The sequence below is a fragment of the Massilia cellulosiltytica genome, assembly GCF_047325105.1.
Taxonomy (GTDB): Bacteria; Pseudomonadota; Gammaproteobacteria; order Burkholderiales; family Burkholderiaceae_D; genus Telluria; species Telluria orientalis.
Genome location: NZ_CP168562.1, coordinates 1,482,080 through 1,539,750, shown reverse-complemented (window position 1 = coordinate 1,539,750; position 57,671 = coordinate 1,482,080). Strand labels below are relative to the sequence as shown.

The 57,671-nt window shown below is 65.6% G+C and carries 47 protein-coding genes (2 of these 47 running past the window's edge); 6 read left to right on the top strand and 41 right to left on the bottom strand.

Translation table 11 applies throughout. The features are described from left to right. Positions 1 to 597, top strand: partial view of a choice-of-anchor Q domain-containing protein gene (locus ACEN9H_RS06765; protein WP_413674201.1) — the 3' portion only. Its footprint begins 471 nt before the window's first position; only the last 597 of its 1,068 coding nucleotides appear in the window; the start codon falls outside the window, past its left edge; the stop codon is at positions 595 to 597. A gap of 342 nt (positions 598 to 939) precedes the next feature. Then, positions 940 to 2,337, top strand: coding sequence for a tyrosinase family protein (locus ACEN9H_RS06760; protein WP_413674200.1), 1,398 nt, complete (start codon positions 940 to 942; stop codon positions 2,335 to 2,337). Positions 2,338 to 2,368: 31 nt separating this feature from the next. Here the strand turns inward: ACEN9H_RS06760 and ACEN9H_RS06755 are convergent, their stop codons facing one another. From ACEN9H_RS06755 to ndk, 33 genes are all read right to left on the bottom strand, one after another. Next, on the bottom strand, positions 2,369 to 3,538 hold the full coding sequence (locus tag ACEN9H_RS06755; RefSeq protein ID WP_413674199.1) for an N-acetyl sugar amidotransferase: 1,170 nt from the start codon (positions 3,536 to 3,538) through the stop codon (positions 2,369 to 2,371). Further along, the gene (locus ACEN9H_RS06750) at positions 3,535 to 4,293 is read right to left on the bottom strand and encodes an AglZ/HisF2 family acetamidino modification protein (RefSeq protein WP_413674198.1); all 759 of its coding nucleotides are present in this window, start codon (positions 4,291 to 4,293) and stop codon (positions 3,535 to 3,537) included. Before ACEN9H_RS06750 ends, ACEN9H_RS06755 begins: the two co-directional genes overlap by 4 nt. Next, the gene (hisH, locus tag ACEN9H_RS06745; RefSeq protein ID WP_413674197.1) at positions 4,293 to 4,904 is read right to left on the bottom strand and encodes an imidazole glycerol phosphate synthase subunit HisH; all 612 of its coding nucleotides are present in this window, start codon (positions 4,902 to 4,904) and stop codon (positions 4,293 to 4,295) included. The genes ACEN9H_RS06750 and hisH overlap by 1 nt, the downstream gene beginning before the upstream one ends. Beyond that, entirely contained in the window at positions 4,888 to 6,072 is a 1,185-nt protein-coding gene (locus ACEN9H_RS06740) for a glycosyltransferase (RefSeq protein ID WP_413674196.1), read from the bottom strand. The genes hisH and ACEN9H_RS06740 overlap by 17 nt, the downstream gene beginning before the upstream one ends. An 18-nt stretch (positions 6,073 to 6,090) precedes the next feature. Next, on the bottom strand, positions 6,091 to 7,299 hold the full coding sequence (locus tag ACEN9H_RS06735) for an O-antigen ligase family protein (protein ID WP_413674195.1): 1,209 nt from the start codon (positions 7,297 to 7,299) through the stop codon (positions 6,091 to 6,093). Between the two features lie 11 nt (positions 7,300 to 7,310). Further along, positions 7,311 to 8,669, bottom strand: a complete 1,359-nt coding sequence (locus tag ACEN9H_RS06730) for a polysaccharide deacetylase family protein (protein ID WP_413674194.1) — start codon at positions 8,667 to 8,669, stop codon at positions 7,311 to 7,313. Continuing rightward, complete coding sequence (locus ACEN9H_RS06725) at positions 8,669 to 9,679, bottom strand: GNAT family N-acetyltransferase (RefSeq protein WP_413674193.1); 1,011 nt, start codon at positions 9,677 to 9,679, stop codon at positions 8,669 to 8,671. The genes ACEN9H_RS06730 and ACEN9H_RS06725 overlap by 1 nt, the downstream gene beginning before the upstream one ends. After that, a complete protein-coding gene (locus ACEN9H_RS06720) occupies positions 9,676 to 10,740 on the bottom strand; it encodes a GNAT family N-acetyltransferase (RefSeq protein ID WP_413674192.1) in 1,065 nt (354 codons plus the stop codon). Before ACEN9H_RS06720 ends, ACEN9H_RS06725 begins: the two co-directional genes overlap by 4 nt. 45 nt (positions 10,741 to 10,785) lie before the next feature. Continuing rightward, positions 10,786 to 12,087 (bottom strand): lipopolysaccharide biosynthesis protein, encoded by a 1,302-nt coding sequence (locus tag ACEN9H_RS06715; RefSeq protein WP_413674191.1) that lies wholly within the window; start codon positions 12,085 to 12,087, stop codon positions 10,786 to 10,788. A 582-nt stretch (positions 12,088 to 12,669) separates the two neighbouring features. Further along, positions 12,670 to 13,206, bottom strand: a complete 537-nt coding sequence (locus ACEN9H_RS06710; protein ID WP_413674190.1) for a PEP-CTERM sorting domain-containing protein — start codon at positions 13,204 to 13,206, stop codon at positions 12,670 to 12,672. A gap of 19 nt (positions 13,207 to 13,225) precedes the next feature. After that, positions 13,226 to 15,115 carry a protease pro-enzyme activation domain-containing protein gene (locus ACEN9H_RS06705; RefSeq protein ID WP_413674189.1) on the bottom strand — a complete coding sequence of 630 codons (1,890 nt, stop codon included), beginning with the start codon at positions 15,113 to 15,115 and terminating at the stop codon, positions 13,226 to 13,228. Between the two features lie 200 nt (positions 15,116 to 15,315). Continuing rightward, complete coding sequence (locus ACEN9H_RS06700; RefSeq protein WP_413674188.1) at positions 15,316 to 17,580, bottom strand: ATP-binding protein; 2,265 nt, start codon at positions 17,578 to 17,580, stop codon at positions 15,316 to 15,318. Positions 17,581 to 17,667: 87 nt separating this feature from the next. Further along, positions 17,668 to 22,557 carry a DUF4347 domain-containing protein gene (locus tag ACEN9H_RS06695; protein WP_413674187.1) on the bottom strand — a complete coding sequence of 1,630 codons (4,890 nt, stop codon included), beginning with the start codon at positions 22,555 to 22,557 and terminating at the stop codon, positions 17,668 to 17,670. Positions 22,558 to 22,621: 64 nt separating this feature from the next. After that, a complete protein-coding gene (locus tag ACEN9H_RS06690) occupies positions 22,622 to 23,866 on the bottom strand; it encodes a glycosyltransferase (RefSeq protein WP_413674186.1) in 1,245 nt (414 codons plus the stop codon). A gap of 69 nt (positions 23,867 to 23,935) precedes the next feature. Then, positions 23,936 to 24,733 (bottom strand): helix-turn-helix domain-containing protein, encoded by a 798-nt coding sequence (locus tag ACEN9H_RS06685; RefSeq protein ID WP_413674185.1) that lies wholly within the window; start codon positions 24,731 to 24,733, stop codon positions 23,936 to 23,938. A 17-nt stretch (positions 24,734 to 24,750) separates the two neighbouring features. Further along, a complete protein-coding gene (locus tag ACEN9H_RS06680; RefSeq protein WP_413674184.1) occupies positions 24,751 to 25,203 on the bottom strand; it encodes an FKBP-type peptidyl-prolyl cis-trans isomerase in 453 nt (150 codons plus the stop codon). A 15-nt stretch (positions 25,204 to 25,218) separates the two neighbouring features. Beyond that, positions 25,219 to 25,815, bottom strand: coding sequence for a MarC family protein (locus ACEN9H_RS06675; RefSeq protein ID WP_056132280.1), 597 nt, complete (start codon positions 25,813 to 25,815; stop codon positions 25,219 to 25,221). Between the two features lie 216 nt (positions 25,816 to 26,031). Beyond that, the gene (locus ACEN9H_RS06670) at positions 26,032 to 26,574 is read right to left on the bottom strand and encodes a phosphoribosyltransferase (protein WP_371768022.1); all 543 of its coding nucleotides are present in this window, start codon (positions 26,572 to 26,574) and stop codon (positions 26,032 to 26,034) included. Between the two features lie 77 nt (positions 26,575 to 26,651). Further along, entirely contained in the window at positions 26,652 to 27,965 is a 1,314-nt protein-coding gene (locus ACEN9H_RS06665) for an adenylosuccinate synthase (protein WP_371768021.1), read from the bottom strand. After that, positions 27,965 to 29,119: an ATP phosphoribosyltransferase regulatory subunit gene (locus ACEN9H_RS06660; RefSeq protein ID WP_413674183.1), complete on the bottom strand. Its 1,155-nt coding sequence runs from the start codon at positions 29,117 to 29,119 to the stop codon at positions 27,965 to 27,967. Before ACEN9H_RS06660 ends, ACEN9H_RS06665 begins: the two co-directional genes overlap by 1 nt. 162 nt (positions 29,120 to 29,281) lie before the next feature. Then, a complete protein-coding gene (hflC, locus tag ACEN9H_RS06655; RefSeq protein ID WP_056132272.1) occupies positions 29,282 to 30,160 on the bottom strand; it encodes a protease modulator HflC in 879 nt (292 codons plus the stop codon). Beyond that, entirely contained in the window at positions 30,160 to 31,548 is a 1,389-nt protein-coding gene (hflK, locus tag ACEN9H_RS06650) for an FtsH protease activity modulator HflK (RefSeq protein WP_413674182.1), read from the bottom strand. The genes hflC and hflK overlap by 1 nt, the downstream gene beginning before the upstream one ends. 3 nt (positions 31,549 to 31,551) lie before the next feature. Next, on the bottom strand, positions 31,552 to 32,715 hold the full coding sequence (gene hflX / locus ACEN9H_RS06645) for a GTPase HflX (protein ID WP_082577657.1): 1,164 nt from the start codon (positions 32,713 to 32,715) through the stop codon (positions 31,552 to 31,554). A gap of 29 nt (positions 32,716 to 32,744) precedes the next feature. After that, positions 32,745 to 32,981, bottom strand: coding sequence for an RNA chaperone Hfq (gene hfq / locus ACEN9H_RS06640; protein WP_036168820.1), 237 nt, complete (start codon positions 32,979 to 32,981; stop codon positions 32,745 to 32,747). A gap of 213 nt (positions 32,982 to 33,194) precedes the next feature. Then, the gene (gene der, locus ACEN9H_RS06635; RefSeq protein WP_056132266.1) at positions 33,195 to 34,532 is read right to left on the bottom strand and encodes a ribosome biogenesis GTPase Der; all 1,338 of its coding nucleotides are present in this window, start codon (positions 34,530 to 34,532) and stop codon (positions 33,195 to 33,197) included. Between the two features lie 6 nt (positions 34,533 to 34,538). After that, positions 34,539 to 35,684: an outer membrane protein assembly factor BamB gene (gene bamB, locus ACEN9H_RS06630; RefSeq protein WP_413674181.1), complete on the bottom strand. Its 1,146-nt coding sequence runs from the start codon at positions 35,682 to 35,684 to the stop codon at positions 34,539 to 34,541. 145 nt (positions 35,685 to 35,829) lie between these two features. After that, entirely contained in the window at positions 35,830 to 36,483 is a 654-nt protein-coding gene (locus ACEN9H_RS06625; RefSeq protein WP_413674180.1) for a YfgM family protein, read from the bottom strand. A gap of 30 nt (positions 36,484 to 36,513) precedes the next feature. Beyond that, positions 36,514 to 37,860: a histidine--tRNA ligase gene (gene hisS, locus ACEN9H_RS06620; protein WP_413674179.1), complete on the bottom strand. Its 1,347-nt coding sequence runs from the start codon at positions 37,858 to 37,860 to the stop codon at positions 36,514 to 36,516. 114 nt (positions 37,861 to 37,974) lie between these two features. Next, positions 37,975 to 39,255: a flavodoxin-dependent (E)-4-hydroxy-3-methylbut-2-enyl-diphosphate synthase gene (gene ispG, locus ACEN9H_RS06615; protein ID WP_413674178.1), complete on the bottom strand. Its 1,281-nt coding sequence runs from the start codon at positions 39,253 to 39,255 to the stop codon at positions 37,975 to 37,977. A gap of 15 nt (positions 39,256 to 39,270) precedes the next feature. Next, positions 39,271 to 40,302: a helix-turn-helix domain-containing protein gene (locus ACEN9H_RS06610; RefSeq protein WP_413674177.1), complete on the bottom strand. Its 1,032-nt coding sequence runs from the start codon at positions 40,300 to 40,302 to the stop codon at positions 39,271 to 39,273. 10 nt (positions 40,303 to 40,312) lie between these two features. Beyond that, complete coding sequence (gene pilW, locus ACEN9H_RS06605; protein ID WP_413674176.1) at positions 40,313 to 41,122, bottom strand: type IV pilus biogenesis/stability protein PilW; 810 nt, start codon at positions 41,120 to 41,122, stop codon at positions 40,313 to 40,315. Further along, complete coding sequence (gene rlmN, locus ACEN9H_RS06600) at positions 41,122 to 42,294, bottom strand: 23S rRNA (adenine(2503)-C(2))-methyltransferase RlmN (RefSeq protein ID WP_156404002.1); 1,173 nt, start codon at positions 42,292 to 42,294, stop codon at positions 41,122 to 41,124. Before rlmN ends, pilW begins: the two co-directional genes overlap by 1 nt. A gap of 117 nt (positions 42,295 to 42,411) precedes the next feature. Further along, positions 42,412 to 42,837: a nucleoside-diphosphate kinase gene (ndk, locus tag ACEN9H_RS06595; protein WP_047824070.1), complete on the bottom strand. Its 426-nt coding sequence runs from the start codon at positions 42,835 to 42,837 to the stop codon at positions 42,412 to 42,414. Positions 42,838 to 43,104: 267 nt separating this feature from the next. Here ndk and ACEN9H_RS06590 point away from each other — a divergent pair, with 267 nt between their 5' ends. The 4 genes from ACEN9H_RS06590 (at position 43,105) to ACEN9H_RS06575 (ending at position 49,506) form a co-directional block, all read left to right on the top strand. Further along, entirely contained in the window at positions 43,105 to 43,788 is a 684-nt protein-coding gene (locus ACEN9H_RS06590; RefSeq protein WP_056132240.1) for a Bax inhibitor-1/YccA family protein, read from the top strand. Positions 43,789 to 44,149: 361 nt separating this feature from the next. Continuing rightward, positions 44,150 to 44,500 (top strand): hypothetical protein, encoded by a 351-nt coding sequence (locus ACEN9H_RS06585; RefSeq protein WP_371768014.1) that lies wholly within the window; start codon positions 44,150 to 44,152, stop codon positions 44,498 to 44,500. Positions 44,501 to 44,579: 79 nt separating this feature from the next. Further along, positions 44,580 to 46,580: a TonB-dependent receptor gene (locus ACEN9H_RS06580; RefSeq protein WP_056132234.1), complete on the top strand. Its 2,001-nt coding sequence runs from the start codon at positions 44,580 to 44,582 to the stop codon at positions 46,578 to 46,580. Positions 46,581 to 46,857: 277 nt separating this feature from the next. Next, complete coding sequence (locus tag ACEN9H_RS06575) at positions 46,858 to 49,506, top strand: ATP-binding protein (protein ID WP_413674175.1); 2,649 nt, start codon at positions 46,858 to 46,860, stop codon at positions 49,504 to 49,506. On the opposite strand, the gene rlmD is transcribed toward ACEN9H_RS06575, so the two are convergent. The 8 genes from rlmD to ACEN9H_RS06535 form a co-directional block, all read right to left on the bottom strand. Further along, entirely contained in the window at positions 49,480 to 50,895 is a 1,416-nt protein-coding gene (rlmD, locus tag ACEN9H_RS06570; protein ID WP_413674174.1) for a 23S rRNA (uracil(1939)-C(5))-methyltransferase RlmD, read from the bottom strand. The two genes, ACEN9H_RS06575 and rlmD, sit on opposite strands and share 27 nt — an antisense overlap. Positions 50,896 to 51,107: 212 nt before the next feature. After that, positions 51,108 to 52,121 (bottom strand): RNA polymerase sigma factor RpoS, encoded by a 1,014-nt coding sequence (gene rpoS, locus ACEN9H_RS06565; RefSeq protein WP_056132226.1) that lies wholly within the window; start codon positions 52,119 to 52,121, stop codon positions 51,108 to 51,110. Between the two features lie 9 nt (positions 52,122 to 52,130). After that, positions 52,131 to 53,036 (bottom strand): peptidoglycan DD-metalloendopeptidase family protein, encoded by a 906-nt coding sequence (locus tag ACEN9H_RS06560; protein ID WP_371768010.1) that lies wholly within the window; start codon positions 53,034 to 53,036, stop codon positions 52,131 to 52,133. A 32-nt stretch (positions 53,037 to 53,068) separates the two neighbouring features. Beyond that, positions 53,069 to 53,923 (bottom strand): protein-L-isoaspartate(D-aspartate) O-methyltransferase, encoded by an 855-nt coding sequence (locus ACEN9H_RS06555; RefSeq protein ID WP_056132221.1) that lies wholly within the window; start codon positions 53,921 to 53,923, stop codon positions 53,069 to 53,071. Next, positions 53,920 to 54,657, bottom strand: a complete 738-nt coding sequence (gene surE / locus ACEN9H_RS06550; RefSeq protein ID WP_413674173.1) for a 5'/3'-nucleotidase SurE — start codon at positions 54,655 to 54,657, stop codon at positions 53,920 to 53,922. Before surE ends, ACEN9H_RS06555 begins: the two co-directional genes overlap by 4 nt. A 94-nt stretch (positions 54,658 to 54,751) precedes the next feature. After that, positions 54,752 to 56,263: a hypothetical protein gene (locus tag ACEN9H_RS06545; RefSeq protein ID WP_413674172.1), complete on the bottom strand. Its 1,512-nt coding sequence runs from the start codon at positions 56,261 to 56,263 to the stop codon at positions 54,752 to 54,754. Positions 56,264 to 56,271: 8 nt separating this feature from the next. After that, positions 56,272 to 56,880, bottom strand: coding sequence for a toll/interleukin-1 receptor domain-containing protein (locus tag ACEN9H_RS06540; RefSeq protein WP_413674171.1), 609 nt, complete (start codon positions 56,878 to 56,880; stop codon positions 56,272 to 56,274). 397 nt (positions 56,881 to 57,277) lie between these two features. Next, positions 57,278 to 57,671 carry the 3' portion of an ATP-dependent DNA helicase gene (locus ACEN9H_RS06535; RefSeq protein ID WP_413674170.1) on the bottom strand. It continues 1,649 nt past the right edge of the window, so only the last 394 of its 2,043 coding nucleotides appear in the window; the start codon falls outside the window, past its right edge — the gene reads right to left on this strand; its stop codon occupies positions 57,278 to 57,280.

The window sequence follows — 57,671 nt, the reverse complement described above, 5'->3', positions numbered from 1 at the left end:
GCCTACAGCAACTATGACATCATCGGCAACAGGGTGAACAATGTCGGCGGTGGCTGCGGCTGGATCCAGGGCATCTACCACTCGTCGTCGGGCAAGATCATCAACAACGTGGTCAATGGGACCAGCCAGGGCATCAACATGGGTCATGACGACCACAACATCCTGGTCATGAATAACACCCTGTTCGCCAACAGCGGCTACGGCGTGTATTTCGGCGGCTGCAAGGAAGCCTACAACAACGGCTGCCCGACCCGCGGCATCCAGATCCACAACAACATCATCTATGCGAACGGCGGCGGCATCCAGGGTCCGATCGCGTCCGAAGACGTCGGCAACAGCGTCGCCAACAACCTGGTCTATGCGAACCGCACGAACTTCGACCTGGCGAGCCCGAGCAGCGCCACCAGGACCGGGATCATCAGCACCGATCCGCAGTTCGTTACCTACCTCTCCAACGGTGGCGGCAACTACCGCTTGAAGACCACGTCGCCGGCCGTCAACAGGGGCCAGACCACTTCCGCGCCCCAGACCGACTTCGACGGCAAGGCCCGTGGCTATTACATCGACATGGGCGCCTACGAGACGAACGCGAACTAAATCCTGTCGAGGTACCGGCACTGCTCCCAAACACCCTACGAAGCGCAGGCTCGTAGGGTGTTGTCATGTCGGCTTCCGAATTGCGTAAAAACGTCAAAGCCAGTGGAATTCGGAGTGCGCAAATACGGAATATCCCCCTTCTCGCCCTGCCTCTGCAGCACATGAAGTTAATCAAAAATCCCATTACTGACGCGCATAGCGTTAGCAATGGATTTCAGACGGCATGATATCCAATTGCCGGCAATTTATCGCCGGTAAATCTCAAAAGATGAGTCTGTTCGAGACTGCAGATATTTCAAGGAGCGCATGATGAGACATGATCTGGTGGGTAGAAGACATTTTATGCAGCGGTCCGCGATGTTGCTCGGCGCATCGGCAATTCTCCCTAAAACATTTGGCCAAACGACACTAATGGTCCGCCCGGAATGGCAGGCGTTCAAGACCACGCCACGCTATGATTCATTCCTGAGAGCGGTAAAGCTCATGAAAGCGAATACGCAGGCCACCGACCCCAGGAGCTGGTCTTACTGGACGAATATTCACCTGAACCGTTGCCCGCATTCCATTCCGTATTTCTTCGCCTGGCACCGCGGCTATCTCTATTATTTCGAGCGCCAGCTGCGTGCGGTTTGCGGCGATCCGCAATTCATCCTGCCGTATTGGGATTATTATACGAACCCGACATTACCGGCCGAGTTCACGAATCCGAGCACCGACAATCCGCTCTACGTTGCGCGGGTCAACAATAACGTTCGACAAGCCCTGAGCATGGCGCCATTCGATTCGAGCCTCATTAATTTCCCGACGAATAGCGCCAACGCATTCGAGCCCAGTTTCGAATCGGCGCCCCATAATCTGGTCCATAACATCATTGGCGGCGTGATGTCCGATATGCTGTCGCCGACGGACCCGATTTTCTGGCTGCACCATGCCAATGTCGACCGGCTCTGGGTGGCCTGGGTCAGTGCCGGTAACGGACGGAAGATGCCGGCGATCAGCAGCGCTTACTGGTCCGGGTCGCATATCTACACGAGTACGCTGACGTTGCGGCGGTCATACACCTACAGCACGCGGACGACATTGGGATACCGCTACCAGAACGAGAGCTTCCCGACCAGGCTGCCGTTGGCGCGATCCGCGCCCTCGGCCCCGGATCTCGTGCAGGCCGCGCCGAACGAACGCGCGACAACGCAGCCGCCACTCGGCTCATTCAGGATATCGCCGACACGCCAGACGAGCGACCGGACGTTCGCGATCAGCGGCGCGCTCGATATCGGCCTGGATGAGAAGTCAACCGGTGTGCAGTTGCCGGTGAGTTCGGAACACATGCGCGCGCTGGCGCAGATCGGGGTCGGAGGCACCGCCACCGTGCCCGCCAGCCAGCAGCGCTATCGTTCCGTCCAGCTCGTCCTGGATAACGTCATGATCACCGAAGCCGGCAAGCGCGGAGGATATTACTATCGGGTCGACCTGAACCTCCCGCCGAACGCTTCCGGCAAGTCACAGTCAATTCCCATCGGCACCCTCGGCGCTTTCGAGATCAGCGGCGCGGCGCACCATGGCAGTCCTGTCTGGTTGCGTTACCGGATGCGGCGCGCCGTCTTTGCCGGGGTGGCGGCGAGGATCGGCCTGCTGTCCGTCTCCTTTGTACGGGTCGACGGTGAAATGGGTCCGACAGGCCAGGTCATCGGCCTCGGCGAAGTTCGGCTGGAACTCTCGACCGAGGACAACGACGCCTAGTCGGGACGCCGATTGCGAGCGCCGTCGCCGCCTAGCGCGGATAGAGATGGCGCTTGCGCAGCGCGTTGACCGTATTACGCAGGAACTGCACCACACCGTACAGGTTGCGATAGTCCCTGAATGACTTGACCGGCGCCCCCATGATGTTCGCGAACTGCTCCGTCGACAGGCGCAGCTTCTTCGCCACATAGGCCAGGTCTTGCTGCTGCAGCTCTTCCGGGTAGGGCGGCCGCTGCATCTCCGCGAGCGCCTGCGCCCGGCTGATCTGTCCGGCATTGATCAGGTCCGACAGGTGGCCATACCGTTTGTCGATGCCGAATTTGCGAGGAAGGATATAGCCCTGGTAGAAGCGCGTGTAGATCGATTCGTGGTGCTTGCCCCCGTAGCCCTTCCAGCCAAGCTGGCTGCTCAGCAAAGCCATGGCCTCGTCCTTGTCGTAGTCGACGTAGTTGAGGATGGACACGATGCGCGTGCCGCGCAGGATGTTGGCGTAAAACAGGTAGAACAGACTGAAGTGCGGGTAAGTCTTCAGCTTCACACTGCCGAAGCGGCGATGGATGTCGCTGATGAAGCGCCAGTCGGAATGCCCGTACGACCAGTCCGGCACGCTGATTGATTCGGTGGCGAAATTCATCCCCGATATGATGTACTTGATGCCCCGCGATGCCGCCTGTTTCCACAACAAGGCGCCGATCGCATGGTCGGTCGGAATCTCCCCATCCGGCGTCGACGCCTTGAGGAAGGCAAGCTGCAGGTCGCGGAACTCTTCCCAGTCGACGACATGGGTATGCAGGTCGATGCCGAGATTGCGCAGCACCAGCTCGATGTTCCTCGTCGCCAGTTCGGAATTCCAGCCATTGTCGAAGTGTACCGCCAGCGGGCGCAGCCCGTGCTGCTTGACCAGCCAGGCCACGTAGGTACTGTCCACGCCGCCACTGACGCCGACGATACAGTCGTACTCGCGTCCGCGGCCAGCTGCCTTGATGCGCTCGACCAGCGCCCGCAACGCTTCGCGCCCCTGCTCGCCCTGCAGCCGGCGCGCGCTCACCAGCCGGTCGTAGCGCTGGCAGTGACTGCACAGGCCCATGTCATCGAAGCTGATGCTGCGGTCCGCCGCCGTGTTCATGATGCAGCGGGTGCAAACCCGGTAGGCCTGGTCCGGCACGGCCGAATAATTGTAGTGTTCCGTAATCGACGTCATTTGAATACCTTGTCCAGTTCTTCGTACTCGGGATACGTGATCAACACGGCGTTGTGCCTGCCGTGAAAAACGAACATGCTGCCGGCTGCCAGTGCGGACGCGCCGGCTTCGGTGGCTTCGCGGAAATGCCGCACCTCTCCCGCGCCGCCGGCGACCACCACCGGGATCGATACCGCCTCGCTCACCCGCCGTACCAGCTCGAGGTCGTAGCCTTCCCGCGTGCCGTCGCGGTCGATCGCGTTGAGGAGGATTTCGCCGGCGCCGAGCTGTTCCATCGCGCGCGCATACGCGGCCGGTTCGCGCTTCAGGTCGCGCGTGCCGCCGGCCACGCAGACCGTATAAGCGCCCAGCCAGCTGCGGCGTACGTCCATCGACACCACGACCCCGGAGCTGCCTGCCAGCGCGGCCGCTTCCGACACCAGGCGCGGCTGCTCGGCCGCCGCGGTGTTGAGCACGACTTTCTCGACGCCGAGCGCGTACAGCCGTTTCACCTGCCCGATGCTGGTAATGCCGCCGCCGTAGGAAAACGGCATGAAGGCCTCGCTGGCAATGTCTGCCAGCAAATCGAAGTCGGGCGCAGCGCGCGCGCCGGCGCTGCCGATGTCGAGGAACACCACCTCGTCGACTTCCTTCTCGTTGAAGATCCGCACGGCATTGATCGGGTCGCCGACGTAGCGGGCGTTCTTGAACTTGACCGTCTTGACGAGGCCGCCGTTGCGCATCAACAGGCAGGGAATCACGCGTGGGTGCAACATCACAGCTCCGCGAAGTTGTGCAGCAGCGCCATGCCGAAGCGATGGCTCTTTTCAGGATGAAACTGCACTCCGTACACATTGTCGTGCTGGAGCACCGCGACGAACTCGCCGCCGTAGTCGGCGGTGGCCAGCACGTCGCCGGGATCCGCGCAGACCAGGTGGTACGAGTGGCAGAAATAAAATCGTGAGCGGGCCCCCAGCTCGCGCAGCAATGGGCCGTCGCGGCGCGGCGCCAACAGGTTCCAGCCCATGTGCGGGACCTTGTTCCTGCTGTCCGGCGCAAACCGGAAGCGGCGCACCTCGGCATCGATCAGGCCCAGGCCCTCCATGCCGCCCTCTTCGCTGCGCCGGCCCAGCATTTGCATGCCGAGGCACACGCCGAGCAAGGGGACTTTGTCCTGGAGTACCCGCTTGCGCAGTGCTTCGGCCAGCCCACGCTCCCGCAGGGCGCAGATGCCATTGTCGAAGGCGCCCACGCCGGGCAGGACGAGCTTCCCGGCCCGCTCCAGCGCCGCGACGGTCGATACCAGCTCCGCCTCGGCACCGACCTTGCGCAGCATGTTGAGCATCGACCCGAGATTGCAGACGCCGTAGTCAATGACAGAGATCATGCTGCACCTCCCCCTGGTGGCCCTGGCCGTACGTGCGCGAACGCATGCCCAGCGCATTCAGATAGACGATCTCGAGCTTCGCCTCTTGCCCTTCCCAGCAATATTCGTCGGCGGTCCGCACCAGCGCATCCTGCAGGACGCGCTGGTCGCGCGTCAGCAGGCGCAGCGCGCCGGCGCGGATCGCCGCCGCCGAGGCGTCGCTCGTCACTTCGCCGATCCCGTGCCTGCGCACGAACTCGCTCTGCTCGCGGGTCGGCGAAACCAGCACCGGCTTGCGCGCCATCACGTACTCGAACAGCTTGTTCGGCATGCAGTACTCGTAGCTGAGCGACGTGGCCTCGATCACCGACAGGCCGAAATCGGCCGCCGCGGTGTAATCGAGCAGGCGCTCCGGCGCGACCGCCGGGTGGTAATGGATGCCCCCATGGCGTGTCGCTTCCCCGGCAATCCAGTCCGCCAGCGGGCCGTACCCCATCACGACCAGCGCCGCGCGCCCGGCCAGGCCGGCAAACGCTTCGACCAAGTTGCGTATTCCACGGCCCTCGCCGATGAAGCCCTGGTAGAGGAAAATCGGCATGCCGGCATCGATCGAATACGCCTTGCGGAAATAATCGGCCGGGTTCACGCTGCGGCGCGGCGGGCAGTTGTAGAGGACCGTGACGTTGCGTAAAGCGTACTTGCGCACATACCATTGTTCGATCGCATGCCCGACGAAGATGCAATGGTCGGCGTGCCGGATCAGGGCGCGTTCGGCCCACCGCGTAAGACACTTGCGCACGCCGCCGAGGCCATTGGTCTCCGTCTCCAGTTCGTGGGCGTCATACACCAACCTGGCGCCGGTGGCGCGCTTCAGCAGGACGCCGAGCGGCAATGTGGCGATACTGTGGCAGTTGATGCACCCGAGTTTGTCGTCGCGATAGCGCTGGTAGACCGCGCGGGTCCAGTCGCCGGTGCGCCTCAGCTTGCCGATCAGGCGGTCGCCGCTGCGCTGTCCGATGCGCACGATCCGGATATTGTCCTGTAGATCCTCGATCGCCGGCAGGCCTTCCCGCCCCACGCCGACCAGGTCGATGCGGTCGAACAGCGCCAGGCGGGACAGCGAACAGGCCTCGCGCAGGATCCGGCTCTCGTTCAGGAACGGCGACGGATACAGGTGAATGTTGATCAAGGTCTCTCCCCTTCTACGTTATCGCCGGCTTCCCGGCGGCCGCTTGGTGTTTCGATAGTTCGCGTAAGCCCCCATGGCGGCGCCGGTGAACATGTCGTCGAACGTCTTGGCGGTCACCAGCAGGAGCAACGAGATGCAGATCAGTGACCATGCCAGCAGGAACTGGCCTGACCTGGGCCGTGCCAGCCAACCGCGGGAGCACAGCACGACCGTGGTGCGTCCCAGCATGAACAGCATGTAGACAAAGCCGAACAAGCCGAGGTCGACCCAGGCCGACAGGATGTTGTGCGAATACCCGCCCGGCGGATAACTGGCGTATGCGCCCAGTACCGGGTTATCCGCAATCGTGCGCAGCGCGTGTTCGGTGAGCTCGTGCCTGGCGCTCGCAGACGACGACTGGGAGAGGTTGAATAATTCCCATACCCGGCTTTCAGGAAAATGCGTCGCCAGGAACTTCGGATCGATGCTCGCCAGGCCGGACACGAGCAGCACCAGGTACAGGAAAGGAAGCCAGTGCTTCGCGCGATACAGTTCGATCATCGGAAACAGGGACAGCGCCGCCACCAGCTCGCTGCGCGCACCGTTCAGGAACAGCGCCGCGGCAGCGATGGCATACAGGACCAGCCGAGCCGCCAGTACGCGCGTGAAGCAGATGACCGTCACGAAGGTGACGACGTAGGAGCGGGCGAGCTCCTGGTAGGTCGCGACACTGTCCGGGCTCGTCGGATCGCCGAACTGCCCGGGCTGGAAACTGCCGTCCCGCGAAAAGAAGAATACGGTCGCCGACATCAGCAGGAGCGAGGCCAGCGTCGTCGCGATCGTCTTGCGCTCTGAAAAGTCGCTGTGTTTGAAGATCAGGTAGATGTTGATGAAATAGAGGATCGACAACAAGTGCGTCTTCACGATCGTGGGATCGGCGCCGAAGGCCGCGTTGATCGCCACGACCAGGAAAAAATAGAACAGGAAAAAGCCGAACTGCAGATCGGTCGACGCGATACGGTAGCCGGACGCCCTGATTGCCAGGTAATACATGCAGGCGAGCGGCGGCAACAACCCGATGGAGACGACCGAAAAATACCCGCCCACGAAGGCCCCCATCACCCCCATGCCGATCAGCGTCTGGTAGAAAAAAAAGCCAGGGAACAGCAGCAGGAACGCCAGCCGCGCCGGACCTGCCTTGCCGGGCGTGCTGGCGATGCTGGCCGAGGGCGCATAGGTGGCGGACATGCTCGGCTCGCCTATTGGATGAGGTCGCAATACATCGCCCGGTCGTCTTCGCCCGCGAACGACGAGTTATGCCAGAGCAGCGTGAAGTCGCCATCGAAACGGACGCATCTCTGTTTGTAGCGTCGCATCGCGGCCAGCGCCCGGTCGCCATGGCCCAGTCCCATGTTGGGGTCGTCGATCACCGCGTTTTCCATGACGACCAGCGGCCGTTGCTTCAAAGTGAGCGGCCGGCGCCCGACCAGGTCGTACATCGTGTATTCGTGACAGGTTCCCGTGCGAAACCCGGCGATCGTCGGGTAAGACAGGGTGCTGTCGTAAGTCAGATCGTTCGCTGCCCACAACTGCGGCGTGGTCCGCACGTCCCAGCGCAGGTAGTGCTGGCGTCCGCCCAGTTCGTCCTGGCGGATGCCTTCCTCGTCGATGGCGCGCCGCAGGGCCGCGGCCGAGCGCGCAAACGCGTCAGGATGCCGGTAGGTGCGATAGCCGGGGTGAATGCCGACCAGGTGGCCCCGCGCGTGCACGGTGCGCAGCAGCGCGCGCATGCATCCATCGTCGATGCCCGGCGCACGGTCCATGGCGCCGTCGGTCCGTTCGGGGATGAAGTTGAACGTGACCTGGTTGCCGGCCTTCTCGTTCACATCCATCATCCACGACAACGCTTGCCAGTAAGGGTCCCGTGCCTGGTTCCCGCGCCTGACTGCCCAGTAGTTGCCGGCGGAGGCGCATAACGCACTCAGCGAGCGCTCCCGTACCGCGCGCCCCACCAGCCGCTTGCCGAGACGCCCGATCGATGCGCACGCCGGATCGAACGGCAGGTCGACGTCGCAGCTGATCAGCATGCGCGCGGCGCGTTGCTTCCGCGCGAGCGTGGGCCACAGCCTGTGCATGGCCGCCCACAGGATCTCGACGTACTCGTCCACGATCGGGCGGTCGAGAAAACCCTGGCGCACGGCCAGCGACTCGCTGGCGGGGAAACGCTCATGTCCGTCGCGCGCGGGACTCACCGATTCCTCGTAGCGCGCGAGCATGAAGAATGCCGATCCGAAGACATCGAGCGACAGCGCGGCATTGCCGCCGGTGTCGATCGTGAACCCGGGAGCGCCGAACAGCACCGGGACGCCGGCCTCGCACAGGCGCGCATCGAGACCGCTGCGGGCGACGATCCATTGTTGCGGCGTTGCATCCGGGCGCGCGGCCCCGGCAAAGAAGACGTCCGGCAAACGCAGCGTCCGGCCAGCCGCGCTGATGCGCACCGTGTCCCCGTGGTCGAACGCGAGCTCGACATCGAGCCCCAGGAATTCGCCGAGCAGGACGTCGCAGATCCAGCTGCGCTCAGGACGCTGGCTTGCCGGCAGTGAGATACGCAGCATCAGTGTTTCCCGGTGAGTGACAACAGGCCTTGGCGCAGGGTCAGCAGCCGCGACGGGGTTTTGCTGATGTGAAAATACGGGACATGGTTACCGCCGAAGCCACGCAGGTAGGCTTCGAAAGGCTCCATCATCGAACCGGAGAAGTTGTATGCGCGCGTCACGCCGGCGGCGTGGAGGAGCGACTCCCATACGCAAAGACTGTTGGCCTGGCTTTCGCGGTAGGCGGGGTCCGTGCCCGAGATCAGGCCGTAGGCGCTGTGTTCGTCCCAGACGACGTAGCAGGCCGCATGCGGGGCACCGTCGGGATCGATCGCGCAGAACACCCTGCTGCAGCCGCGCTCCCGGCAGGCGGCGTCGAGGCGCCGGACGAAGTCGTCGGGATACGGTGGAGGCAGGCCCTGGCGCGCAAACGTCTTGCGGTTCAGGTCGAGAAGCATGTCGAGGGGGACGTCGCTGCGGACCTGCAGTCGGTGTTGCTTCTGGGCCTTGGTGATGGCGCGGCGGGTCTTGCCTTCGAACCCGGCCCACAATTTGTCCATGTCCGTCAACTCGGGCAGAACGAAGGTGTAGTACGTGGTTTGCCGGAAGCCGTTCCAGAAGAAAGGCTGCCAGTTCCTGACGCCGGGATGCCAGGTCTGCGCGAAGTGATCGAAACGGGGCAGTTGATCGATCAGCGCCTGCATGACGTCCTTGTCGTTGCTCAGCTGCGCCGCCTGCCTGCCCCCAGTCGGCCGCAGCCAGGGGCCGAGCATGGGCGTCAGGGCGGGCTGCGTGACGATCCGCATGCCGTAGCGGCTGCGGATCACATACGGCATCGCCGCGAGCACTTCGTTGCCTTTCTTGACGAGCGCGACATCCCAGCCGTTCCGACCTACCGCAGCATCCAGCCACCAGTCGCGCGAAAACAGGGGCAGCGAAGGTTCCTGGGCGCAGAACCGGCGGTACGTCTCCTTCGGCGAGGCAATGTCGCTCGTGGCCTGTGCAGGCGCCTTGGGCGGGATGGTCGTCATCGGGCTGGCTTTCGGTGAATGAGGCGTTCCTGGTGTCCGCCGGCGAGCGCCGAGAGCAGACCGCGGCGCAGGCGCAGCAGACGCGAAGGGGTCTTGGTGATGGTGAATACCGGCGTCTGCTCCGTCCCGAAGCTGCGGACATAGGGTTCGATCGACGGGTTCATGTTCCCGAGAAAATCGTATTTCGGGGCAACCGTGGCACTGAACTTGATGGCTTCCCATTGGCAGACACTGGGCGCCTGGGTATGGTGCATGTCGGGGTCGGACCCCTTCAACAACGCGTACGCACAATTGTTGTCCCAGACCGTATAGGTCGCGGCGCAATGCCGGCCAGCCTCGTCGACAACGATGTGGAGCTTGCGCCGCTTGTGTTCGACACACGCGGCGTCCAGGCGGCGCAGGCAATCGTCGGTGAACGCCTGCGCGACGCCGCGGCTTCCGATCGTCATCCTGTGCAGGGCCAGGAACGCGTCGAGCGGCAGGTCGTCGCACACCCGCAGATTGTGCCGCTCGACGGCTGTCCTGCAATGTTTGCGGCGGGTGGGGTCGAACCTGCTCCAGACGCCATCGAGGTCGTCCAGCCCGGGAATGACGTAGGTGTATTCAGTCGACTGGCTGAAGCCGTTCCAGTAAAACGGCAGCCAGTTCGACAAATCCTTGTTCCAGGCCTGGCTGAAATGGTCGAACCAGGGCAGTTGCTCGATCAGCGACTGCATGATTTTTTGCTGGTTGCTCAGTCTGGTGGTGGGGGCGCCCTGGTCGCCACGTATCCACGGCCCGAGTACAGGTGTCAAGGGCGGCTGCTGGATCACCTTCATGCCATAGCGCCGGGTCATGCAGAACGGCATAGCACCGACGATCCGCCCATTCGCCTTCGCGAGCGCGACGTCCCAGCCGTCCGGCCCGGCGACCGCGTCGAGCCACCAGGCATTCGAAAAAATCGGGATCGACGGCTCGGCTGCGCACAGGTGTCGATACTCGGCTTTGTTCAGCAGCGTAGCGGACCGGTGTTCCGTATTCTCGCCTTCTGTCCCGTTCAACTCTTGAATGACTGCATCCATTGCCTTGCCCCCGTCATCAAACAACGATTGAAACTGCGGAGCCGATCAAGGCATTCGGCTGCCGGACTTCCGCCAGTCGCCATCGCAGGCAAATTTATATGAAGCAAAAAGATTCGCGAGATCAAATACGCTGTAGATAATCACGAAGCCGACGATGTACATGTTCGCGTCCAGGTGAATGACATAATGTGTTGCCGCCACGATCGTCAGGCAGAGCAACATACCCACCTGCCACACAAATTCGAATCGATTCTTCTGCGCGATTATCGCAACCAGGCTCAAAGGGTTACTGATGAAGCGCAGGTAAAACATCGGGCACATCAGCCGGGCATATTCCCCCGCGACACGCCACTTTTCACCGAATACCAGCGCAAACAGCGAGGGCGCGAAAAACAGCAGGAGCAGGAATGGCGGTGTCGCGATCGCCACCAGTTTTTTGAGTGTCGAAATAAATATCTCTCTGCAACGTTGCCCTGCGAGGAAAGCCTCGCTGATTTCCTGCCTGAAAACATCCCCGATCGAACCCGATACCAGCGACAGCGGCATGCCGACCGCCCGCTCGGCCAGCATGAAATATCCGGACGCCGCCAGACCGAACGCGGCATTGATGAATATCGTGGGCAGCTGGACCGACACCGCACCCAGCGTATGGGCCGGGGCCAGGTATTGCGGACAGCTTCGATAACGCTTCGCCAGCGCCAGCATCTTGCGTTTGTCGACGCCGCGCCAGAATCGCGGACAATGGCGGCGCACCATGCTCGCCATCATGCCCGCCGCCAGGGCCTGGCCAGACACGCTTCCGATCACCAGTCCGCCGGCGCCGGCGTGGAGCAGCCCGAGGCCGAGCTGCACGGCCGAGGTTCCGCCGCTATGAAGCACTTGCCGATGCGCCATCAAAAAATACAGCTTGTGGCGATTGCACCAATATTTTAGAGTCGAGTAAATGCCATTCAGAAAAACCGCCAGGGGAACGACATACAGCCATGCCGACATCGATTCGTTTTCCAGCGCTGTCGATATCGGTTCGTGCAACAGGCAGGCGACCGCAAACAGGCTGACGCCGACGATCAGGCTGATCGTGATCGACAATGCCGCAATATTGGTGGCATCGACATCCTTGCGCGGCAGCATGATCGCGAATTCATAACGGCCCGTGGCCAGCACGGACAAGCTTGATACGACCGAAACAAAGAGTGCGAGTACGCCGAATTGCTCCGGCGGATAAAGGCGTGACAGGATCGGTGTGACCGCAAGTGGAATAAGCTGCGCGAGCCCCGTCCCGGTCACCAGGGTGACAACATTGCGGTTGAATTCGCCCCGGAAAAACACTCTGACGCTATTTAACATGTACGTGTTCGCTTGAATTACCAAACGGCACTAAAAGAGGCGTTGCATTACGCAGTAACAACTAAATGTTACGTGGCCCGGAATGACACGAAATGAGATACTCCTATACGGGCCGAATTAGCCTTTTGACACCACGCAAGCCGTCGGGCCGCCGCTCCATGGGATGAGCTGGGCAAATAAACTAGAGCAATTGCTCCGTGCTGTAGGCAATAAAATGCCCGCAACTTCGCGGGCATTTGTTTTCGTGTCGGGCAGATATTCTCCCGCCGCATCAGCGGCACGGCCATCATGTCAGTGTGATCGTAAGCGCGCCTACGATGTCTTCACGAACGCGATGCAGGAGATGATATACGGCGGGTCCCGCGTCGGAGACGAGCGGGCGGGTTGCAACAGTTTTCGTGCGCCGTGCTCGTCGAAGGGTCGGGCCGCAGGGTCGAGTGAGGCATGTCGAACGGCGTTGCGTGCCGGGGACGGGCGGCGCCCGCCGTTTGAAAGCATCGTTCCTATCGCTCCACGTTCCGGTCGGTCCGCAGGCACAGGAGGACCGCGGCAAGGCGCCGCGGCGACATGCCGGCCCTCACATCAAGCCGCTTCCTCGACGGCCTTGCGCCGCCGCACCCCCGCCATCCCCGCCAGGCCGAGCCCCAGCAGCGCCAGGCTCACGGGTTCCGGAATGTCCGACTCCGCGCGCCCCGTGAAACCGGCGCCGTCGACGAGGAACGTGCCGGCCAGGCGCAGGTCGTACGTGCCGCTCGTGATCCAGCCCGCACCTTTCGCCAGTTCGCTCGCCAGGTTCAGGCTCAGCGCGTCGATCGGCGTGAAGAGGTCGCCGGCGAAGAAGCCGAGGTCGGTGAAGGCGATAGAGCCCGCAAGGTCCGGGAACACGACGAACGAGAACCATGCCGGCTCGGGCGGTGTGTTGAACAGGAAGTCGAACTCGAACGTCTCGCCGGCCAGGGCGCCGGGTGCCGAGATGCCGAAATCCCAGGTCTGGGTCGTGGTCGGGCCGAACTCGGGCACGACGAAGAACATGTCGCTGTACGTCGGCGTGGCGGAGGCGTTGAAGACGGCGCAGGTCGCGAGGACGAGGCCGAACAGCATGTGCTTGATGGATTTCATTTGTTTGTTCCTGAAGGGTTCACAGAGTCACGCCGAATGCGCGCGCGAGGTTCGTCACGTCGAGCGAGCCGAGGCCCGTCGCCGGATTGAACGTGTTCGTGCTCTTGTAGTAAAGATTGGTGCCGGCCGTGATCGCGCGGAACGGCGACCTGGCGCCATAGCCGTAGGTCTTGAAGGCGCCGTACAGCTGCGGATGCAGCAGGCCCAGGCGGTCGTTCCTGCCGGCCGCGATCAGGGTGAAGATGCCGTTCAGCTGCGGCGCGACGAAGCTGGTGCCGCCGCTGCCCGAACCCCATTGCCCTTCGAAGTACACGAGGTAGCCGCTGTACGGGTCGGCGTTGAGCGACACGTCCGGCAGGTTACGGCCCGGGACGGCAGGCGGCAGGTCGATCAGCCATTCGTAGCCCGTGCCCGGATCGCCCAGCACGGACGCCTTGCAGTACAGGCTCTGCGCCGCCGAGGTCGACGCGACGCCGGCCAGGTTGTTCTGGTACGACGGCCGGCCGAAGTCGACGCTCACGCCGCCACCGCCGCCCACCGGGAAGTAATCCGTGTAATACGTGGTCTGGCCGTAGTATTGCGTGATGTAGTTGCGCAGGTAGTCCCACGCCCAGGCGCGCTCGGTCGGGATCGTGATGTTGCCGTACTTGTGCACCTGCGTGTGCGGCAGGGTCGTGCCGCCGGCGGCCAGCACGGCCGTGTCGGACGCCGGGTGATCGGTCGTCAGCAGCGTCGTGCAGGCGGGATACGGCAGCGCGCTGTTGATGTCGAAGGCGCCGGCGTCGCCCGACGCGGCGATCACGGGGATGCCCTGCAGCGCGGCCTGGACGAACACCGCGTGGAACGCGGCCAGGTCCGCCGGGTCATTGAATACCTCTGCGGCGCCCCAGCTCACGGACAGCGTATCGACGATGTTCTCGTCGACGGCCGTGGCGAACATGTCAAGGAAGCCATTGCCCTGGTTCGGCGCCAGGTAGACGCGGATGTTCGCGCCCGGCGCCACGCCGCCCGATTGTTCGATGTCGAGGGTGGTCTCGCCGGCGCCGTCGCTGCCCGGACCGTCATCCGGCAGCGGGCCGCCGTCGACCGGCACGTCGGTGATGCGGTTCGGCGCCACGTTCAACCCCAGCGCATTCCAGTAGCCGTACGCATCGGACTGGCGGTAGCCGGCCAGCGTGGCGATGCCGATGGTCTTGCCGGCGCCCGTCACGCCGGCCGCGTACAGCGGCGTCACGTTGTATTTGGCGGCCAGGTCCCGTACCGTGTACTCGCCCGGCACGGAGGCGGCCGCGGCGTTCGCGGTCGGAATGCGGCTCGGCACGAGCTTCGACTCGCCGGTCGCCACGCCCGAGGCCGGCTGGCGCACGATATTGCTGTGGAAGAGCGGACGGCCGTTCAAGCCGTGCACGGCCTTGACGATGCCGGACAGGTTGGCCGGCACGGCGGTCGCGCCCGCCGGCGCCTCGTACTTGCGGCCCAGCGACTGGTAGGCATGGATCGGGCTGCCGAACACGGCCGCGAGTTGCGCATTCGTGCCCTTCGCGGAAATCAGCAGGTTGTTCGCATAGACCTTCGTGACCGTGAGGCCCTGGGACTGCAGGAAGTTCACCACCTGGGCGATGGACGTGGCGTCCTGGCCGTACAGGCTGCCGACCTGCGCCGGCGTCAGGAACTTGCGGTAGTTCGGGCTGGACGGGTCGACGATGGACGCCGCGTGCGCGTCCATCGCGGCGGCATTTTTCACCGCCAGCGACAGCGTGACCTGGCGCACTTCCGACTGGGGCGCGAGGCCCAGGTCGACGATGCGCGCATCGCGGTCGAGGTGGAACTGGGTGGAGGTCGTGGCGCCGTACGCCAGCGACGTGGTCAGCACGCCGATGGCTACAGCAATGGCGGTAAGCGTTCTCAAAGCGGACTCCCTGTCGATTGTTGAAGATCCCGCCGGGTACCGGCAGGCTCATCCGCAGTCAAGCAAGGGGTATGCCATTAACTGTAACCAAGAGTTATTTCTTCAATTAATCAAACGCTTGTTTCATTTTTGCCGGATTTTTTGTTTCAGAATGATTGTATTTATGTAAATTTCTCCGACACATATGTATTTGTCTGTCGTCAAACCGCCGGCCGCACGACGTCCTCGGTCCGGTAGCGGGCCACGAACGCGGCCAGGTCTTTCGAGTGATAGCCTCGCGCGAGCGCATCGAGGTGGTCGGCGAACGGCGCATAGGACGGGTCGAGCGTCCGCAGGTAGCCGGCCTGTTCGCGGATCTTGCGCATGTTTCCGATCCGCACCAGCTGCCACAGCACCTCGATCTCTTCGGTGGGCGGGACGACCAGCGCGGCCTCTTCCTCCTCCGGCGGCGCGTCCGGCGCAGCCGGGCCGGTGATCCACGCCAGGCCCAGCTGTATGCCGATGGCGCGCAGCAGGACGTCGTGTTCGACCGGCTTGGGCACGAAGGCGTCGGCGCCCGCTTCCCGGCACCGCGCTTCGTCCTCGGGACTCGCGCCGGCCGTCACGGCGATGACGGGCACCCGGCGCCACGCCGGCATCTGGCGGATCCGCCGCGTCGTCTCGTTGCCGTCGATCACAGGCATCATGACGTCCATCACGATCAGGTCGGGCTTGAAGCTGTCGAGCAGGGCGAGGCATTCGAGGCCGTTCTCGGCCGCGGCCACGACGAAGCCCACGGCCTGCAGCAGGTCGACGAGCATCGCGCGGTTCTGCGGGACGTCGTCGACGATCAGCAAGCGCTTGCGCTCGCCTTCATAGCCGACGATCGTACGCTGCGACGGCGCGCTGGCCGGGCTGCCGGTGGCGACCGGCGCGGCGAATTCGAACCAGAACGTGCTGCCCTCGTCCGGTTCGCTGGCGACGCCGATGGTGCCGCCCATCAGGCGCACCAGTTGCTGGCTGATGGCCAGGCCCAGCCCCGTGCCGCCGGCGCGCCGCGGCACGTCGGCCACCTGTTCGAACGGGCGAAACAGGCGGCCGAGCTGGTGCGCGCTCATGCCGATGCCGGTGTCGGCCACCTCGAAGCGCAGCCGTACGCAGGCGTCGTCCCCGCTTGCCGCCGGCACGCGCGCCACCCGCAGCGAGACGGTCCCGCGATCGGTGAATTTCACCGCGTTGCCGAGCAGGTTGAGCAGCACCTGGCGCAGGCGCGTCTCGTCGATCGTCACGGCGGCCGGCACGTCGGGTGCGAGTGCGTACTCGAACGCCAGGCCCTTCTCCTCGGCCTTCACGCGCATGATGTCGACGACCACCTGCAGGAAGGTGCCGAGGTGGACCGCGGCCGGATACAGCACCATCCTGCCGGCCTCGACCCGTGCCAGGTCCAGGATGTCGTTGATGAGGGTGAGCAGGTGCTGGCCGCTCTCGTGGATAGTGGCGAGGCCCGCGGCCTGGCGGTCGTTCAGCAGGTGCCGGTCACGCTTGAGCAATTGCGCATAGCCGATGATGGCGTTGAGCGGGGTGCGCAATTCATGGCTCATCTGCGCGAGAAAATTGCTGCGCTGGCGCGCGAGGCCGACGGCCTCGGCCAGCGCCGCCTCGCGCGCCGCTTCGGCCGCCTTGCGTTCGCGGTCGACGGCGGCCAGGTGTTCCAGGCGCGACTTCGTGGCGGACAGGCTGTCCCGGAAATGCAGCAGGCCGAGCGTCAGGCCGAGGATGCCGCAGGCGATCCAGGCGAACACCAGGCCCATGAGCAGCGCGGTCTTCGAGATCCACTTGCCGTGGAAGCGGATCGAGCGCACCTCGAGCGTGATGGTCTGCCCCTGCGGGACGGCGCCCGTCGACAATTCGACGGCCGTCACGCGGTCGAGCCGGGGGTAGCTCTTGGACAGCGGGATCTTGTGCGTGCTGCGCCACCAGTCGGCGGTGCGCAGGACGTTCATCGGAATGGTGAACGGGGTGGCCTGCCGCGACAAGTCGATTTCCGCTTCGTTGAAGCGCTGCGAATTCCAGTCGCCGAGGGTGGAGAACTCCGACTCGAAATTCATCAGGTGCAGCTTGATGATACGCGGCGGCCGCCCCGTGTAGCGCAGGTCGAAATCGATCGAGTCGAACCCGGACAGGTCGATCCCCTTGCCCGGCCGGCCCAGCAGGAACTGCAACTTGCAGAAGCCGTAAGTCGCGACCGTGCCCAGCGCGCACCGCATGACGATCGCATCGGGGGTGCGCTCCAGGATGCCCACCGAGTTGCCCCCCAGCTCGGGCCGGTCGTCCGCGACCCGGGCGCCGTGCGGCTGGCCGGGCGAGATCTCGATGGTCCTGACCATCCCGTAGTGCTGCCAGACCAGCAGCGCCGGCGTCGCCAGCAGCAACAGGATGATCAGGCAATAGCTGATCCTCGTCGGGCGGGAGAGCGACTGGTTCATTGGGGACCCACGGTTCCTGGACTGGTCATCGGGCAACGATGGTCCAGTATATACCCAGGAAGTCCGCAGGAACCGGCCTGCTCTGCCTCAGATCACCATGAAGTCGGTGCTGGTCAGCGCCAGGTTGACGCCGACGATGGCGAACTTGACGGCCGCGCCCACGCCCGAACCGTCTGCGTCGTAGTACAGGGCGCCGGTGGCCTTGTCGTACTGGATGTAGTCGTCCGCATCGAGGGCCGCCGAACCGATCACCTTGAAATTGTTGACGCCGAGCGTCCCCGTGGCCGCCAGCTTCGTGAAGATCGCGTTTTCCAGCCGGAGCTTGTCCTCGCCTTTCGAGAAGTCCTCGATCCGGACGACGTTGGCCGTGGCGCTCAGCGCCGTCGTGAAGACGAACGCATCGCTGCCCGCGCCGCCGAACAGCACGTCGTTGCCGCCCATGCCGTTGAGGACGTCGCTGCCCTCGCCGCCATGGATGACGTTGACGCCGGCGTTGCCGGACAAGGTGTCGTTGTAGTCGGACCCGATCAGGTTTTCGATGTTGACCACGGTGTCCGCGCCGGAAATCCCCGCCGCGGTCGTCTTCACGCCGGCCGCGCCCAATGCCAGCGTCACGCCGGTCGTGCCGGACGTGGTGGCCGTTTCGAACGACAGCGTGTCGATGCCGGCGCCGCCGTCGATCGCGTTCACGCCCGAACCGGCGATGATCAGGTTGCCCAGCGCATTGCCGGTGCCGTTGATGGCTCCGCCCAGCAGGGTCAGGTTCTCGACGTTGAGACCCAGCACGTGGCTGACCGACGCCACGACCTCGTCGATCCCGCCCGCCGCCGACGCGTTGGTCTCGATCACGATGTCGCCGGCATTGTCGACGTAGTACGTGTCGCTGCCGTCGCCGCCGCTCAGCGTGTCGATGCCGCTGCCGCCGTCCAGGGTGTCGTCGCCGGCATCGCCGTTGAGCCGGTCGGCACCGCCGCCGCCCGCGAGCACGTCGTCGCCGGCGCCGCCCATCAGGGCATTGTCGGCGCCATTGCCGGTCAGCTTGTCGGCGAAGCGCGAACCCGACACGTCCTCGATGCTGACGAGCGTATCCGTGTTGCCCCAGTTGTCGGTCGCGACGCCGGTGGCCAGGTTGACTTTCACGCCCACGCCCGTGATCGGGAGTGCGCCGTAGTCGTTGGTGTACGAGACGAGGTCGCGGCCGTCGCCGCCGTCGATCGTGTCGTTGCCGGTCCCGCCCGAGAACGCGTCGACGCCGCTGCCGCCCTGCAGGACGTCGCTGCCGTTGCCGCCGTCGAGCCAGTCGTTGCCGTCGCCGCCCGCCAGCGTGTCGTTGCCGTCCTGGCCGAACAGGTCGTTGTCGCCCGCGCTACCCGTGATGAAGTCGCCATAGCGCGAACCGGCGACGGCTTCGATGCCGACGAGCTTGTCGATATTGCCCCAGTTGTCGGTCGCGACACCGGTCGCCAGGTTGACGACGACGCCCTTCCCGGTCGGCGCGATGCTGCCGTAGTCGTTGTCGTAGATGACGTTGTCGCGGCCATCGCCGCCGTCGATCGTGTCGTTGCCCGCGCCGCCGGACAGCTGGTCCGTACCGATGCCGCCCAGCAGGTTGTCGTTGCCGGCGCCGGCGTCGAGCCAGTCGTTGCCGGCGCCGCCGGCGAGCGTATCGTTGCCGTCGTCGCCGTAGAAGTTGTTGTCGTTGGCGTCGCCGGTCAGGACGTCGCCGTAGCGCGAGCCGGACACGTCTTCGATGCCGACGAGCTTGTCCGTGTTGCCCCAGTTGTCGGTCGCGGTGCCCAGCGCCAGGTCGACGATGACGCCCTTGCCCGTCGGCGCGATGGGGCCGTAGTCGTTGAAATAGGTGACGCGGTCGCGGTCGGCGCCGCCGTCGATCGTGTCGTTGCCGGCGCCGCCGGACAGCTGGTCCATGCCCGCACCGCCGAGCAGGCTGTCGTTGCCCGCGCCCGCGTCGAGCCAGTCGTTGCCGGCATCGCCGGACAGCGTGTCGTTGCCGTCGTCGGCGTTGAGGCTGTTGTCGGCCGCATTGCCGGTCAGCGTGTCGGCATAGCGCGAGCCGGTCACGTCCTCGATGCTGACGAGCTTGTCGGTGTTGCCCCAGTTGTCGGTAGCGACGCCCGTGACCAGGTTGACCGTGACGCCCTTGCCGGTGGGCGCCGGGCCGCGGTAGTCGTCCGAGTAATTGGCGCGGTCGCGGCCGTCGCCGCCGTCCAGTGTGTCGTTGCCGCTGGTCCCGGTCAGCATGTCCGACCCGCCGCCACCCGCGATGCTGTCGTTGCCTTCTTCGCCCCACAAGTAGTTATCCTGCGCATCGCCCGTGATGACGTCGGCGAAGCGGGAGCCGGTCACCTCTTCGATGCCGACGAGCTTGTCCGTATTGCCCCAGTTGTCGATAGCGGTGCCCGTTGCGAGATTGACCGTCACGCCCTTGCCGGTAAGTCCGGTGACCGGGTACTCGTAGTTGTAGTTGACGCGGTCGCGGTCGGCGCCGCCGTCCAGCGTGTCGTTGCCGGCGCCGCCCGTCAACTGGTCGAAGCCGGCACCGCCCACCATGCTGTCGGCACCGTTGCCGCCGTCGAGCCAGTCGTTGCCGGCATCGCCGGAGATCGTGTCGTTGCCGTCGTCGCCGGACAGGCTGTTGTCGGCAGCGTCGCCGATCAGCATGTCGGCATAGCGCGAGCCGGACACGTCCTCGATGCCGACGAGCTTGTCGACATTGCCCCAGTTGTCGGTCGCGACGCCCTGTGCGAGGATGACCATGACGCCCTTGCCCGTCGGCGCGATGGTGCCGTAGTCGTTGAAATAGGTGACGCGGTCGCGGTCGGCGCCGCCGTCGATCGTATCGTTGCCGGCGCCGCCGGACAGCTGGTCCATGCCCAGGCCGCCCAGGATGCTGTCGGCACCGTTGCCGCCCTCGAGCCAGTCGCTGCCGGCATCGCCGGAGATCGTGTCGTTGCCGTCGTCGCCGGACAGGCTGTTGTCGGCCGCATTGCCGATCAGCGTGTCGGCATAGCGCGAGCCGGACGCGTCCTCGATGCTGACGAGCTTGTCCGTGTTGCCCCAGTTGTCGGTTGCGGTACCGGTCGCCAGGTTGACCACGACGCCCTTGCCGGTCGGCGCGATGGTGCCGTAGTCGTTGAAATAGGTGACGCGGTCGCGGTCGGCGCCGCCGTCGATCGTATCGTTGCCGACGCCGCCGGACAGCTGGTCCATGCCCAGGCCGCCCAGCAGGCTGTCGGCACCGTTGCCGCCGTCGAGCCAGTCGCTGCCGGCATCGCCGGACAACGTGTCGTTGCCGTCGTCGCCGTTCAGGCTGTTGTCTGCCGCGTTGCCGACCAGCGTGTCGGCATAGCGCGAGCCGGACACGTCCTCGATGCTGACGAGCTTGTCCGTGTTGCCCCAGTTGTCGATGGCGGTGCCCGTTGCGAGATTGACCGTCACGCCCTTGCCCGTGAGCCCGGTGCCGGGATACTCGTTGTTGTAGTTGACGCGGTCGCGGTCGGCGCCGCCGTCGAGCGTGTCGTTGCCGGCGCCGCCCGTCAGCTGGTCGAACCCGGCGCCGCCCAGGATGCTGTCGGCACCGTTGCCGGCGTCGAGCCAGTCGTTGCCGGCGTCGCCGGACAGCGTGTCGTTGCCGTCATCGCCGCGCAGGTTGTTGTCGGCCGCGTTGCCCGTGATGGTGTCGCCGAAGCGCGAGCCGGACACGTCCTCGATGTTGATGAGCGTATCCGTGTGGCCCCAGTTGTCGGTCGCGATGCCGGTGGCCAGGTTGACCTTGACGCCCAGGCCCGTGACCGCCACGTTCACGGTGCCGTCATAGGTGTCGTCCATGTAGTTGGCCGTGTCGCGGCCGGCGCCGCCGTCGAGGGTGTCGTTGCCGCTGCCGCCGATGAACGTATCGCTGCCGTTGCCGCCCGTGATCCTGTCGTTGCCGCCGCGGGCGAACACGTAGCCGCCCTGGTCCGATAACTGGATGATGTCCGCGCCCGCGCCCGTGTGGATGTTGCGGATGCCGGTCAGCGTGTCGCTGCCGACGTCCGCGCCGGTGGCGACGCCCGTCCGCAGGTTGATGGTGACGCTGGTGGTGATGCCCTCGTACATGACGACGTCGTCGCCGCCACCGCCGTTGACGGTGTCGTTGCCCTTGCCCGGGCGGAACCAGTTCTGGCCGGCCGAGCCGATCAGCGTATCGGCGAATGCGGAGCCGGTGACGTGCTCGATGCCGATCAGCGTGTCCGTGTTGCCCCAGTTGTCCCTGGCGGTGCCCGCTGCCAGGTTGACCGACACGCCGGCCGGGCCGGCCGAATAATCGACCGTGTCGCCGTACGCGCCGTCGGCGCCCCCATCCATCGTGTCGTTGCCGGCGCTGCCGACGAGGACGTCGTCACCGGCGCCGCCCGACATCGAATCCGCGCCCGCGGTACCGACCAGGCGGTCGTTATTGACGGTGCCGCCGACGAGCGCCAGCGTGCCGGCAAAGGCCGGCGCCGCCAGCGGCCGGGCCATGATCGTGCCCACGTGCGCTTCCAGGTGCCAGTCGCCGCCCAGCGCGGCCGCGCCGGTCAGGCCGGTCGACGCCGCCACGTCGCTGCCCGTGTAGTCGGACAGCTGCTCCAGGAAGGCCGCGCCGGCGGCGCCCTGGCCGACTTCGCAGCCGTACAGCAGGATGTCGCCCGCCGCGGCCAGGCTGCGGCCGATCGTCGCGAGCGCGCCGGCGTAATGCGCGAGCACGCCGGCGGTCACGACCGTGCTGCCCAGCACGATCCGGCCGGCGCTGCCGTGCGAGACGATGTGGATGGCGGCCAGGTCGCGCTCGGCCGCCAGCGCGGCAGCGACCTGGAGCAGCCCATCCTGTCCGTCATCCAGCACGACGATGCGTGCATGGCCTGCGGAGGCGGCGATGTCTTCCCAGCCGGCGATGGCGGGATCGATGAAAACGACTGCACGGGAATGGCTCATGGACTCTCTCGGTTTTTATAATTGATCTGGAAATTATAGCCATTCGGATTTCCAATCTACAACTTTATTTATCATTTGTGCAAATGCTGTCCCCCAGTAGCAGATCGACGGCCGCCCGCACGCCGTCCTCTTCCCGCATCGCCTGTCCCACGCGCCGCGCGTCCTCCCGCATGGCCGGCTGCGATGCCGCGGCCACGGCCTGCACGAGGCGCGCGCTGTCGAGCCCCGCCGCCGGACAGGCCGCGGCGATCCCGCGCAGCGTCATGCGCCGCGCCCAGAAGAACTGGTCGCCGGCGAACGGCACGACGACGGACGGCACGCCCGCGCGCGCGGCCGCGTGGCTGGTGCCCGCGCCGCCGTGATGCACGACGAGCGCCGTGCGCGGGAACAGCCAGTCGTGCGGCGTGTCGTCCAGCACGTACACGTCGGACGGCAGGCGAGATGGATCGATGCCGCTCCAGCCCGGATGGAACAGCACGCGCCGTCCGCTGGCCACGGCCGCGATCGCATCGACGAGCGTGCCCTGGGCGATGCCCGCCATGCTGCCGAAGCCGATGTAGACGGGCGCAGGCCCGGCCTCCAGGAAGTCCAGCAAGGCCCGCGGCGGCGTATGCCCCTGCCCGGCCGGCAACTGCCAGGCGCCCGTGACCGCGACGTTCGGCGGCCAGTCGGCCGGGCGCGCCAGCAACGTGGGCGAGCAGCCGACGAGCAGCGGCATGTCGCGCCAGGGTTGCTTGCGCGGCGGGGCGCCGAACACCCGCGCGCGGGCACGGTTCAGTTCCGGGCCGAACATCGACCACGCCATCCGTTCGAACGCGCGGTGGGCCAGCATATTGGCCCAGCCCGGCAGGCGGTGCATGTTCAGGAATGGCGGCGCGAATTCGCGCGTGGGCGTCATCGGCCACATCGCGGCGCCGATGCACGGGATGCCGAGCCCCTCCGCCACCGCGAGGCCGACGAAGCCGGCCAGACCCGAATACACGAGCAGGTCGCTGCCACGCGCGGCCGCGCACGCCGCTTCCATCCACGGCAGCGTGTTGTCGCGCGCGAGCGTCGCGCAGGCGCGCATCAGGCGGGACATGCTGGCGCCATCCTTCAGCAGCGCGCCGAACGCGCCGCCCGGCTGGAACGCACCGCGCATGTCGCCGGCCAGCGCCGTGAAGGGAATGCCGAGGGCCTGCGCGCGCGGGGCGCCCGCCACGTCGGCCAGCACGTGCGCCTCGTGGCCCCGGTCGGCGACTTCGCGCGCCAGCGCCAGCAGCGGCCGGGTATCGCCCTCGGTGCCGTAGGTGAGAAAGGTGATCTTCATGGTCGTGCCTCGTTCGGAAAGGCACGATTGTCGCCAGCAGACGTCAGCCCGGCTTGTATAAACCCGACATCACAGCCGATAGGGCCAGTATTCGGGATCGGTCTCGATGTGCGCTTCCAGCCGCGACGGCGGCAGGAAGGCGAGCTCGCGCAGTTCGCGCGCCATGTGGGCCTGATCGGCATAGCCCAGTTCCGCGGCCAGGTCCGCGAGCGAGCGCGCCGGCGCATGCGGGTCGCGCAACGCGTACACGGCCGCGTTCATGCGCTGCAGGCGGCGCGCCTGCGCGGGGCTCAGGCCCACGCGGGCGCGGTATTGCCGCTGCGTCTGGCGCGCGCCGACACCCAGCTCGGGCGCGCTGGCGGCGATGCTGCGCAGGCTCGCGCCGAGCTCCGCATCCCAGCGTCCGCGCACGGCGCGCCAGCGTTCACCCAGCCGCGCTTCGATCCACGCCGCCTGCGCGGCGTCGTCGGCGCACGCGCGCAGTGCCTGCGGCCAGTCCGCCCAGGTGTCGTCGAGCAGGCCGTCGGCGGGGTCGTTGCGGTCCTGGAGCGCCGCCGGGGCGAGCCCCGTCAGCAACGCGAAGGCATCGGGATACAGCACGATGCCCACCGTGCGCAGCGGCGCGAGCGTGAGCGACGCGATCGGCCGCGTGCGCGGCCCGGACACGATCAGGTCGGACATGGCGCGCAGTTCGCCGTCGTCGCCGGGCAGCGCGGCGGCGCCCTCCGTGAAAAAGTTCAGGCTGCAGTACACCATCGCCGGGAACCGGTTCAGCTGCGGCTGCGCCGGCGGCCACGGCTCGTCCACGGTCGAATAGAAACCGATGCCGTGCGCGGCCTCGGCCAGCTCGCCCTGCGGATGGTGCATCCAGGCCTTCACGGCGTTTATTGCACGTCGAGCAGCTCGACGTCGAAGATCAGGTTGGCGTTCGGCGGGATCGGGCCCGCACCGTCCGCGCCATAGCCCAGCGCGGCGGGAATGACGAGCGTGCGCTTGCCGCCCACCTTCATGCCGTCGACGCCCTGGTCCCAGCCCGGGATCACCATGCCGCTGCCGAGGCGGAACGTAAACGGCTTGCGGCCGATGGAGCTGTCGAACTTCTCGCCGTGGTGGTCGGGCGCGTCCGGCAGGTACAGCCAGCCCGTGTAGTTGACGGTGACGTGGGAGCCGGCCCTGGCTTCGGCGCCCGTGCCGACGGTCGTGTCGATCTTCTGGAAGCTGATGGCGGAGGTGTCGGCCTTCACCGGGGCGGCCGGGGCCTCTTCGCGGCGCTTGCAGGCGGCGAGGGACAGCGCGAGTGTGAGGCCAAGGAAGCCGGCGCGGATCATCGGGGTCATGTTGAATCCTTGAGGTTATAAAGTCTTGACGAAGGCGCGCACGCCGCCCAGCAGCATCTCGATCGACATCGCGGTCAGGATGAGCCCCATCAGGCGCTCGAACGCGGTCATGACCTGGATGCCCAGCACCTTCTGCAGGCGCTCGGCGCCGAGGAAGACGGCGAGCCAGATGATGGCGACGGCCGCGAGCGCGGCCACGTGCACCATCACCTCCTCCACCGACTGCGACGTGAACAGCAGCACGGTGGCCAGCGCGGACGGCCCGGCCAGCGCGGGGATCGCGAGCGGCACGATGAACGGCTCGCCGCCTTCGCTGCGACCGAGCACACCGTCCGGATGGGGGAAGATCATGCGGATCGCGATGATCAGCAGGATGACGCTGCCGCCGATGCGCAGCGAGATGTCGGTCAGCTGCAGCGCCGCGAGGAAGTGGCGGCCGAAGAACATGAACAGCAGCAGCAGGAGAAAGGCGATCGCGCACTCGCGCACGACGATGCGCGGGCGGCGGGCCGGGGCCACGTCCTTCAGCGCCGTCACGAACAGGGGGACGTTGCCGAAAGGGTCGGTGACCAGCAGCAGCAGGATGAAGGTCTGGAAGAAGCTCTGGGTCATGGGACGTTGTTATTGTTATGGCAGGTGTGATCTTAACCGATCTGCACGCCCTCCCGTCGTTCCCGCGAAGGCGGGAACCCATGCTGACTGAAACGAAGCCGGAATGCTGGTGACGCGACTGCGGCGCCTCAGTATGGATTCCCGCGTGCGCGGGAGTGATGGCGAAAAAAAAAGCGGCGCCATTGGCACCGCCCTCTTCTTGCATCCGCTCGCGGATCAGTTCTGTTCGAACTTCTTCAGCCACGACGACAGCTGGTGCGGACGCAGCCCGTCGTAATCCTCGAACGGCTGGTGGATCCACGGATTGTGCGGCAGGTCGACCAGGTGGTAATCCGGCTTGATCGACGACGTGCCCTTGACCCAGATGACGGCCGAACGCACTTCCGTGACGTCCTGGTAGTTCGCCTGCAGGTGCTCGCGCACGCGCATCAGGGTGACGCCCGAATCGGCCAGGTCGTCGACCAGCAGGATGCGGCCGGCCAGCGGGCCCTTGGTCATCGTCATGTACTTGGCGATGTCCAGGTCGCCCTGCTTCGTGCCCGCTTCTTCGCGGTACGAGCTGGTCGACAGGATCGCCAGCGGCACGTCGAAGATGCGCGAGATCGCGTCGCCCGGGCGCACGCCGCCGCGCGCGAGGCACAGCACCATGTCGAACTTCCAGTTCGATTCGTACACCTTGAGCGCCAGGCGCTCGATCAGGCGGTTGTATTCATCCCAGGAGACCCACAGGTCCTTGTCGGTCGATGGAGGCGTCGTCATGTTCAGATTTTCCTAGTTTCTGCTTGTGGCTGACGTCCCTGCCCCGCGGGTGGCGCGGCAGGGACCGGGCTTCGATATCAGGCTGCGAACGGGTGGCGCAGCACGATGGTTTCTTCGCGGTCAGGACCGGTCGACACCATGTCCACCGGGACGCCGACCAGTTCTTCGATGCGCTTGATGTAGGCGCGCGCGTTGGCCGGCAGCTCGTCCATCGACTTGGCGCCGACGGTGGTGCCCGTCCAGCCCGGCATCTCTTCGTACACCGGCACGCAGGCCGCGGCTTCTTCCGCGCCGACCGGGAAGATGTCCACGTCGCGGCCGTCGATCTTGTAGCCGGTGCACAGCTTCAGCGTGTCCAGGCCGTCCAGCACGTCCAGCTTGGTCAGGCACATGCCGGACACGCCGTTGATCTGCACGGAGCGGCGCAGCAGCGCGGCGTCGAACCAGCCGCAGCGGCGGGCACGGCCCGTCACGGTGCCGAACTCGTGGCCGATGCGCGACAGGTGTTCGCCGACGCCGGCGTCCGTCGGCAGCTCCGACGGGAACGGGCCCGAACCCACGCGGGTCGTGTAGGCCTTGGTGATGCCCATGATGTAGTGCAGCATGCCCGGACCGACGCCCGAACCGGCGGCGGCGTTGCCGGCCACGCAGTTCGACGAGGTGACGAACGGGTACGTGCCGTGGTCGACGTCCAGCAGCGAGCCTTGCGCGCCTTCGAACAGCAGGTGGCCGCCGGCGTTGTGCGTCGCGTACAGCGCGGACGACACGTCGCCGACCATCGGACGCAGGCGCGGCACGAGGGCCATCGCGTCGTCGTACACCTTCTGGAAGTCCAGCGCCTGGCCGCCCAGGAAGCCGGTCAGCACGAAGTTGTGGTATTCCAGGTTTTCGCGCAGCTTCTCGGCAAAACGGGTTTCGTTCAGCAGGTCGGCGATGCGGATCGCGCGGCGCGCGACCTTGTCTTCGTAAGCCGGGCCGATGCCCTTGCCCGTCGTGCCGATCTTGTTGACGCCGCGCTTCGCTTCGCGGGCGACGTCGATGGCGACGTGGTAAGGCAGGATGACCGGGCAGGCTTCCGAGATCTTCAGGCGCGACGCGACTTCCACGCCGGCCGCTTCCAGCTTGTCGATCTCGCGCATCACGTCCGGTACGGAGACGACGACGCCGTTGCCGATGTAGCAGGCCACGCCTTCGCGCATGATGCCCGACGGGATCAGTTGCAGTGCGGTCTTCTGGCCCTTGATCACCAGCGTGTGGCCGGCGTTGTGGCCGCCCTGGAAACGCACCACGCCGGCGGCATGGTCGGTCAGCCAGTCGACGATCTTACCCTTGCCTTCATCGCCCCACTGGGTGCCGATGACAACGACGTTCTTAGCAGTATTTGACATCATTAACCTAAGTTTTTGAGAATCCAATTTCCTTGTTCGAGGACGAGCACACGGTCGCACTCGAACTCGTCCTGTACATTGTCGTGACCCGGCATCGACTGGATCACCACTTCGCCCGCTTTGCGCAGTTCAGCGATTTTTTCGCGCAGCTCGGGCGCGTTGCCCCAGGGGGCACGAATGGAGTGTTTGCGCTCGGCCGTCGGCAGCAGACGGGCCAGTTCGCGCAGGTCGAGCGAGAAGCCCGTCGCCGGACGCGCGCGGCCGAAGGCTTCGCCCACGTGGTCGTAGCGCCCGCCCCTGGCCACGGCGTTCGGCAGGCCCGGCACGTACAGCGCGAACATGGCGCCGCTTTCGTACTGGTAGCCGCGCAGGTCGGCGAGGTCGATCGCGATCTGGGCGCGGCCCAGCGCGGAACCGGCCAGCGCGGCGAGTTCCGCCAGCGCGCGGGCGATGCCCGGCAGCGCCGGCAGCACGTCCTTGGCGCGCGCGAGCACGTCGATGTCGCCGTACAGGTTCGGCAGCGCCAGCAGCGCGGCGCGGGTTTGTTCGTTGTAGTTCGCCGTCGCATCGATCAGGCCCGGCACGTCCTTCGAGCGCAGCAACGTGTACAGCAGCTGCTCGTCGCGTTTGGCGGCGGCATCCTCGGCGAGGATCGCGCGCAGCACGCCGACGTGCGACAGGTCGAGGCGCGGCTGTTCGAAGCCGGCCAGCGCGAGCGATGCCAGCGCCAGTTCCTGGATCTCCGCATCCGCTTCGAGGCCGGCGTGGCCGTAGATCTCGGCGCCGATCTGCAGCGGCTCGCGCGTCGAGTGCAGGCCGGACGGCTGCGTGTGCAGCACGCTGCCGGCATAGCACAGGCGGGTGACGGTATCGCGGTTCAGCAGGTGGGCGTCGATGCGGGCGACCTGCGTCGTCATGTCGGCGCGCAGGCCGAGCAGGCGGCCGCTCATCGAATCGACGAGCTTGAAGGTGCGGAGATCGGTGTCCTGTCCGGCGCCGGCCAGCAGCGAATCGACGTATTCGAGCAGCGGCGGCATCACGAGTTCGTAGCCGTAGGTACGGAAGGTGTCGAGCATCAAGCGGCGCAGCTCTTCGATCTTGCGCGCTTCGGACGGCAGGACGTCGGCGATATTCTCGGGCAGGAGCCAGGTGGGCATGGGCAAAGCGGGTCGGGTTAGTAAAAGTCGGACAACATTCGGGCAGCATGAACGCGGCTTTGCACGCGTTCATTCCGCCGAATCGACGATTTTAACCGAAAACGCGGGGCGGTTGGCGATGAAACGAATGCCAACGTTGCCGATACTCCACGACCAGGGCGCTCACTTGCCTGCGCCAGGACCCTTGAAATACTTGAAGAACTCGGAGTTCGAGTCGATCACGATCACGTCGTTGCGTCCCTTGAAGGTGGCCTTGTAGGCTTCCATCGAGCGGTAGAACCGGTAGAACTCCGGATTCTTGCCGAACGACTGGGCATAGATCTGCGACGCCTGCGCATCGCCTTCTCCCTTGATCGTCTCGGCGTCGCGCTGGGCGTCGGCGAGGATCACGCTGCGCTGGCGCTCGGCGTCGGCGCGGATCGTTTCCGCCTCGGCCACGCCCGTCGCGCGCAGTTCGTTCGCCACGCGCACGCGGTCGGCCTTCATGCGTTCGTACACGGCGTTGTTGACCTGGTCGATGAAGTCGATGCGCTTCAGGTGCACGTCGACGACTTCCACGCCGAGGTCTTTCGCTTCCGGGGCCAGGTCGGCGCGCACGGCATTCGCCACGTCCGTGCGCTTGCCGCCGGTCAGCACGTCGGCCAGGTTGCGTTTGCCGATCTCGGCCGTGAGCGCATTGCGCACGAGCTGGTTCAGGCGCTCGCCGCCGCGGTCGGCGTTGCTGCCGATGGCGATCACGTACTGGCGCGGATTCACGATGCGCCATTTCACGAACGCGTCGACGAGCAGGTCCTTCTTTTCCGCCGTCAGGAAGCGCTCGCCGTCGGGCGTGTCGAGCGTCTGCAGGCGTTTATCCAGGAAGACGACGTTCTGGAACGGCGGCGGCGCCTTGATGTTCAGGCCCGGTTCCTGGATGACCTCGCGCAGTTCGCCGAGTGCGTACACGACGGCGTAACGGTGCTGGTCGACGACGAACACGGACGACGACACGAGCGCCACCGCGATGGCGGCGCCGATCAGGCTGGCTAACAGGCGGCTCATCAGCGGCTCTCCCGTTCGCGGCCCGTGTCGCGGCTGCGCAGGTCGTGCGTGCGGTTCGATTCGCCGGCCGAGGCTTCCGTCTGCGGCTGCGGTTGCGCCTGGGCCGGCGCCGCCGCCGGCTGCTGCGCTTGCGGCTGCGCCGGGTTCTGCTGCGGCGCCATCACCGGACCGGAATTGGCGCCGCGCGCCGCCTCGTTGGCCGTCGACTGGGCCAGCAGGCGGTCGAGCGGCAGGTAGATCGTGTTGTTGCCGGTCTTGGCGTCGATCATGACCTTGCTGGTACTGGAAAGAATTTGCTGCATCGTCTCGATATACATGCGGTCGCGCGTGACGGCCGGGGCCTTCGCATACTCGGCCACGATCTTGTCGAAGCGCGCGGCGTTGCCGGTCGCGACGCTCACCACGCTGGCGCGGTACGCTTCGGCATCCTGCAACAGGCGCGCGGCCTTGCCCTTCGCCTGCGGGATGACCTCGTCGGCAAACGCCTGCGCTTCGCTGCGCGCACGCACACGCTCTTCCTGCGCCTTGCCGGCGTCCTCGAACGCGGCGGCGACCTGGTCGGGCGGCTGCACGGACTGCATCGTCACGCCGACGATCTCCGCGCCCATCCTGTAGCGGTCGGCCAGGCGCTGGATCGCTTCGCGCGCTTCCATCGCCAGCTTGTCGCGGCCCGTGTACAGGACGGTGTCCATCTTGTTCTGGCCGACGAGTTCGCGCACGACGGTCTCGGCCGAGTCACGGATGGTCTCGACCTGGTCGCGGTTGTTGAACACCCACGCGACCGGATCCTTGATCTTGTACTGCACGGAGAACTGGACGTCGACGATGTTCTCGTCGCCCGTCAGCATCAGCGCTTCGCTCGGCTGCTTGTTGCGCACATTGGCGCGGTAGCCGATCTCGGTCGTCTGCACCTGGGCCGTGTTGACGGTCTCGTGCGACTGGAACGGCGCGGGCCAGCGCCAGTTGAAGCCGGCGCCCGTCACGTGCGACAGCCGGCCGAACGTCGTGACGATGCCGACCTGTCCTTCCTGCACGATGAACGCGCCGCTGGCGAGCCAGATCAGCAGGGCGATGGCGCCGACGACGGTGGCCGTCAGGCCGACGCCGCGCGCGTCCGGGCGGAACGGGCCGCCGTCGCCGCCGCGCTTGCCGCCGAACAGCTTGTTGAGGCGCTGGTTGAAATCGCGCCACAGCTGGTCGAGGTCGGGTGGACCGTCGCTGTCGTTCTTGTTGTTATTGTTCGGGCGGCGGCCCTCGTTCGACTTGGGGTTGTGGCCCCAGCGCGGATCATTGAGGGAAAACAGCGGCACGCCGGCCTTGCGCGCGCCGGCGTGACGACCGGTCGGCGCGAGCCGCGCGCCGATCCGTTTGATCAGAGAAACAGGCATAGACTAGTGTGGTCCGGGATGGGGAGTCGCGGGCAGCAGGTCGGCGTGCGCGAAATCGGCGACTTCGCGCTCCTGCACGTCAGCGGGCGCCACGCCGGCGCCGCGGGTGGCCGCCTCGACGATCGCGTCGCGCAGCAGGTCGAGGCCCGCGCCGCTCCTGGCGCTGATGAAAACGCGGCTGATCTTACCATATTCATCACGCTCGATCCCCGGCTCGAGGCCGGCCGCATCGATCTTGTTCCAGACCAGGATCTGCGGGATGTGGTCGGCGCCGATTTCGCGCAGGACCTCGTTGACCTGCTCGATCTGCTCCATCCGCACGGGCGAAGCGCCGTCGACGACGTGCAGCAGCAGGTCGGCGTGGATGGTTTCTTCCAAGGTGGCGCGGAATGCGGCGACCAGCTGGTGCGGCAGTTCGCGCACGAAACCGACGGTATCGGACACGACCACGTTGCCGACGTCCGGACCGAGGTACAGACGGCGCGACGTCGTGTCGAGCGTTGCGAACAACTGGTTCGCGACGTACACCCCGGCCTTCGTCAGGGTGTTGAACAGGGTCGACTTGCCGGCGTTGGTATAGCCGACGAGCGACACGGAAAATGTCTGGTTGCGCCCGCGCGAACGGCGCTGGGTCTCGTGCTGCTTGCGCAGCTTGGTGAGACGGGTGCGCAGCATCTTGACGCGCTCGCCGATGAGGCGGCGGTCGGTCTCGAGCTGGGTTTCACCGGGACCGCGCAGGCCGATACCGCCCTTCTGGCGCTCCAGGTGGGTCCAGCCGCGGATCAGGCGCGTGGCCAGGTGCTGCAGCTGGGCCAGTTCGACCTGCAGCTTGCCCTCGTGGCTCTGCGCGCGCTGCGCGAAGATGTCGAGGATCAGGCTGGTACGGTCGACCACGCGTACATTGAGCCGCCGCTCCAGGTTACGCTGTTGGGCGGGCGACAGGGCGTGGTTGAAAATGACGATCTCGACCTTGTCGGCGAGAACGGCCTGCGCGATTTCGTCGGCCTTGCCGCTGCCGACGAAATACGCAGGATCGGGACTGTTGCGCTTTGCTGTGATCGTGCTGATCGGTTCGGCCCCGGCCGAGCGCGCCAGCAGGGCCAGTTCTTCCAGGCTGGCTTTGAAATCGCCAGCGTTGAAATCGATACCGACCAGGGCGGCGCGCATGGTGTTGCCGGAAACGTCAGCCATCGACCTCACTCGGCGTCTTGTTCGAGGTTGAGATTGACCGCACGGGCCGGAACGACGGTAGAGATCGCATGCTTGTACACCATCTGGGTGACGGTGTTACGCAGGAGGACGACGTACTGGTCGAAGGATTCGATGTGGCCCTGAAGCTTGATCCCGTTGACCAGGTAGATCGAGACGGGGACGTGCTCTTTGCGCAAGGCGTTGAGGAATGGGTCTTGTAACAGTTGCCCTTTGTTGCTCATGACAGCTCCGTGATGTTGTTGTCGTATAAAAATTGTGGCGGGATGCCGGATTTCAAGTGGCTGCGCCAACATTCTCAAGCTGTGAATGTTCGCCCAAGCTAACTGTAACCTGTTTTGCTCTTTTTTGTCGTACTGCTATGGTTAAAGCTGGCTTAAAAAGTGCCTTCGCACGCGTGAAAAACATTTAACACAAATGAATTTCACGCGTTACGGTTATTCCTTGGCGAACGGATTCTTGCCGCTCTTGAGTTCGATGCGCAGCGGCGTGCCGATGAGATCGAACGTATCGCGGAAATGCTTTTCCAGGTAACGCTTGTACGGTTCCGTGATGCCATCCAGCGCGTTGCCGTGGATGACGATGATGGGCGGGTTCTGGCCGCCCTGGTGCGCGTAGCGCAGCTTCGGACGCGTGCTGCCCTTGCGCTTCGGCTCCTGCTTCTCGATCGCTTCCTGCAGCGCGCGCGTCAGGCGCGGCGTGGACAGCTTCGCGGTCGCCGCGGCGTACGCCGTGTCGATCGCCTTCATCAGGTGGTTGATGCCGGTGCCCTTCAGCGCCGAGATGAATTTCGTCTCCGCGAAGTCGAGGAAGTTCAGCTTGCGGTCGATGTCGTTCTTGACCTGGTCGCGCACGTCGGACGTCAAACCATCCCACTTGTTGACGGCGACGACGAGCGCGCGGCCCGTCTCCAGGATGAAGCCGGCGATGTGCGCGTCCTGCTCGGAGATGTCCTGCTGCGCGTCCAGCATCAGCACGACGACGTTCGCTTCCGAGATCGACTGCAGGGTCTTCACGACCGAGAATTTTTCGATGGCCTCGAACACCTTGCCGCGGCGGCGGATGCCGGCCGTGTCGATCAGCGTGTAGTGCTTGCCGCCCTTTTCGAACGGGACCTCGATCGAATCGCGCGTGGTGCCCGGCATGTCGAACGCGATCACGCGCTGCTCGCCGACGAGGGTGTTGATCAGGGTGGACTTGCCCACGTTCGGACGGCCGACCAGCGCGATCTTGACGCCGTAGTCGGCGGGATCGAACTCCTCGGCTTCCTCCGGGCGCTGCTGGACGGCGACGTCGATGGCCTCGTTGACGAGGTCCAGCACGCCGTCGCCGTGGGCGGCGGAGATCACGTACGGGTCGCCCATGCCCAGCTCATAGAACTCGGCGGTGACGGACGTGTACTTCATGCCCTCGCTCTTGTTCACGACGAGCATGACCTTGCGGCCCGACTTGCGCAGGAAGTCCGTGATGGTCTTGTCGTGTGGCGTGAGACCCTGGCGGCCGTCGACGATGAACATGACGATGTCCGCCTCGGCGACGGCCTGGCGCGTCTGCAGCGCCATCTCGTGCATGATGCCTTCCTTGGCGACCGGCTCGAAACCGCCGGTATCGATGACCAGGAATGGACGTTCGCCCATGCGCCCTTCGCCATAGTGGCGGTCGCGCGTCAGGCCGGGCAAGTCCGCCACCAGCGCGTCGCGCGAGCGGGTCATGCGATTGAATAAGGTCGACTTTCCGACGTTGGGACGACCTACGAGTGCGATTACCGGCTTCATTGAATCTTATTCGACCGCGATGGCGGTCACGGTTCCATTTTGTGTTTGAAAAATCAGGTTCGAACCGACGACCAGCGGCGTGGATTCGATGGCGCTGCCGTCCGTGGCGGCGCGGGACAGGAACGAGCCGTCCTCGCGCGACAGGAAGTGCACGTAACCCTGGTAGTCGCCGACGGCGACGGCACGGCCGTACGACACCGGCGTGGACAGGCGGCGGTAGGCCAGCTTGTCGTTCTTCCACGCGCTCGTGCCGCTGTCGCGGTTGTACGCGTAGACGGCGCCCTTGTCGTCCGGGACGAATACGAAACGCTGGTCCGCGGCGACGCCGACTTCCGACGACAGGTCGCGGGTCCAGCGCGGGCTGCCCGTGGCCAGGTCGAAGCAGCCGACGCGGCCCTGGTACGACACGGCGCACACGTCGTTCTCGATGACGACCGGCGTGCCGCCCATGTCGGTGACGCGCTCCAGTTCCGTCGCGCCGCGGGCGACACCGACCTCGATCTCCCAGCGCGGCGCGCCGGTGGCGAGGATCAGCGACATCAGCTTGCCGCCCGGCTGGGCGACCAGCACGTCCTTGTCGTGGATGACCATGCCCGGCGCGAGGCGCAGCGTGAGCGCCGGTGCGGTGCGCTGCACGGTCCATTTCTTCTGGCCCGTCCTGGCGTCGTAGCCGACGATGCGGTTGTCGATGCTGCGCGCGACGACGATGCCCTGGCCCACGACCGGCGACGACAGGATCTCGGAAGACAGCTGGGCATCCCACAGCTTCTTGCCATCCATGTCGAACGCCAGCAGCATGCCCTTGGCGCCGCCCAGCACGATGACGCTGCCGTCCGTGCCGACGCCCGCCGTCAGGTCCATGCCGGCCTTGGTGCGCCAGATCTGGCGGCCGGTGGCCGCTTCCGCGCGCACGATGGTGCCGTCGGCCCCGGCCGCGACGATGGTGTTGTCGGCGATGGCGGGCGAGAACATATAGCTCTGCGACTTGCCGACTTCCAGCTTCCACGCCGTACGCACGGCCATCGAACCTTTCAGGTCGACCAGCGGCGTGGGCTGGTTGCCCTTCGGTTTGGACGCGAACGGATTGAGCGAGGAACAGCCCGCCATCAGGGCGAACATACCGACACCAACGAGCTTCCGGGTAATACGCATGTCTTATTTACCTTGTTCTTAAATACGTCGTTCCCGCGGAGGCGGGAACCCATGCTGATTTACCGAAGTCGCGACATGTGCGACGTATCGAATTCTGAAACTCAGTATGGATTCCCGCCTGCGCGGGAATGACGGAGTTGTTATTTTACGCTGCCGCTTTCTGCGCCGGTGCCGAACCGCCAATGGCATCCAGCTTGACCTGCACGACCTGGCGGCCCGGATGGTTCTTTTCCATCTTGTCGAGCGCGGCCTGGTAGGCCGTGCGGGCTTCCGCCAGCTTGTTCTGCGCGACGAGGATGTCGCCCTTGCGGTCCTGCACCTCGGCCGCGAACTGCGCCGGGAAGTCGCCGTTCAGCTGCGCCAGCGCCTGGTCGAACGCTTTCTCGTCCAGCAGCACGCCGGACAGGCGCAGCTTCGCGATGGCCTTGTACTCGTCGTCGCCATGGTCGACCGCCCATTGCAGCTGGGCCTTCGCCGTTTTGAGGTCGTTCGCATCGAACGCGGCCTTGGCGGCGGCCAGTGCGGCCATCGGGGCGTAGGCGGTCGAGCCGAACTTGTTCTCGATGTCGCCCGTGATGCGCTGGACCTTCGCGGCATCCTTCGCTTCGATCGCTTCGGTCAGGCCGTCATACAGGCCGGACGCTTCCGCGGCCTGCGAGCGCTGGTGCGAGCCCCAGAAATTGTAGGCGGCATAACCACCCAGCGCGAGGATCAGCACCCAGGTGATCAGGTTGCCAAAGCGGTCCCAGAAGGCCTTGAAATTGGCTATCTGTTCTTGTTCTTCGAGATCGTATGCCATGGACGTCAGTGTTTGTTATGGTTGGTCGGATTAGGGATGGTAGTGCACGTGGTCGTGATCGTGGTCGTGATCATGGCCGCCGACGATCTGGTCGACGATGAAGTCGACGGCCTCGTCGAACGGCACGCTTTGCTGCTGCTGGCCGCCCTCGCTGTCACGCAGCGATTTCACGGCGACGACGCCGTTGTTGACCTCGTCCTCGCCGATGATCACGGCGAACGCGGCGCCGGAACCGTCGGCCTTCTTCATCTGGCTCTTGAAGCTGCCCGCGCCGGCCGGGGTGGCGCAGTGCAGGACGACGTCCAGGCCCGCGTCGCGGATGCGCTCGCCGAGGATGAATGCCTTCGTCTGCGCGTCCTCGCCCTGGTGCACGAGGTAGACGTCGCACTGGGCCGGCGTGGCCGGTTCGCCCTGCTCTTTCATCAGCTCGATCAGGCGCTCGATGCCCATCGCGAAGCCGATGCCCGGCGTCGGCTTGCCGCCGAAGGTCTCGATCAGCGGATCGTAGCGGCCGCCCGCGCAGACGGTGCCCTGCGCGCCCAGCATGTCCGTGACCCACTCGAACACGGTGCGGTTGTAGTAATCGAGGCCGCGCACCAGACGCGGGTTGACGGTGTACTGGACGTTGTTCGCATCGAGGATCTTCTTCAGGCCCTCGAAGTGCGCGAGCGATTCGCCGCCCAGGTAGTCCAGCAGCTTCGGCGCGTTGTTGACGAGGTCCTGCATCGCCGGGTTCTTCGTGTCCAGGATGCGCAGCGGGTTCGCGTGCAGGCGGCGCTTCGCTTCCGCGTCGAGGACGTCGATGTTCGCTTCGAAGTAGGCGATCAGGTCGGCGCGGTGGCGCTGGCGCTCTTCCGCGTTGCCGATCGAGTTCAGTTCGAGGCGGATGTTGTCGAGGCCCAGGTCGTCCCACAGGCGGCGGCACAGCATGATCAGTTCCGCGTCGATGTCCGGGCCGGAGAAGCCGATGGCTTCCGCGCCGAACTGGAAGAACTGGCGGTAGCGGCCGCGCTGCGGACGCTCGTGGCGGAACATCGGGCCCTTGTACCACAGGCGCTTCGGGCCGTCGTACGCGAGATTGTGCTCGATGACGGCGCGCACGACGCCGGCCGTGCCTTCCGGACGCAGGGTCAACTGGTCGCCGTTCATCGAATCGGTGAAGGAATACATCTCCTTCTCGACGATGTCGGTGACGGCGCCGATGGCGCGCGCGAACAGGCCCGTTTCCTCGACGATCGGCGTGACGATCTTCTGGTAACCGTAGCTCTTCAGCACGGATTCCGCGGTGTTTTCGAACAGCTCCCACAGCGGCGCGTCGGCCGGCAGGATGTCGTTCATGCCTTTGATGGCGACGATTTTCTCTTTTTTCTCGGACATTCTGATTCCTCGCCGTCGTTCCCGCGGAGACGGGAACAGCCCAGTGGGCTGTTCCCCCCATACTGAGCATCTTCAGCCAGCTCAGCATGGGCCCCCGCCTGCGCGGGGGCGACGTTATATTGTTTCGGTTTGCTTACCGTAATTCTTCTCTACGTAATCCAGCACGATCGTCTTGAACTCATCCACGATCCGCTCGCCCCGCAGTGTAGCGACCTTTTGCCCATCCACAAAGACCGGAGCCGCCGGCGATTCGCCCGTCCCCGGCAGCGAGATGCCGATGTTCGCGTGCTTCGACTCGCCCGGACCGTTCACGATGCAGCCCATCACGGCCACGTTCATCGCTTCCACGCCCGGATAGGTCTTCTTCCATTCCGGCATCTGCTCGCGCAGGAAGGTCTGGATGTTGTCGGCCAGTTCCTGGAACACGGTCGACGTCGTGCGGCCGCAGCCGGGGCACGCGATGACCATCGGCGTGAATTTACGGAGGCCCATCGTCTGCAGGATTTCCTGGCCGACGACGACTTCCTTCGTGCGGTCGCCGCCCGGCTCCGGCGTCAGCGAGATGCGGATCGTGTCGCCGATGCCTTCCTGCAGCAGCACGGACAGCGCAGCCGTCGACGCGACGATACCCTTGCTGCCCATGCCCGCTTCCGTCAGGCCCAGGTGCAGCGCGTAGTCGCAGCGCTTGCCCAGTTCGCGGTAGACGGCGATCAGGTCCTGCACGCCCGACACCTTGCACGACAGGACGATCTGGTCGCGCCGCATGCCAAGCTCCTCGGCGCGCTGGGCGTTCTCGATCGCCGACGTGATCAGCGCTTCGTACATGACGGACTGCGCGCTCCACGGCTGGGCGCGGGCGGCGTTCTCGTCCATGATGCGCGCGAGCAGTGCCTGGTCCAGGCTGCCCCAGTTGACGCCGATGCGCACCGGCTTGTCGTAGCGGATCGCGGTTTCGATCATCTGGGCGAACTGGGTGTCGCGCTTGGCGCCCTGCCCCACGTTGCCCGGATTGATGCGGTATTTCGACAGCGCCTGCGCGCACTCGGGATAATCGCGCAGCAGCAGGTGGCCGTTGTAGTGGAAGTCGCCGACGAGGGGGACGTCGACGTCCATCCTGTCGAGCTGTTCGCGGATCGCCGGCACGGCAGCCGCCGCTTCCGGCGTGTTCACGGTGATGCGCACGATCTCGGAACCGGCACGCGCCAGTTCCTTGACCTGGATGGCGGTGCCGATCACGTCGGCCGTGTCCGTGTTCGTCATCGACTGCACGACGACCGGGGCGTCGCCGCCGACGATCACCTTGCGCGCGCCATGCTGCACGACCACGCCGCGGCTGGCGCGGCGCGGCAGCGGGCCGGAACCGATCGGGTCGTTGGCGTTGTTCGAGAAAGTCATCTGTGTATTCCGTTCTTACTGCAAATTCACACGGGACAGCGTCTTGCCGGGTACCGGCGGCAAAGCGACGGCCGTACCGCGCAGCGTGGCCGTGACGCCGCCCGGATTGCCGACGGTCACACGCACGGGCTGCTCGACATTGACGGTCTCCGTGCTGCCGGCCTTGACGAGGCGCGAGAACAGCGGCGCGCCGCCCTTCGCCGGACGCACTTCGATCCACGAATCCTCGCGCACGTTCAGCACGAGCGCGTTGGCGCCGGCGGCGGCCGGGGCAGCCGGCGCGGTCGCGGCCGGAACCGGCGTCGCGGGCGACGTGGCGCCCGGCGCGGCGGCCGGGGCCGTGGGAACAGTGGTCGGCGGCGCGCCGGTCGCGGTCGTACCCGGAACATTGACGACGGCACCCGGGGCAGCGGTCGTTGCCGGCGCCGATGCGGATGCGCTCGGACCCGGCACGGAAATCAGCGGCACGGCCGGATTCTGCAGGGCCTCGACGGAGCTGCCATTGACGGCCTCGGTCGAGGCACCGGTCACGGCCGGCGTGGCCGGCGTGGCCACGGTGGTACCCGTTTCGGCATGCTGGCCGCCCGGCACGAAGCCGAAGTGCCACGCCGCGGCAGCGGCAGCCACGACGACCACGACGGCGCCCGCGATCATCCCCAGCGGCAGGGACGAACGCTTGCCATGGCTCGGGAATTTCGATTGGGAGAACGAGGTCGGCGTCGGACGGCGGTTCGCCGTGACGGCGCTCGTATCGGGCGCGGGCTCGGTCTCCATGGCGATCTGGGCCACCAGCGGCGCCGGATCGACCTTCACCAGCTTGGCGTAGGCCCGCACGAAACCGCGGGTCACGGCCGGACTCGGCAGGGACGCGTAATCGCCCGCCTCCAGGGCGATGACCTGGCGCACCGCCAGTTTCAACTGGTCGGCCACCTGCTCGACCGACCACCCCATCGCCTCGCGCTGCCTGGCCAGGACCTGGCCGGGAACACCGTGCACAGGCGGTTGGTTGTCGGGCGTCGCCGGCTGATCTGCACGCTCGGAACTCATTGTCGTTGTCTCACTCATTAAATGCACCGCGCTCGAAGGCCGCGTACTCGGGCGAGCCGGGGAAGCGCTTGCGCAACTGCGCCGCCAGCGAAGCTTCCGTGGCCCGGTCGCCGAGCATGTGCTTGACCCGGATGGCCAGCCACAGCACGTCGGCCGACAGCGTATCGAGCTTCGCTGTCTCCGTCAGGCGGTTAACGAAAAACCCGGCGCGGGTGTAATCGCGCCGCTCGAAATACACCCGGGCCAGGCCGGCGCTCGTCGCCGCCAGGTCGGGATCGTAACGCAGGGCGTCGAGCAGATAGCGCTCGGCCGCGTCGACGTTCTTCATCTTCAGGCTGCAGTTACCTGCGTTCACCATGGCTTTGACCGGCGTCGCGTAATTTGGATTCTTCAGCGCGGCGTCAAAATAGCCCATGGCCTCGGCCGGCTTGGCGCCGGCGTCGCACAGGAACAGCCCGTAATTGTTCGACAGGTCCGGATTGCGCGGCGCCAGGCGCAGCGCGTGCCGGTAGTTCTCGTCGGCGAGACGGTTTTCGTTCATCGCCGTGTAGATCAGGGCGCGCACGCCGTACGCATCCGCATCGTCCGGGTCCGCGGCGATAGCCTGCTTCACCTCGTCCAGCGCGATCTCGTACTTGCGCTCCTGGTAATAGCCCACCGCCAGTTGCAGGCGGATCTGGGCGCGTTTTTCCGCGGCCGTCTGGTCGGACAGCGTCTTGAGCTCATGCGATTCGCCCGCCATGCCGCCATTGCCGGCGCATGCCGCCAGCAGCAACGGGAGGGCGAGCGCGCAGGCCAGGCGTCCGGACAGCCGCGGCATCAGGACGAGATCTCCACGATCTTGCCGAAGTTCGGGCCGAATTTCTGCTGGTATTCAGCCATCTTGCTCATGCGCTCGTTGACGCGCGTACGGTCCTTGACCTCGCCCGCCAGCTGGCCGCAGGCGGCGTCGATGTCGTCGCCGCGCGTCTTGCGGATCGTCGTGACGAGGCCGGCATCCATCAGCACCTGCGCGAACGCCTTGATACGCGGGTTCTTCGAACGCACGAGGCCGGATTCCGGGAACGGGTTGAACGGAATCAGGTTGAACTTGCACGACACGCCGACGACCGGATCGTTGACGAGGGCAACCAGTTCGCGCGCATGCTCGTCCGTGTCGTTGACGCCGTCCAGCATGCAGTATTCGAACGTGATGAAGTCGCGCGGCGCAAATTCCAGGTAGCGCTTGCACGCAGCCATCAACTCACGCAGCGGGTATTTCTTGTTCAGCGGCACGAGCATGTCGCGCAGCGGGTCGTTCGAACCGTGCAGCGAGACGGCCAGCGCCACCGGGCATTCCTGCGACAGCTTGTCCATGTTCGGCACGACGCCCGACGTCGACACGGTCACACGGCGGCGCGACAGGCCGTACGCGTTATCGTCCAGCATCAGTTTCAACGCGGTGACGGTCGGATCGAAGTTCAGCAACGGCTCGCCCATGCCCATCATGACGACGTTCGTGATCTGGCGCTCGCCCTTCGGGCCCGGCTCGATGCCCTTCGTGCGGCGCAGCTCGAACTCCGCCATCCACAGCTGGCCGATGATCTCGGACACGGAGAGGTTGCGGTTGAAGCCCTGCTTGCCCGTCGAGCAGAAGCGGCAATTGACGGCGCAGCCGGCCTGCGTGGAGATGCACAGCGTGCCGCGCGTCTCTTCCGGAATGAACACGGTTTCGACGGCGTTGCCGTTGCCCACGTCGACGAGCCACTTGCGGGTGCCGTCGCTCGACGTGTGGTCGCTGATGATCGCCGGCGCACGAACTTCGGCGCGCGTCTTGAGCTTTTCGCGCAGCGACTTCGCCAGGTCGGTCATGTCGTCGAAATCGGCGACGCCGAACTGGTGGATCCAGCGCTGCAACTGTTTCGCGCGGAACGGCTTCTCCCCCAACTCGGCGCAGTAAGCGACGAGCTGCGCGGGATCGAAGTCCAGCAAGTTGGTGAGAGTTGCCATGATTGAATCCTGTGCCTTCAAAATAAGTCCCGCCCGCCGGGCTCTTCGAGCATGGGCGAGCGGGATATTGCAATGTTAAACCGGCACCAGGCCGATCAACACAAAAAATTGCTACTAAGATTAACGCGAGTAGACGTTCAGTGCCGGGAAGTAGTAAGCGATCTCGACAGCTGCGGTCTCGGCAGCGTCCGAACCGTGCACGGCGTTGGCGTCGATCGAATCGGCGAAGTCGGCGCGGATGGTGCCCTTGTCGGCTTTCTTCGGATCGGTTGCGCCCATCAGTTCGCGGTTCTTGGCAATCGCGCCTTCGCCTTCCAGCACCTGGATCATGACCGGGCCCGAGATCATGAAGTCGACCAGGTCCTTGAAGAACGGACGCTCTTTGTGGACAGCATAGAAACCTTCGGCTTCGGCGCGCGACAGCTGGGCCATACGGGCAGCGACGATCTTCAGGCCTGCGCCTTCGAAACGGCTGTAGATTTGGCCGATCACGTTTTTAGCGACTGCGTCAGGTTTGATGATCGACAGGGTGCGTTCGATTGCCATTTAAAAACTCCAATAAAAAGAAAGGTTTAAATCGAGATTTGGGAACTCAATCAACCTTCTATTTTACCATACATCCTGGATGCCACCGATATTGCGTCGGGCCGACCGCGGATGATACAGTGACATCGGTTCGACCTGGTCCATACCAGGGTGTGCGCTGGCCCTTAGGCAAGACTTAAAACTTGCGCTTCCAGCACATTCACCCCTGTTGACGCCGGGTCCAGTCCCCATATGGGGAGCAAAGCGATTTCTTCCAACGGAGGCATTATGATTCCCAGCCTGCAGAAAACCTACGACGTCTCGGCCATCCAGGCCACGCGTCACCGCGTGCTGCGCAACACTTACTGGTTGCTGGCACTGTCCATGATCCCGACGGTGTTCGGCGCCTATATCGGCCTGCAAATGGCCCTGCCGATCTTTGCCAGCGGCATGGGCGTGATCCTGTTCCTCGCGATCGCGTTCGGCTTCATCTTCGCGATCGAGAAGACCAAGAACTCGGCGGCCGGCGTGCCGATCCTGCTCGCCTTCACGTTCTTCATGGGCTTGTGGCTGACGCCGCTGCTGCGCTTCACGCTCGGCTTTTCCAACGGCGGCACGCTGATCATGACCGCGTTCGCCGGCACCGCGGCCGTGTTCGCCACGATGGCGACGATCGCGACCGTGTCCAAGCGCGACTTCTCGGGCATGGGCAGCTGGCTGTTCGCCGGCGCCATCGTCGTGATCCTGGCTGGCCTGGCCAACATCTTCCTGCACCTGCCGGCGCTGATGCTGGTCGTGTCGGTGCTCGCGATGGTGATCTTCTCGGCCTTCATCCTGTTCGACGTGAACCGGATCGTGAACGGCGGCGAGACCAACTACATCAGCGCGACGCTGGCCATCTACCTGGACATCTACAACGTGTTCACGAGCATGCTGCAACTGCTGGGCATCGGCTTCGGCAACCGCGACTGACCCATCCGCTCGCATCGAAGAGCCGGCCTGCGGGCCGGCTTTTTTATTGCCCCAATTCGGGGTCAGAGCACATTTTTCTGAAAATTCGGGGTCAGAGCACATTTCTGATCAATGTCCTGGCTCACAACGAAACTGTCACGCCGAGCCACACCACCGCCATGCGACCGCCGCAATCCAACTGCAGCACGCAGAGGAAACTTGCCTCGAAGATTGTGCGCCAAAAAGTGCTCTGACCCCGAATTTGTTCCGAAATGTGCTCTGACCCCGAATTTAATTGAGCTTAGGGACCTTACTGAAAGTATGATTGTCAGAACCGAACGCCCCTGCGTACAATATCCGTTCGCTTTCGACTCCGTCCCCCATGTCCCGTAGCCTGGTCCACGTATTGCTGTCGCTGCTGCTGCTCGTTTCGCAGCAGTTGTCGCTCGCTCACGGCTATACCCACTGGGCCGAGGCCGACGACACGCTCGTCCAGCAAGTCGCCGCCGACACGGACGATGACGGCACGGGCAAGCTGCCCAAGCCCGGCCTGCACGACCTGTGCGGCCAGTGCGCGGCCAGCGCCCAGATCGCGTTTGCGCTGCCGACTTCGCTGCGCCAATTCGTTCCGGCCGAGCTGGCCTATGCCGTCCCCGCCGTTCCGGCCACGCCGGGCATCTGCCTGCTTACGGCCTGCCCGTTCCAGTCGCGCGCGCCACCTCAAGCCCGATAACGCTCCCGCTTTTCCCGTACCGCCCGGCGCGTCCCGGCGGCATGGGCCGTTATCCATTCGCTTGAGATTGTAGAAAACCATGAAAATCGAACGTACGCTGCTCGCCAGCGCGCTCCTGCTCGCCTTCCACCCGGCCGTTCGCGCCGATGACCAGGAAATCATCAACGACGGCAAGATCCAGCAAGTCGTCGTCACCGCCAGCCCGCTGCGCAACGGCGAAGGCGACCAGATCCTCACGCCGGCCAAAGTGCTCGCCGGCGACGAGTTGCGCGACAAGGTCGGCAGCTCGCTGGGCGAAACGCTGCAGAACGAACTGGGCGTGTCCGCCTCCGCGTTCGGCGCGGGCGCGTCGCGCCCCATCATCCGCGGCATGGAAGGTTCGCGCGTGAAAATGCTGGAAAACGGCATGGCGACGTCGGACGTGTCCGGCCTGTCGAACGACCACGCCGTCGCGTCCGAAGGCGCCATCGCGCGCCAGATCGAGATCCTGCGCGGCCCCGCCGCCCTGCTGTACGGCTCGGGCGCCATCGGCGGCCTCGTCAACGTCGTCAACGAACGCATCCCGACGGCGCTGGAACCGAAGTTGACGGGCCAGGTCGAGACCCGCCTCAGCACCGTCGACAACGGCAAGGACATGTCCGGCACGCTGGACGGCTCCATCGGCAAGATCGGCCTGCACCTGGACGGCAACGCGCGCAACACGGACGACTACCAGATCCCCGACCTGCGCGTGGTGAACGACCCCACGTCGCGCATGAACCGCCTGCCGAATTCCGACACGAAGGAGCGCAACATCGGCATCGGCGGTTCGTACATCGACGACTGGGGCTATGCGGGCCTGTCGGCCTCGCACCTGACGAATTTCTATGGCATCCCGACCGACGAGGGATCGCACATCGACCAGCGCCAGAACCGCTACGACTTCGACAGCGTCGTCAAGAACCCGCTCGCCGGCCTCGAAAGCGCGCGCGTGAAGGCCGGCTATACGGACTACCACCACGCCGAGCTGGACGACGGCGTGCCGGCCACGCTGTTCTCCAATAAATCGTTCGAATCGCGCGTCGAGCTAACGCACAAGCCGATCACGAGCCTGGGCCTGCACGGCACGTTCGGCGTGCAGACGGAAAACACGCATTTCTCGGCGCTGAGCGCGGCAGGCGGGCCGGACACCGTGCCCGTGACGCATTCGACGACGCAGGCCGCCTTCCTCGTCGAGGAATGGAGCCAGGGTCCGCTGCGCTGGAACGCGGGTCTGCGCTATGAAAACGTCGACCGCAAGCCGGTCTCCAACCGTGAGCGTACCTTCGACCTGGGCTCCGGCTCGATCGGCGCGCTGTGGCCGTTCACGAAGGGGTATTCGGCCGGCGCGACGGTGTCGTACGCGCAGCGCGCGCCCGCGACGGAGGAACTGTATTCGGGCGGCCCGCACGACGCCACGCTCACGTTCGACGTGGGCGATCCGAACCTGCAAAAGGAAGTCTCGCGCAACATCGAGCTGTCGCTGCAAAAGACGAGTGGCCTGCTGCGCTGGCGCGTGAACGCGTACCGCAACAACGTCAACAACTTCATCTACGGCCACATCATGGACGCGTCGTTCGACGAGGACGGCAACCCGGGCGGCGAGTTCCGCCAGCGCCTGTTCCAGCAGGCCAAGGCGCACGTCCAGGGCGCGGAAGCGGAGATGACGTGGAACCAGATCGGCATGGGCTGGAACGGCCGCGTGTTCGCGGACACCTCGCGCGGCTACCTCGACGACGCCGGCAACCTGCCGCTGCAGCCGGCCGACCGCGTGGGCGCCGCGATCGGCTACCGCCAGCCGCACTGGCGCGCCGGCCTCGACTGGACACACGCCCGCGGCCAGGACCGCCTCGCGGCGTTCGAGACGTCCACGACGCCGTCGTACAACCAGGTGAACGCCAATGTCTCGTACACGCAGAGGCTCGAGCACCTGGACCTGACGTACTTCGTGACGGCGAAGAACCTGCTCAACGAGGACATCCGCCTGGCCACGTCGCTGCTGAAGGATATTGCCCCGCTGCCGGGACGGAATGTCGTGTTCGGCGTAAGAGCAAAGTTCTGACATGACGCCGTCATTCCTGCGCACGCGGGAATGACGGCTGGTGCCGTATTGACGTCCCGTGCGCCACGCGTGCGGGACGTCCGTTATAGTCTTGCCATCAAACCCAATCCCCTCGGCATCAGCAGTACGTTTGCCGCCGCAAATGGTCCTTCGGAGACATTTTATTCTCCAGGTATCAACGGAGTTTCTCGCGCGGAAAATGTATTTTTTTGCATAGCCGTTCCAGCTTATGCATTTGCGCATAAAATGACCGCTTTCGGACTCGGAAGCGATCGGCATGGAAGCGGCAACGCGCGACTTTCATCTCCTCGGCAGCACCGGCGCCGTCCGCGCCGGTTACCACGTCCATGACTGGTCGGCGTCCCCCCTTGGCCCGCCGGACCGCTGGAGTCCCGCATTGCGCAATGCGGTCAGCCTGATCCTCGAATCCGAATTCCCCATGTACCTCGCCTGGGGCCCGCACCTGGCGCTGCTGTACAACGCCGCCTTCACTCCCCTCCTCGACGGCACCCATCCTGCTTCGCTCGGCCGCCCGCTGGCGCAGGTCTGGCCCGACCGCTGGCCCGGCCTGAAGCCGCTGGTCGAACGCGCCCTCGCGGGCCACGCCACGTACGGCGAGGACGTGCCGAGCCCGATCGACCGCAACGGCAAGCCGTACAACGCCTGGTTCACGCTGGCCTATTCTCCGGTGCGCGACGATGCCGGCACCGTGCGCGGCATGCTGTGCGTGACGAGCGAGACGACCCAGCGCGTGCAGCTGGAACGGCGCCACGCCGTGCAGCTGCAGGTGGTCGACAGCCTGCGTCGCCTGCACCACCCATCCGACATCATCGAAGGGTCGTGCACCTTGCTCGGCAAGCACCTGGAACTCGAGCGCGCCTGCTATGTTGAAACGGACGAGGAAGACGGCAGCTTCGAAGTGATGCACGACTGGGCCCGCGACGCGGGCGCGCCGCTCATCGGCCGGCGCGCCCGCCTGGACGACTTCGGCCCGCAGGCGCTGGCGCTGCTGCGCACGGGTTCGCCGCTGGCCGTGCGCGACGCGACCGCCGACCCGAGGCTCCCCGCGCGCGGCGAGCGCTACGCGGCCGCGGGCGCGCGCGCGATCCTCGTCGTGCCCAAGGTCAGGCGCGGCCAGCTCGTGGCGGCCCTCGTCGGCTATTCCACCCAGACCCGCGACTGGGACGAGGAAGCCCAGCGCCTCGCCACCGACATCGCCGAGCGCAGCTGGGAAGCGCTGGACCGCGTGCGCGCCGAACAGGCCTTGCGCGACGCCGTCGCGCGCCAGACGACGCTGCTCGACATGAACGAATTCCGGCTCGAAGTGTCGGACCTGCTGCGCCGCCTGAACGACCCGGCGCAGATCTTCGTCCAGACCGGCGCCATGCTGGGCCGCTTCCTGCAGGCCAGCCGCGTGCTGTACGGCGACTACGACGCCGACAAGCAGCTCGTCACCTTCCACTCGAACTACACGGACGGCATCGTCGCCGAACTGAACGGCACCTTCCCCGCCGCGCTGTTCGGCGTGGCGAATTTCAGCACGCTGAGCCTGGGCACGTGGGTGTCGAGCGACCTGCAGCGCGACCCGCGCACGAGCGGCCCCGACGTGTGGCCGAACTATGCGGCGCTGCAAATCCGCTCCGCCGTCGTCGTGCCCTTGAACCGCAATGGCGCGCTGACGAGCTGTCTGTTCATCAACGATAACCTGCCGCGCGTGTGGAGCGCCGACATCGTGCGCCTGATCGAGGACGTCGCCGAGCGCGCGTGGAGCGCCGTCGAGCGCGTGCGCGCGGAAGACGCGCTGCGCCTCGCCGACCGCCGCAAGGACGAATTCCTCGCGATGTTGGCGCACGAGCTGCGCAACCCGCTGGCGCCGATCTCGGCCGCCGCGCAGCTGCTGAACCTGGGCCCGCCGGACAATGTCCGCGTGGAGCGCACGAGCGCCATCATCGCGCGCCAGGTGGCGCACATGACGGGCCTGATCGACGACCTGCTCGACGTCTCGCGCGTCACGCGCGGGCTCGTCGTGCTGACGCGCGAGGAGGTCGACCTGCGCCGCGTGATCGGCGACGCGGTGGAGCAGGTGCGCCCGCTGATCGAGGCGCGCCGCCACCAGCTGGCGCTGCATTTGTCGACGGAACCGGCCATCGTCGAAGGCGATCCGAAGCGCCTCGTGCAGGTGCTCGCGAACCTCCTGAACAACGCGGCGAAGTACACGCACGAAGGCGGCCGGTTGTCGATCTGGATGGGCATCACGCCCGAGCAGGTGCTCGTGACCGTATCGGACAACGGCATCGGCATCTCCGCCGAGCTGCTGCCGACCGTGTTCGACCTGTTCTCGCAGGCCGAGCGCACGCCGGACCGCTCGCAGGGCGGCCTCGGGCTCGGCCTCGCGTTGGTGAAGAGTCTCGTGGAACTGCACGGCGGGATGGTGACGGCGGCCAGCGAAGGCCGCAACCTGGGCTGCGAATTCACGATCCGCCTGCCGCGGCTGCACAGCGCCGCCGCACCCGCCGGCGGCACGGCCGCGGCCGGTCCCGCGGCACCGGGCGCGGCGCGCGGGCTGTCGCTGATGCTGGTGGATGACAACGTCGACGCCGCCATGACCCTGGGCCTGCTGCTGGAATCGGGCGGCCACCACGTGGCGGTGATGCACCACCCGGGCGAGGCGCTGGAACGGGCCGCGCAAGCGCATTACGACGCCTTCCTGCTCGACATCGGCCTGCCCGGCATGAACGGCTACGAACTGGCGCGCCGGCTGCGCAAGGTGCCCGGCTGCAGCGAGGCGACGCTCGTCGCCATCACGGGGTATGGCCAGCAGTCCGACCAGGCCAGCGCGGCGTATGCCGGCTTCGACAGTTATTTCGTCAAGCCGGTCGATCCGGCCGGCCTGTTCGCGTTACTGGACCGCGTCGCCGCCCGTTGACGCGTTGTCGGCGACGTCCGGCGCCGCGAATTCGCGCGGCTGGAAGTTCTCGAGCCGCTCGAACACACCGATCGATTCCACGTGCGACGTGTGCGGGAACATGTTCGCCACGCCTGCCTTCTTGAGCACGTAACCGGCGCGGTGCGTCAGGATGCCGGCATCGCGCGCCAGGGTCGACGGGCTGCACGACACGTACACGATCCGCTGCGGCAGCAGGTCCGGATTCGTCAGGCGCAGTTCGGCCAGCGCGATCGCCAGCGCGCCGGCGCCGGCGCGCGGCGGGTCGACCAGCATGCGGTCGAATTTACCCAGCGCGATCAGGTCGTCCTTCGTCACCTCGAACAGGTTGCGCGTGTAGAACGTCGTCTTGTCGGCCAGGCCGTTGGCCCTGGCGTTTTCCAGCGCGCGCGTCGTCAGCGCCGTGCTGCCTTCGATGCCGACGACTTCGCGCGCCTGCGTCGCCAGCGGCAGCGTGAAGTTGCCGAGGCCGCAGAACAGGTCGGCCACGCGGTCGCCCGGCTGCACGTCGAGCAGGGTCAGCGCCTTGTGCACGAGCAGGCGGTTGATCTGGTGGTTGACCTGCGTGAAGTCGGTCGGCTTGAACGGCATCCTGATGCCGAATTCCGGCAGCGTGTAGTACAGTTCCTTACCGAGTGGATAGTACGGCGCGGCGGTGTCCGGGCCTTTCGGCTGCAGCCACCATTGGATGTTCCATTGGTCGGCGAACGCTTTCACGAGCGTCTCGTCGGCGGGGCTCAACGGCGCCATGATGCGCAGCACGAGCACGGTCGTCTCTTCGCCGACGGCGATCTCGATCTGCGGCATCTGCTGGTAGATCGACAGCGCGCCCACCAGTTCGCGCAGCGGCACGAGCATGGCGGACAGGTGGTCCGGCAGGATCTCGCAGCTCGTCATGTCGGCCACGTACGACGAATGGCGCTCGTGGAAGCCGACCAGCACCTTGCCCTTCTTGGCCACCCAGCGCACCGACAGGCGCGCGCGGTAGCGGTAGTCCCACGTGGGGCCATACATCGGGCGCATGATGTTCTCGGCCTTCGTCTTCCCGATGTGCCACAGGTTGTCTTCCAGGACGCGCTGCTTCATCGCGACCTGGGCCGATGGCTCCAGGTGCTGCATCGAGCAACCGCCGCAATGCCAGAAGTGCGGGCATTTCGGTTCGACGCGCATGCTCGACGCCTTCTGCAGCGTGACCATGCGGCCCGATTCCCAGTTCTTCTTCTTGCGCAGGGTCTCGAAGCTGACGCGCTCGCCCGGCAGCGCGCCTTCGACGAAGATCACTTTACCTTGCGTGCCGTCCTCGTTCTCCAGGTGGCCGACGCCGCGCGCGTCCATGTCGAGGGATTTGATGTTGATGAAGGTTTCTTGCATGGGATAGAAGAAAGCAGAATCGGAGAAGACGGCGACTGAAATACCGCACAACCAAACACGTCGTCCCCGCGGAGGCGGGGACCCAAGTTCGGCGCGCAGCCGAATCAAGCGTTAGTACTGCTCAAGGGAATTGGGTTCCCGCCTTCGCGGGAACGACGGTATACATACGCCGCGTGTACCAGGAAAATCCGGCCATATCGGCCAGCCGGGCATCATAGCAAGGAATCGCGGACGACGCCACGGGCGGCCATCGCCCGTTTCAGTTTGACGAGGGCTTCCTGCTGGATCTGGCGCACGCGTTCGCGCGTCACGCCCATCTCCTCGGCCAGCGTTTCCAGCGTGGCCGGATCGTCGTTGTCGAGGCCGAAGCGGCGCATTACGACGAGGCGCTGCTTGTCCGGCAGCTTCTGCAGCCAGTCGCGCACGAGCACCGTCATTTCGTGCTGCTCCGCGTGGGCGTCCGGGCTGACGTCGCCCTCGTCCGGCAGCATGTCCATCAGGCTGCTCTGCGGATCGTTGTCGAGCGGGGCGTCGAGCGACGTCGCGTGTTCGGACAGCGCAAGGATGTCCTGCACTTCTTCCACGGGCCGGCCGACGAGGCTGGCGATGTCTTCCGCGCTCGCTTCCTTGCCGTCGTGGTGCTGGGCCTCCAGGTGGTATTTCGCGCGCAGCACCTGGTTCAGCTCGCGCACCATGTGCACGGGCAGGCGCACGGTGCGGGCCTGGTTCATGATCGCGCGCTCGATGCTCTGGCGGATCCACCACGTCGCGTACGTGGAAAAGCGGAAGCCGCGCTCCGGCTCGAACTTGTCGATCGCGCGCATCAGGCCGATGTTGCCTTCCTCGATGAGGTCGAGCAGCACGACGCCGCGGTTGATGTAGTGCTTGGCGATGGAGACGACGAGCCGCAGGTTATGCTCGATCATCTTCTGGCGCGCATTGAAGTCACCCGCCTTGGCGAGGGTCGCGTAATGCACTTCCTGTTCGGCCGTGAGCAGGGGCTTGGCGCCGATGCGGTTCAGGTAGTGCTGGGTGGTGTCCGTCGAGAGCTCGGCCTGCAGCACGCTTTTCAGCTCGTCGACGGTGTCGACGACGGCCGTCGCCGCGCCTTCCGGCAGCAGCTCGGCGCGGTCGACGCCGTCCGCCCCGAACTCGCCGTCGTCCAGCGGTTCATCCGGATTCTCTTCCGGCGTGTCGTTGTCCAACGGGTCGGGGGGCAAGGTCATCGGCTCTCTCTAGCGACTGGGCAGGAACTTGGCCGGGTCGACCGGCTTGCCCTGCTGGCGTATCTCGAAATGCAGTTTGACGGTGTCGGCATCGGAATCGCCCATCTCCGCGATCGCCTGGCCCTTGGTCACGTTCTGACCTTCCTTCACCAGGATGGTGCGGTTGTGCGCATATGCCGACAGCAGGCTGTTGCTGTGCTTAACAATCACGAGATTACCATATCCGCGGATGCCGCTGCCGGCATACATCACCTTCCCGGAACCCGCGGCCATCACCTGCTGGCCCATCTTGCCGGCGATGTCGATGCCCTTGTTCTTGCCTTCGTCGAAGGTGGCGATGATCTTGCCGTCGGACGGCCACATCCAGCTCAGTTTCTCGTCGTCGTTCGCGGTGACGGTGGTGCCCGGGGTCACGCCCGCCGAGATCACTTTCTCCGCCTTCGGATTGTCTTCTTTCGCGGCCAGGTTCGATTCGCTGTACGGCTTCTTGGCGCCGTTCGGTTCCGTCTTCTTCGGCACGGCCGGCGCCTTCTCGGCACCCGGCATCGCGATCGGCGAGGTCACGACGCCGTTGCCGTTGCCGTTACGTTCGGACGGCGCCACTTTCAGCAGCTGGCCGACCTTGATGTCGTCCGGATCGGCCAAGTTGTTCCAGGCGACGAGGTCGCGGTAGTTCTGGCCGTGGTCGAGGGCGATGCGCAGCAGGGTGTCGCCACGCCGCACGGTATAGGTACCGCGCGCGTCGGGCTTCGACTCCTCGGCGGCCGGCGCCGGCGCCGGCTGCGGGCGGGGGCGGAAGCTGGATGCGGTCGGGGCCGGACGGTCGATCACGGGGGCTACGCGGGTCTCGGTGCTGCAGGCGGACAGGATGCCGAGACTGAGGGTCAACAGGGCTAAGCGGGGCGTAAGTTTCATTCTCTCTATAATTCTTTTACAACAACTGGCATTCAAGCGATGCCTGGCCGCAGCGGGACAAAATGACAGGCTTCCAGCGTTTCGCTGGTCCATTCCGCCTTGCCGGTACGGGTAATGCGCTGCAGGTGCTGGACCTGAGCACCGACGGGCGCCACCAGGCGGGCGCCAATGGCCATCTGCTCGAGCAATGCACGCGGCACCTCGAGACCGGCCGCCGCCAGGATGATGCCGTCGAACGGGGCCACCTGCGGGAGCCCTAGCATACCATCTCCGTACTGCAAGCGCAGATTGGCGATACGCAACGGGCGCAGATTGGCCTTCGCCAGCTCATGTAACGGCTTGATGCGCTCGATGGAATACACCTCCTGCGCCACGCACGACAGCACCGCGGCCTGGTAGCCGCAACCCGTGCCGATCTCGAGCACGCGGCGCAGCGGCTGCTTACTGTCCTTGAGCAACTCGATCATGCGCGCGACGATGTACGGCTGCGAAATCGTCTGGTTGTGGCCGATCGGCAGCGAGATGTCGACATACGCCTGGGCCAGCATGCCCGGCTCGACGAACATATGGCGCGGCACGATTTCCAGCGCCGCCAGCACCTGCGGATCCTTGACGCCCTGGCGGGCGGCCCGGGCCGCCATCGCGCGGCGCGGCGCTTCCGTGGCCGCCAGGTCGGACCGCACGACGGTCTGCTGCGGCTGGGCCGGTTTAGTCGTGCCCGGCACGCCGGCCGGCGCGCCGCCGCGCGGCTGTGCCTGGCTGTTCTCGCGCGCGTTCTGGGTCGCCGTCTGCGGGGTGGCGACCGGCGCCGGCGCAGCGGGCTTTCGGGTGCCGCCGCCCGTCACGGACGAGAGCGGCAGAGGAAACTGGCTGCGCTTCTCGCTCATCCCAGCCCTCGCCGCAGCTGGTCCAGCTGGTCGCGGTGCGTGAGGTCGACCTGCAGCGGCGTCACCGACACGCAGCCCTGGCTCGTCGCGTGGAAATCGGTGCCCTCGCCCGCGTCGCGGCAGGCGCCCGGCGCCCCGATCCAGAAGATCTCGCGCCCGCGCGGATCCTGGCCGCGGATGACGGGCTCGGCCTGGTGACGCCGGCCCAGGCGGGTCGGCACGAGCGGTCCCATCTGCTCGTACGGCAAGTTCGGAATATTTACGTTCAGCAAAAACGGCGCGTCCAGCATCTCGAAGCGGCGCAGCACGATGTCGCGCGCCACCCGCGCGGCCGACTCCACCTCCGCCCAGCCGCCATGCACCTGGGAAAAAGCGATGGCCGGGATCCCGAACAGATAGGCTTCCGTCGCCGCCGCCACCGTGCCGGAGTACAGCGTGTCGTCGCCCATGTTCTGGCCATTGTTGATGCCGGCGACGACCAGGTCCGGGCGTACGTCGAGCATCCCCGTCAACGCGATGTGCACGCAGTCGGTGGGGGTGCCGTTGACGAAATAAAACCCATTGGCAGCCTTCGACACCGACAGCGGACGGTCCAGCGACAACGAGTTCGACGCGCCCGAGCGATTGCTGTCGGGCGCGACGACCACGATGTCGGCGACTGTCGCGAGCGCATCGGCCAGGGCGTTGATGCCGGGGGCGAGATAGCCGTCGTCGTTACTGATAAGGATACGCATCCCGCGATTTTACCTGAAGCAACGGCGAGATCGACCAATCGGACGCCACATTTATTGCCCCCCCGGACGTGCCTCCGCACGTCCCGCCACGGCGTCAGCCCGCCACCAGCGGACGCCCTTCCGCCGCCTGGATCAGGGCGCCTTCGAGGGACGAGACCTCGTCCAGGGTGAAGGCCAGCAGCGCGTCCTTGTCGCCTTCCTGCAGGTAGACCTGCTTGATCATCGCAGCGCCGCGCCGTCGTAGCGGATGCGCCACACTCGGCCGCAGGATCGTCGAGCGCAGGCTGTCCGCCAGCGCCCGCGCCTCGCGGGGGCTGCGGCTGTCGATCAGTTCCTGTAGGCGCGACAGCTTGTCGTCCAGCGCATCCGGCGACGGTTCGCCGGCGCGGCGCGGCGCGCCGTGGCCGCGCTTGCCCTCTTCCATCGCATGCAGGCCCTGCTCCAGCGCGATCACGTGCTGCTCGATGCGGCGTGCGGCTTCCAGTTCGCTTTGTTGCCCTAAATACAATTGCGCCAGCCGGGCCAGTTCGCGCACGAGGCTCGGGGCCTGCGGATCGGCGGCCCGTTCGCGCAGCGATTCGACGGCCTGCACGAGCCGCACCTCGGGCAACGGGCGCCATGGAAAATGGCCGGGTGCCAGCCATTCGAGCAGCGCTTCGACGGCGCGCTGCGGCCCCAGCCGGTCGTGCTCGCCGGCCTGGGCCCGGCCGCCGGCCGGTGCCATGCCGCTGACGGCCGCCTGGGGCAGCTGCACTTCGTCGAGGTAGCTGTCGAGCACGACGCTGGACAGGCCATAGCACTCGGCCAGCATCCGTTCCAGCCGGACCTGGTAGCCGGACGGACTCCGTGGCGCGTCGCCGAAGCGCCAGCGCAACCGCCCTTCGCCCGTGCCGTCGACCGGACAAGGCAGCGGATAGACGAGCAGCGGCCGCTGTTCGTCCTCATGGCTGCAGCGGTAATCGAGCGCGCGCGCGACGACGCCCTGCAGGCCGTCCAGGCTGCGCGCGTCGGGCGTAAACACGCCGACGATCTTGTCCGGCAACAGCGCCGTGCAGACGCTGGCCGCCGCCGAGCGGCCGCTGCGGCAATCGATCAGCACGTGGGCGAAGCGCCGCGCCACCTGCGCCGCGAATGTGCGAAACAGCGCGGGGCACGCGCAGAACAGCGCGTCCCAGTCGAGCCGGTCGACGCGCTCGCCATAGCTGTCGTCGAAGCGGCCGGCGCGCATCAGGTACAGCGGACGGCTGTCGTCGACGCGGACGATGTAGTCGTCCCAGTCCAGCGTGTCGAGCACGCGCCCGGCCAGCGCCTCGGCGTCGTCGTTCGACGTATTGCCGTGCAATTGTTCGCGGCAACTCTCGAACAGTTCAAGCAGGCCGCTGGCGTGCCGCCCATCGTCCGTGCGGGGAAAATAGTGATGCAGGCCGGGGGCTTCCAGGTCCCAGTCGATCATCAGCACCGGTGTCTTCGCATGCGCGCGCCCGGCAAGCAGCCAGGCGGCATGGGCCAGCGCAAGGCTGCGCACGGGTGCGCTGTCGTAGGAGTAGAACGTCGTCACCTCGCCGGCCTGACCGGCCGGTACTGCGGTGATGCGGTTGGTTTCCATAAGGCTCCTCATTTTTTTGGGAAGGTTGGATCCGGTAACTCACGCCATGCGGGTGGGACAGCGGGAAGGACGAATTGGTTGCAGTCATGCGCCGGCGGCATGGTTTTTTTCTGGTGTTGGTAATGCGTGACGATGCGCCGGACCATCTTGTCGATGTCCGGCAAGAAATCAGGGTTGGACTTCAGGTCGGCCGTGGCCATCGTGAAGCGCGAGAAGTCGACGTAGAACGTGGATTCGCTGATCTGCGGCGGCAGGCTGACGGGGTGCTGCGTCATGATCACGGGGATGATCAGCTGGCTGGGCAGCGTGTACCACGTGCTGCGCTCGGCTTCGATCAGGCGCATCGCGGCGTACTCGCGCCGCGTGTAGGGATGGGCTTCGTATTTGGGCGTGTAGATCAGCACCATGCATGCGCTTTCGCACAGCGCGCGGGCGATCTTGCGGTCGAGGTCGTCACCGCCGCCGAGTTGTTCGGTGTCGATGAAGAGTTCGTCTTCGTTGTCGAAATACGGTTCGAGGTAGCAGCGCAGTGCATCGGCCAGCGTGGCCTTGAAGCGCTGCATCAGCTCATGCCGCCCATGGGCATAGCTGAAAAAGCAGCCATAACGTATCGCCATTGCTCCCCCTTGAAGTCTGCCACCGGCCGGGCCTGTGTGACTCTAAACAAGTCACCCATCCTGCATGTTGTGGGAGCACAAGCGAAAGCGGAGCCGCTGCGCGGCGTAGCGCGAGGCGAGCCCAAAGGTAACGTAAAACGAAGCGAAGCGGGCAGGCACGCAGCGGCCAACGAAGCCGGGGGTCAGAGCCCGAATTTGCTTTGTTGGGGCTCTGACCCCGAATCTCCGACTCCGCGGCAGATTCGTAAGCCGGGGGTCAGGGCCCGAATTTGCTTTGTTGGGGCCCTGACCCCGAATCTCCAACTCCGCGGCAGATTCGTAAGCCGGGGGTCAGAGCCCGAATTTGCTTTTTTAGGGCTCTGACCCCGAATCTCCGACTCCGCGGCAGATTCGAAGTCTAGGCTTTCGGCGGCGCCTTGAAAAACTCGATCACCTCCGCCTGCACCCGCGTCCGCCGAAACGGCGGCAAACTCTGCCAGATGCGCCGCCCATACGGCTTGCTGATCACCCGCGGATCGCACAGCATCAGCACGCCCCGATCCTCGACGTCGCGGATCAGGCGCCCCGCGCCCTGCTTCAGGTTGATGATGGCTTCCGGCAAGGTGTGGTGAACAAACCCGTTCATGCCCTTCTTTTCCATCACTTCGATGCGCGCGGCCAGCACAGGATCGTCCGGCGGCGCGAACGGCAGCTTGTCGATGATGACGAGCGACAGCGCCTCGCCGCGCACGTCGACGCCTTCCCAGAAACTCTGGCTGCCGACCAGCACGGCATTGCCCGCGTTGCGGAAC

What these genes read in the sequence shown, in the direction of transcription:
- ACEN9H_RS06625 (WP_413674180.1), bottom strand. Translation starts at nt 36,483, where the DNA reads ATGGCATACGATCTCGAAGAACAAGAACAGATAGCCAATTTCAAGGCC.
- bamB (WP_413674181.1), bottom strand. Translation starts at nt 35,684, where the DNA reads ATGCGTATTACCCGGAAGCTCGTTGGTGTCGGTATGTTCGCCCTGATG.
- ACEN9H_RS06545 (WP_413674172.1), bottom strand. Translation starts at nt 56,263, where the DNA reads ATGGAAACCAACCGCATCACCGCAGTACCGGCCGGTCAGGCCGGCGAG.
- pilW (WP_413674176.1), bottom strand. Translation starts at nt 41,122, where the DNA reads ATGCCGCGGCTGTCCGGACGCCTGGCCTGCGCGCTCGCCCTCCCGTTG.
- ACEN9H_RS06585 (WP_371768014.1), top strand. Translation starts at nt 44,150, where the DNA reads ATGTCCCGTAGCCTGGTCCACGTATTGCTGTCGCTGCTGCTGCTCGTT.
- ACEN9H_RS06685 (WP_413674185.1), bottom strand. Translation starts at nt 24,733, where the DNA reads ATGCACCATCCGCAGGGCGAGCTGGCCGAGGCCGCGCACGGCATCGGT.
- ACEN9H_RS06560 (WP_371768010.1), bottom strand. Translation starts at nt 53,036, where the DNA reads ATGAAACTTACGCCCCGCTTAGCCCTGTTGACCCTCAGTCTCGGCATC.
- ACEN9H_RS06670 (WP_371768022.1), bottom strand. Translation starts at nt 26,574, where the DNA reads ATGACGACGCCTCCATCGACCGACAAGGACCTGTGGGTCTCCTGGGAT.
- ACEN9H_RS06695 (WP_413674187.1), bottom strand. Translation starts at nt 22,557, where the DNA reads ATGAGCCATTCCCGTGCAGTCGTTTTCATCGATCCCGCCATCGCCGGC.
- ACEN9H_RS06680 (WP_413674184.1), bottom strand. Translation starts at nt 25,203, where the DNA reads ATGACCCCGATGATCCGCGCCGGCTTCCTTGGCCTCACACTCGCGCTG.
- ndk (WP_047824070.1), bottom strand. Translation starts at nt 42,837, where the DNA reads ATGGCAATCGAACGCACCCTGTCGATCATCAAACCTGACGCAGTCGCT.
- ACEN9H_RS06725 (WP_413674193.1), bottom strand. Translation starts at nt 9,679, where the DNA reads ATGACGACCATCCCGCCCAAGGCGCCTGCACAGGCCACGAGCGACATT.
- der (WP_056132266.1), bottom strand. Translation starts at nt 34,532, where the DNA reads ATGAAGCCGGTAATCGCACTCGTAGGTCGTCCCAACGTCGGAAAGTCG.
- ACEN9H_RS06715 (WP_413674191.1), bottom strand. Translation starts at nt 12,087, where the DNA reads ATGTTAAATAGCGTCAGAGTGTTTTTCCGGGGCGAATTCAACCGCAAT.
- ACEN9H_RS06555 (WP_056132221.1), bottom strand. Translation starts at nt 53,923, where the DNA reads ATGAGCGAGAAGCGCAGCCAGTTTCCTCTGCCGCTCTCGTCCGTGACG.
- hflK (WP_413674182.1), bottom strand. Translation starts at nt 31,548, where the DNA reads ATGCCTGTTTCTCTGATCAAACGGATCGGCGCGCGGCTCGCGCCGACC.
- rlmD (WP_413674174.1), bottom strand. Translation starts at nt 50,895, where the DNA reads ATGCAAGAAACCTTCATCAACATCAAATCCCTCGACATGGACGCGCGC.
- ACEN9H_RS06580 (WP_056132234.1), top strand. Translation starts at nt 44,580, where the DNA reads ATGAAAATCGAACGTACGCTGCTCGCCAGCGCGCTCCTGCTCGCCTTC.
- rpoS (WP_056132226.1), bottom strand. Translation starts at nt 52,121, where the DNA reads ATGACCTTGCCCCCCGACCCGTTGGACAACGACACGCCGGAAGAGAAT.
- ACEN9H_RS06540 (WP_413674171.1), bottom strand. Translation starts at nt 56,880, where the DNA reads ATGGCGATACGTTATGGCTGCTTTTTCAGCTATGCCCATGGGCGGCAT.
- hisS (WP_413674179.1), bottom strand. Translation starts at nt 37,860, where the DNA reads ATGTCCGAGAAAAAAGAGAAAATCGTCGCCATCAAAGGCATGAACGAC.
- hflX (WP_082577657.1), bottom strand. Translation starts at nt 32,715, where the DNA reads ATGCGCGCCGCCCTGGTCGGTATCGATTTCAACGCTGGCGATTTCAAA.
- hflC (WP_056132272.1), bottom strand. Translation starts at nt 30,160, where the DNA reads ATGAGCCGCCTGTTAGCCAGCCTGATCGGCGCCGCCATCGCGGTGGCG.
- hfq (WP_036168820.1), bottom strand. Translation starts at nt 32,981, where the DNA reads ATGAGCAACAAAGGGCAACTGTTACAAGACCCATTCCTCAACGCCTTG.
- ACEN9H_RS06720 (WP_413674192.1), bottom strand. Translation starts at nt 10,740, where the DNA reads ATGGATGCAGTCATTCAAGAGTTGAACGGGACAGAAGGCGAGAATACG.
- ACEN9H_RS06750 (WP_413674198.1), bottom strand. Translation starts at nt 4,293, where the DNA reads ATGTTGCACCCACGCGTGATTCCCTGCCTGTTGATGCGCAACGGCGGC.
- ACEN9H_RS06730 (WP_413674194.1), bottom strand. Translation starts at nt 8,669, where the DNA reads ATGCTGCGTATCTCACTGCCGGCAAGCCAGCGTCCTGAGCGCAGCTGG.
- ACEN9H_RS06735 (WP_413674195.1), bottom strand. Translation starts at nt 7,299, where the DNA reads ATGTCCGCCACCTATGCGCCCTCGGCCAGCATCGCCAGCACGCCCGGC.
- ACEN9H_RS06575 (WP_413674175.1), top strand. Translation starts at nt 46,858, where the DNA reads ATGGAAGCGGCAACGCGCGACTTTCATCTCCTCGGCAGCACCGGCGCC.
- surE (WP_413674173.1), bottom strand. Translation starts at nt 54,657, where the DNA reads ATGCGTATCCTTATCAGTAACGACGACGGCTATCTCGCCCCCGGCATC.
- ACEN9H_RS06675 (WP_056132280.1), bottom strand. Translation starts at nt 25,815, where the DNA reads ATGACCCAGAGCTTCTTCCAGACCTTCATCCTGCTGCTGCTGGTCACC.
- ispG (WP_413674178.1), bottom strand. Translation starts at nt 39,255, where the DNA reads ATGACTTTCTCGAACAACGCCAACGACCCGATCGGTTCCGGCCCGCTG.
- ACEN9H_RS06590 (WP_056132240.1), top strand. Translation starts at nt 43,105, where the DNA reads ATGATTCCCAGCCTGCAGAAAACCTACGACGTCTCGGCCATCCAGGCC.
- ACEN9H_RS06660 (WP_413674183.1), bottom strand. Translation starts at nt 29,119, where the DNA reads ATGCCCACCTGGCTCCTGCCCGAGAATATCGCCGACGTCCTGCCGTCC.
- ACEN9H_RS06710 (WP_413674190.1), bottom strand. Translation starts at nt 13,206, where the DNA reads ATGAAATCCATCAAGCACATGCTGTTCGGCCTCGTCCTCGCGACCTGC.
- ACEN9H_RS06690 (WP_413674186.1), bottom strand. Translation starts at nt 23,866, where the DNA reads ATGAAGATCACCTTTCTCACCTACGGCACCGAGGGCGATACCCGGCCG.
- hisH (WP_413674197.1), bottom strand. Translation starts at nt 4,904, where the DNA reads ATGATCTCTGTCATTGACTACGGCGTCTGCAATCTCGGGTCGATGCTC.
- ACEN9H_RS06665 (WP_371768021.1), bottom strand. Translation starts at nt 27,965, where the DNA reads ATGATGTCAAATACTGCTAAGAACGTCGTTGTCATCGGCACCCAGTGG.
- ACEN9H_RS06610 (WP_413674177.1), bottom strand. Translation starts at nt 40,302, where the DNA reads ATGAGTTCCGAGCGTGCAGATCAGCCGGCGACGCCCGACAACCAACCG.
- ACEN9H_RS06700 (WP_413674188.1), bottom strand. Translation starts at nt 17,580, where the DNA reads ATGAACCAGTCGCTCTCCCGCCCGACGAGGATCAGCTATTGCCTGATC.
- ACEN9H_RS06760 (WP_413674200.1), top strand. Translation starts at nt 940, where the DNA reads ATGCAGCGGTCCGCGATGTTGCTCGGCGCATCGGCAATTCTCCCTAAA.
- ACEN9H_RS06755 (WP_413674199.1), bottom strand. Translation starts at nt 3,538, where the DNA reads ATGACGTCGATTACGGAACACTACAATTATTCGGCCGTGCCGGACCAG.